The organism is Bradyrhizobium sp. (assembly GCF_027307225.1).
GTDB lineage: Bacteria > Pseudomonadota > Alphaproteobacteria > Rhizobiales > Xanthobacteraceae > Bradyrhizobium.
Window position 1 is genome coordinate 1 of record NZ_DAHUXJ010000126.1, and the last position, 51,226, is coordinate 51,226.

Annotated in this window: 51 protein-coding genes and 1 tRNA gene; 25 read left to right on the forward strand and 27 right to left on the reverse strand. The window is 61.3% G+C overall.

The annotated features are described in order from the left end of the window. The 3 genes from M6D32_RS21105 to M6D32_RS21115 all read left to right on the forward strand — a co-directional run. Positions 1 to 725: TRAP transporter large permease subunit (locus M6D32_RS21105; protein ID WP_298259856.1), on the forward strand; the 725-nt coding region annotated here is incomplete at its 5' end. A gap of 142 nt (positions 726 to 867) precedes the next feature. Next, on the forward strand, positions 868 to 1,425 hold the full coding sequence (locus M6D32_RS21110; protein WP_298259858.1) for a Spy/CpxP family protein refolding chaperone: 558 nt from the start codon (positions 868 to 870) through the stop codon (positions 1,423 to 1,425). A 203-nt stretch (positions 1,426 to 1,628) separates the two neighbouring features. Further along, positions 1,629 to 1,704, forward strand: a tRNA-Lys gene (locus tag M6D32_RS21115). A 385-nt stretch (positions 1,705 to 2,089) separates the two neighbouring features. Here the strand turns inward: M6D32_RS21115 and M6D32_RS21120 are convergent. Beyond that, positions 2,090 to 3,409 (reverse strand): MFS transporter, encoded by a 1,320-nt coding sequence (locus tag M6D32_RS21120; protein ID WP_298259860.1) that lies wholly within the window; start codon positions 3,407 to 3,409, stop codon positions 2,090 to 2,092. Positions 3,410 to 4,408: 999 nt separating this feature from the next. On the opposite strand from M6D32_RS21120, the gene M6D32_RS21125 reads away from it, so the two are divergent. From M6D32_RS21125 to M6D32_RS21135, 3 genes are all read left to right on the forward strand, one after another. Further along, positions 4,409 to 6,124: a PQQ-binding-like beta-propeller repeat protein gene (locus M6D32_RS21125; protein ID WP_298259862.1), complete on the forward strand. Its 1,716-nt coding sequence runs from the start codon at positions 4,409 to 4,411 to the stop codon at positions 6,122 to 6,124. A gap of 115 nt (positions 6,125 to 6,239) precedes the next feature. Continuing rightward, positions 6,240 to 6,578, forward strand: coding sequence for a cytochrome c (locus tag M6D32_RS21130; protein WP_298259864.1), 339 nt, complete (start codon positions 6,240 to 6,242; stop codon positions 6,576 to 6,578). Positions 6,579 to 6,611: 33 nt separating this feature from the next. Then, the gene (locus M6D32_RS21135) at positions 6,612 to 7,379 is read left to right on the forward strand and encodes a transporter substrate-binding domain-containing protein (protein WP_298259866.1); all 768 of its coding nucleotides are present in this window, start codon (positions 6,612 to 6,614) and stop codon (positions 7,377 to 7,379) included. 27 nt (positions 7,380 to 7,406) lie between these two features. Here the strand turns inward: M6D32_RS21135 and M6D32_RS21140 are convergent, their stop codons facing one another. The 10 genes from M6D32_RS21140 to M6D32_RS21185 form a co-directional block, all read right to left on the reverse strand. After that, on the reverse strand, positions 7,407 to 9,011 hold the full coding sequence (locus tag M6D32_RS21140; protein WP_298259868.1) for a GMC family oxidoreductase N-terminal domain-containing protein: 1,605 nt from the start codon (positions 9,009 to 9,011) through the stop codon (positions 7,407 to 7,409). Positions 9,012 to 9,039: 28 nt separating this feature from the next. Further along, the gene (locus M6D32_RS21145) at positions 9,040 to 9,162 is read right to left on the reverse strand and encodes a hypothetical protein (RefSeq protein WP_298259870.1); all 123 of its coding nucleotides are present in this window, start codon (positions 9,160 to 9,162) and stop codon (positions 9,040 to 9,042) included. A gap of 2 nt (positions 9,163 to 9,164) precedes the next feature. Beyond that, a complete protein-coding gene (locus tag M6D32_RS21150) occupies positions 9,165 to 9,965 on the reverse strand; it encodes a MoaF C-terminal domain-containing protein (protein WP_298259872.1) in 801 nt (266 codons plus the stop codon). A gap of 13 nt (positions 9,966 to 9,978) precedes the next feature. After that, positions 9,979 to 10,767 (reverse strand): SDR family oxidoreductase, encoded by a 789-nt coding sequence (locus M6D32_RS21155; RefSeq protein ID WP_298259874.1) that lies wholly within the window; start codon positions 10,765 to 10,767, stop codon positions 9,979 to 9,981. A 33-nt stretch (positions 10,768 to 10,800) separates the two neighbouring features. After that, positions 10,801 to 11,802 (reverse strand): branched-chain amino acid ABC transporter permease, encoded by a 1,002-nt coding sequence (locus M6D32_RS21160; protein ID WP_298259876.1) that lies wholly within the window; start codon positions 11,800 to 11,802, stop codon positions 10,801 to 10,803. A 32-nt stretch (positions 11,803 to 11,834) separates the two neighbouring features. Then, positions 11,835 to 12,698, reverse strand: a complete 864-nt coding sequence (locus M6D32_RS21165; RefSeq protein ID WP_298259878.1) for a branched-chain amino acid ABC transporter permease — start codon at positions 12,696 to 12,698, stop codon at positions 11,835 to 11,837. A 6-nt stretch (positions 12,699 to 12,704) separates the two neighbouring features. Beyond that, the gene (locus M6D32_RS21170) at positions 12,705 to 13,424 is read right to left on the reverse strand and encodes an ABC transporter ATP-binding protein (protein ID WP_298259880.1); all 720 of its coding nucleotides are present in this window, start codon (positions 13,422 to 13,424) and stop codon (positions 12,705 to 12,707) included. Continuing rightward, positions 13,408 to 14,145 (reverse strand): ATP-binding cassette domain-containing protein, encoded by a 738-nt coding sequence (locus M6D32_RS21175; RefSeq protein ID WP_298259956.1) that lies wholly within the window; start codon positions 14,143 to 14,145, stop codon positions 13,408 to 13,410. The genes M6D32_RS21170 and M6D32_RS21175 overlap by 17 nt, the downstream gene beginning before the upstream one ends. Before the next feature lie 126 nt (positions 14,146 to 14,271). Next, positions 14,272 to 15,546, reverse strand: a complete 1,275-nt coding sequence (locus M6D32_RS21180) for an ABC transporter substrate-binding protein (protein ID WP_298259883.1) — start codon at positions 15,544 to 15,546, stop codon at positions 14,272 to 14,274. 354 nt (positions 15,547 to 15,900) lie between these two features. After that, positions 15,901 to 16,923 (reverse strand): helix-turn-helix domain-containing protein, encoded by a 1,023-nt coding sequence (locus tag M6D32_RS21185; RefSeq protein ID WP_298259885.1) that lies wholly within the window; start codon positions 16,921 to 16,923, stop codon positions 15,901 to 15,903. A 332-nt stretch (positions 16,924 to 17,255) separates the two neighbouring features. Here M6D32_RS21185 and M6D32_RS21190 point away from each other — a divergent pair, with 332 nt between their 5' ends. Together M6D32_RS21190 and M6D32_RS21195 are read left to right on the forward strand one after the other, a co-directional pair. Next, positions 17,256 to 18,002 carry an SDR family NAD(P)-dependent oxidoreductase gene (locus tag M6D32_RS21190; protein WP_298259888.1) on the forward strand — a complete coding sequence of 249 codons (747 nt, stop codon included), beginning with the start codon at positions 17,256 to 17,258 and terminating at the stop codon, positions 18,000 to 18,002. A 310-nt stretch (positions 18,003 to 18,312) separates the two neighbouring features. Further along, positions 18,313 to 18,777: a RidA family protein gene (locus M6D32_RS21195; protein WP_298259890.1), complete on the forward strand. Its 465-nt coding sequence runs from the start codon at positions 18,313 to 18,315 to the stop codon at positions 18,775 to 18,777. 52 nt (positions 18,778 to 18,829) lie between these two features. Here the strand turns inward: M6D32_RS21195 and M6D32_RS21200 are convergent, their stop codons facing one another. After that, complete coding sequence (locus M6D32_RS21200) at positions 18,830 to 21,181, reverse strand: Tex family protein (protein ID WP_298259892.1); 2,352 nt, start codon at positions 21,179 to 21,181, stop codon at positions 18,830 to 18,832. A gap of 325 nt (positions 21,182 to 21,506) precedes the next feature. Here M6D32_RS21200 and M6D32_RS21205 point away from each other — a divergent pair, with 325 nt between their 5' ends. The 5 genes from M6D32_RS21205 (at position 21,507) to M6D32_RS21225 (ending at position 23,997) form a co-directional block, all read left to right on the forward strand. Further along, the gene (locus M6D32_RS21205) at positions 21,507 to 21,770 is read left to right on the forward strand and encodes a hypothetical protein (RefSeq protein WP_298259893.1); all 264 of its coding nucleotides are present in this window, start codon (positions 21,507 to 21,509) and stop codon (positions 21,768 to 21,770) included. 40 nt (positions 21,771 to 21,810) lie between these two features. Next, the gene (locus M6D32_RS21210; RefSeq protein WP_298259894.1) at positions 21,811 to 21,984 is read left to right on the forward strand and encodes an RNA-binding protein; all 174 of its coding nucleotides are present in this window, start codon (positions 21,811 to 21,813) and stop codon (positions 21,982 to 21,984) included. A 93-nt stretch (positions 21,985 to 22,077) separates the two neighbouring features. After that, positions 22,078 to 22,482, forward strand: a complete 405-nt coding sequence (locus M6D32_RS21215; protein WP_298259896.1) for a DUF4258 domain-containing protein — start codon at positions 22,078 to 22,080, stop codon at positions 22,480 to 22,482. Next, on the forward strand, positions 22,479 to 23,015 hold the full coding sequence (locus M6D32_RS21220; RefSeq protein WP_298259898.1) for a helix-turn-helix domain-containing protein: 537 nt from the start codon (positions 22,479 to 22,481) through the stop codon (positions 23,013 to 23,015). The genes M6D32_RS21215 and M6D32_RS21220 overlap by 4 nt, the downstream gene beginning before the upstream one ends. 97 nt (positions 23,016 to 23,112) lie before the next feature. Beyond that, positions 23,113 to 23,997, forward strand: coding sequence for an IS1 family transposase (locus tag M6D32_RS21225; protein ID WP_298259900.1), 885 nt, complete (start codon positions 23,113 to 23,115; stop codon positions 23,995 to 23,997). On the opposite strand, the gene M6D32_RS26960 is transcribed toward M6D32_RS21225, so the two are convergent. Further along, complete coding sequence (locus M6D32_RS26960; protein WP_366145850.1) at positions 23,961 to 24,215, reverse strand: hypothetical protein; 255 nt, start codon at positions 24,213 to 24,215, stop codon at positions 23,961 to 23,963. The two genes, M6D32_RS21225 and M6D32_RS26960, sit on opposite strands and share 37 nt — an antisense overlap. A gap of 274 nt (positions 24,216 to 24,489) precedes the next feature. On the opposite strand from M6D32_RS26960, the gene M6D32_RS21235 reads away from it, so the two are divergent. The 3 genes from M6D32_RS21235 (at position 24,490) to M6D32_RS21245 (ending at position 27,156) form a co-directional block, all read left to right on the forward strand. Then, positions 24,490 to 25,593, forward strand: coding sequence for a D-alanyl-D-alanine carboxypeptidase family protein (locus M6D32_RS21235; protein ID WP_298259904.1), 1,104 nt, complete (start codon positions 24,490 to 24,492; stop codon positions 25,591 to 25,593). Between the two features lie 62 nt (positions 25,594 to 25,655). Further along, positions 25,656 to 26,138 carry a transcription elongation factor GreA gene (gene greA, locus M6D32_RS21240; RefSeq protein WP_298259906.1) on the forward strand — a complete coding sequence of 161 codons (483 nt, stop codon included), beginning with the start codon at positions 25,656 to 25,658 and terminating at the stop codon, positions 26,136 to 26,138. Positions 26,139 to 26,166: 28 nt separating this feature from the next. Next, positions 26,167 to 27,156 (forward strand): ABC transporter substrate-binding protein, encoded by a 990-nt coding sequence (locus tag M6D32_RS21245; protein ID WP_298259908.1) that lies wholly within the window; start codon positions 26,167 to 26,169, stop codon positions 27,154 to 27,156. A gap of 125 nt (positions 27,157 to 27,281) precedes the next feature. On the opposite strand, the gene M6D32_RS21250 is transcribed toward M6D32_RS21245, so the two are convergent. The 3 genes from M6D32_RS21250 to M6D32_RS21260 form a co-directional block, all read right to left on the reverse strand. Further along, entirely contained in the window at positions 27,282 to 27,431 is a 150-nt protein-coding gene (locus M6D32_RS21250; RefSeq protein WP_298259910.1) for a hypothetical protein, read from the reverse strand. Between the two features lie 68 nt (positions 27,432 to 27,499). Beyond that, positions 27,500 to 29,089, reverse strand: a complete 1,590-nt coding sequence (locus M6D32_RS21255) for a 4-hydroxyphenylacetate 3-hydroxylase N-terminal domain-containing protein (protein ID WP_298259913.1) — start codon at positions 29,087 to 29,089, stop codon at positions 27,500 to 27,502. 130 nt (positions 29,090 to 29,219) lie between these two features. Continuing rightward, on the reverse strand, positions 29,220 to 30,008 hold the full coding sequence (locus M6D32_RS21260) for an IclR family transcriptional regulator C-terminal domain-containing protein (RefSeq protein WP_298259915.1): 789 nt from the start codon (positions 30,006 to 30,008) through the stop codon (positions 29,220 to 29,222). A gap of 145 nt (positions 30,009 to 30,153) precedes the next feature. Here M6D32_RS21260 and M6D32_RS21265 point away from each other — a divergent pair, with 145 nt between their 5' ends. Genes M6D32_RS21265 through M6D32_RS21290 form a run of 6 tightly spaced genes read left to right on the forward strand, consistent with a single transcriptional unit; the run spans position 30,154 to position 35,380 of the window. After that, complete coding sequence (locus M6D32_RS21265; RefSeq protein ID WP_298259916.1) at positions 30,154 to 31,479, forward strand: ABC transporter substrate-binding protein; 1,326 nt, start codon at positions 30,154 to 30,156, stop codon at positions 31,477 to 31,479. Between the two features lie 8 nt (positions 31,480 to 31,487). Then, positions 31,488 to 32,204: an ATP-binding cassette domain-containing protein gene (locus M6D32_RS21270; protein WP_298259918.1), complete on the forward strand. Its 717-nt coding sequence runs from the start codon at positions 31,488 to 31,490 to the stop codon at positions 32,202 to 32,204. Between the two features lie 3 nt (positions 32,205 to 32,207). Next, a complete protein-coding gene (locus M6D32_RS21275) occupies positions 32,208 to 32,909 on the forward strand; it encodes an ABC transporter ATP-binding protein (protein WP_298259920.1) in 702 nt (233 codons plus the stop codon). A 3-nt stretch (positions 32,910 to 32,912) separates the two neighbouring features. After that, positions 32,913 to 33,782 carry a branched-chain amino acid ABC transporter permease gene (locus M6D32_RS21280; RefSeq protein ID WP_298259922.1) on the forward strand — a complete coding sequence of 290 codons (870 nt, stop codon included), beginning with the start codon at positions 32,913 to 32,915 and terminating at the stop codon, positions 33,780 to 33,782. Positions 33,783 to 33,794: 12 nt separating this feature from the next. Next, entirely contained in the window at positions 33,795 to 34,910 is a 1,116-nt protein-coding gene (locus M6D32_RS21285; RefSeq protein ID WP_298259924.1) for a branched-chain amino acid ABC transporter permease, read from the forward strand. 59 nt (positions 34,911 to 34,969) lie between these two features. Next, the gene (locus M6D32_RS21290; protein WP_298259927.1) at positions 34,970 to 35,380 is read left to right on the forward strand and encodes an SH3 domain-containing protein; all 411 of its coding nucleotides are present in this window, start codon (positions 34,970 to 34,972) and stop codon (positions 35,378 to 35,380) included. Positions 35,381 to 35,442: 62 nt separating this feature from the next. On the opposite strand, the gene M6D32_RS21295 is transcribed toward M6D32_RS21290, so the two are convergent. From M6D32_RS21295 to M6D32_RS21335, 9 genes are all read right to left on the reverse strand, one after another. Then, complete coding sequence (locus M6D32_RS21295; protein ID WP_298259929.1) at positions 35,443 to 35,604, reverse strand: hypothetical protein; 162 nt, start codon at positions 35,602 to 35,604, stop codon at positions 35,443 to 35,445. A 54-nt stretch (positions 35,605 to 35,658) separates the two neighbouring features. Further along, the gene (locus M6D32_RS21300) at positions 35,659 to 36,174 is read right to left on the reverse strand and encodes a GNAT family protein (RefSeq protein WP_298259931.1); all 516 of its coding nucleotides are present in this window, start codon (positions 36,172 to 36,174) and stop codon (positions 35,659 to 35,661) included. Positions 36,175 to 36,270: 96 nt separating this feature from the next. Beyond that, the gene (locus tag M6D32_RS21305) at positions 36,271 to 37,476 is read right to left on the reverse strand and encodes a DUF2235 domain-containing protein (RefSeq protein WP_298259933.1); all 1,206 of its coding nucleotides are present in this window, start codon (positions 37,474 to 37,476) and stop codon (positions 36,271 to 36,273) included. Positions 37,477 to 37,581: 105 nt separating this feature from the next. Then, entirely contained in the window at positions 37,582 to 38,604 is a 1,023-nt protein-coding gene (locus M6D32_RS21310; RefSeq protein ID WP_298259935.1) for an LLM class flavin-dependent oxidoreductase, read from the reverse strand. 125 nt (positions 38,605 to 38,729) lie between these two features. After that, on the reverse strand, positions 38,730 to 39,506 hold the full coding sequence (locus tag M6D32_RS21315; protein WP_298259937.1) for a DUF2927 domain-containing protein: 777 nt from the start codon (positions 39,504 to 39,506) through the stop codon (positions 38,730 to 38,732). Positions 39,507 to 39,714: 208 nt separating this feature from the next. Then, positions 39,715 to 41,883, reverse strand: a complete 2,169-nt coding sequence (locus M6D32_RS21320; protein ID WP_298259939.1) for a carboxypeptidase regulatory-like domain-containing protein — start codon at positions 41,881 to 41,883, stop codon at positions 39,715 to 39,717. A gap of 191 nt (positions 41,884 to 42,074) precedes the next feature. After that, positions 42,075 to 43,607 carry an efflux transporter outer membrane subunit gene (locus M6D32_RS21325; RefSeq protein WP_298259942.1) on the reverse strand — a complete coding sequence of 511 codons (1,533 nt, stop codon included), beginning with the start codon at positions 43,605 to 43,607 and terminating at the stop codon, positions 42,075 to 42,077. After that, positions 43,607 to 45,181, reverse strand: coding sequence for a DHA2 family efflux MFS transporter permease subunit (locus M6D32_RS21330; protein WP_298259944.1), 1,575 nt, complete (start codon positions 45,179 to 45,181; stop codon positions 43,607 to 43,609). The genes M6D32_RS21325 and M6D32_RS21330 overlap by 1 nt, the downstream gene beginning before the upstream one ends. Next, entirely contained in the window at positions 45,178 to 46,377 is a 1,200-nt protein-coding gene (locus M6D32_RS21335) for an HlyD family secretion protein (RefSeq protein ID WP_298259946.1), read from the reverse strand. Before M6D32_RS21335 ends, M6D32_RS21330 begins: the two co-directional genes overlap by 4 nt. 151 nt (positions 46,378 to 46,528) lie before the next feature. Between M6D32_RS21335 and M6D32_RS21340 the strand changes: the two genes are divergently transcribed. After that, positions 46,529 to 47,152: a TetR/AcrR family transcriptional regulator gene (locus M6D32_RS21340; RefSeq protein ID WP_298259948.1), complete on the forward strand. Its 624-nt coding sequence runs from the start codon at positions 46,529 to 46,531 to the stop codon at positions 47,150 to 47,152. Here M6D32_RS21340 and M6D32_RS21345 read toward each other — a convergent pair. Continuing rightward, complete coding sequence (locus M6D32_RS21345; RefSeq protein ID WP_298259950.1) at positions 47,149 to 48,375, reverse strand: MFS transporter; 1,227 nt, start codon at positions 48,373 to 48,375, stop codon at positions 47,149 to 47,151. The genes M6D32_RS21340 and M6D32_RS21345 overlap by 4 nt on opposite strands. Beyond that, entirely contained in the window at positions 48,372 to 48,557 is a 186-nt protein-coding gene (locus M6D32_RS21350) for a hypothetical protein (RefSeq protein WP_298259958.1), read from the reverse strand. The genes M6D32_RS21345 and M6D32_RS21350 overlap by 4 nt, the downstream gene beginning before the upstream one ends. A 346-nt stretch (positions 48,558 to 48,903) precedes the next feature. On the opposite strand from M6D32_RS21350, the gene M6D32_RS21355 reads away from it, so the two are divergent. Beyond that, positions 48,904 to 49,743 (forward strand): cytochrome ubiquinol oxidase subunit II, encoded by an 840-nt coding sequence (locus M6D32_RS21355; RefSeq protein WP_298259952.1) that lies wholly within the window; start codon positions 48,904 to 48,906, stop codon positions 49,741 to 49,743. Further along, positions 49,733 to 51,226 (forward strand): cbb3-type cytochrome c oxidase subunit I (locus tag M6D32_RS21360; protein WP_298259954.1); only part of this gene is annotated, 1,494 nt, incomplete at its 3' end. The genes M6D32_RS21355 and M6D32_RS21360, both read left to right, overlap by 11 nt.

The following is a 51,226-nucleotide window of genomic DNA, read 5'->3' on the forward strand; positions in this document are numbered from 1 at the left end:
CCGTGACCTGGTTCATCGCCCGCCGCAGGGACTATCCGAAAATGCCGCGGGCGACGCTTCGTGAGCAGGTGAAAGCGTTCCGCGAGAGCTTCTGGGGTCTGGCGCTGATTGCAATCGTGCTCGGCGGCATCTACGGCGGCATCTTCACGCCGACCGAAGCGGCCGCGGTCGCCGCCACCTACGCCTTCTTCATCACCGTATTCGTCTACAAGGAGCTGAAGTTCAGGGAAGTCGGCAAGGTGCTGTTGCAGGCCGCCAGCATGTCCTCGATGCTGCTCTACATCATCACCAATGCGGTGCTGTTCTCCTTCCTGATGACGCACGAGCAGATCCCGCAGGAAATGGCGGCCTGGATCATCGACAAGCATTTCGGTGTCTGGACCTTCCTGCTCGTCGTCAACGTCATCCTGCTCGCCGCCGGCAACGTCATGGATCCGTCATCGATCCTTCTGATCATGGCGCCGATCCTCTATCCGCTCGCGACCAAGATCGGCATCAACCCGGTGCATCTCGGCGTGCTGATGATCGTCAATACCGAGGTCGGGCTGTGCCATCCGCCGGTCGGTCTTAACCTTTATATCGCAAGCGGCATTGCCAAGATGGGGATCAGCGAGATTACAATCGCCGTGCTGCCCTGGCTCCTGGCGATGCTCGTCTTTCTCGGCCTCATCACTTACGTGCCGGAGATTTCGCTGTGGCTGCCGCACCTGCTCGGCATGATCTGAGTGTCAGGCGGGATCACTATTGGAGTGTTTCCAATCGTGAACGGAATTAATTCTTGGTAAGGGGAGCGTCTCTTGCCGAACCGTAAGTTGATTGCGGAGACGCCTTTGCCCATGCTCCCAGCCACCTTCAAGGGAGGTTGACATGAGAAAGTTTGCTATCGCCGGAATCGCCGCCCTTGTCATTGCCGGCACCACCGGGGTGTATGCGCAGCACGAGTGGTTCCGCGGTCACATGGGCCACCACCATGTGCGGATGAGCCCGGAAGACCGCGCCGCGATGGCGGATGCGAAGATTGCAGCCGTTCATGCCGGCCTGAAGCTGACCGCCGATCAGGAAAAGCTCTGGCCGCCGGTCGAGAGCGCGGTCCGCGATCTCGTCAAGGCCCGGATCGACCACGCCAAGGAGCGGGAAAAGGCGCGCGAAGCTGCCGCCGCGGCCAACGATGGCGATCAGGCGGCGAAGCCCGATCCGGTAACGCGCCTGCGCAATCGCGCCGACAGAATGGCTGCGACGGCGGCGGCGCTGAAGAAGATCGCCGATGCGGCTGACCCGCTCTACAAGACGCTGGACGACGGCCAGAAGCGGCGGCTTGCCATGCTGACCCATCATCACGATCACGACGGCGAAGGCTGGCGCGAGCGCTTCGAGCACCGGTTTGGCGGCGACCGCGACCGCGGGCAGGATTCCGAACGGTTGTAATCGGGTTAAAAACTTCGTCGATCGGCACATCACCTTCCATCGGCCGCCCGTCAGCTTCCGCCCGGGCGGCCGAAATCCGGCGGATTTTCCGACAGTTACCCACCCCCGATCTGGCCGGGAAAAGCCCACAGGCTTGCTGGACATCGTCAGGTCGCTTTGCTAAACGACCGGCTCTTGCGATGGCCCATTTCCGGACCGGTTCCGGGCGCATAGCTCAGTTGGTAGAGCAGCTGACTCTTAATCAGCGGGTCCCAGGTTCGAGCCCTGGTGCGCCCACCAAGCAAGTCAAATACTTAGCCAAACCAGAACGTGAACAAAGGGACCTCGTGCGACACTTGTTTGTCGCACGCGTGCGACATTCGAGCTATTTACGCCAGTCCCTACTTCGAAATGAACGCCACCCGGATGTCGGTCCGAAGGTTACTAGAGCTCCGATTCCGAAGTTCGCAAGCTATTGCGGCCCCTCTGATGCGAACTTCGGAATCAAAGGAGCTCTAGCAACTCATTGATTTGAGTAGCGGCTTTGAATTTGAAGTTCCTATGACGAACTCGCGGCGAAACTGATAGGAACGTCAAATTCGCCGCGCTAGATCCAATCAAGAAGCTTTCCTTCATCGACGAAGTGCAACGAGCACTTGCCAATCGTTGACGCCGAGCCGGCGCATCAATCGCTCCTGCGGCTTGGCGGATCTGCGATCGGGTCCAGCCGGCCGAGCAGGAAGACGTAGGCGATGATGCCGACGATCAGAACGACACCGGCGGTCAGGAATGCTCCGGTAAACGACTGCGTAGCGCCGACGATGTATCCCGTCGTCACCGGCGCTACGGCGCCCATCAGATTGTTCAAAAAATTCATGATCCCGCCGATCGTACCCGTTCCACCGCGAGGCGCGATCAGCGAAGGTATCGACCAGCCCACCGGCGCGGCCGCCGCCAAACCGCTCAACGCGATAGAGATCCAGACGACCGCCCAGACCGGACTGGTGGTGCGGGTGGCGCCAAACACGGCGAGGCCCAGCAGCATGCCTGCCACGAGCACGGTCTTGCGAATGGGCGTTTCAGGAAAGCCCCGTGCGATCAAATGATCGATCAGCCAGCCGCCCACGACGAGATCCGCAACCGTGGCGCAAGCCCAGGGGATTGCAGTGTAGCCGGCGGACTTAAGAATGCTCATGTGCATCGTGTCCACGAGATAGTTCGGCAACCAAGTCAGGAACAAATAAAACGAATAGCCATAGGCCGCGAACCCGATGGTAAGTCCCCATACCTTCCGATTGCGCAGGAGATATCCGAGCATGCCGAACTCGCCACCCTGCGCAGGCCCTTCAGGCGTGGCTCCGCCCTCGCGGATGTATTCACGTTCCTCCGCGCTCAGCCGAGGATGTTGGCTTGGATCTCGGTAGACGATTACGAAGGCGAGAAAATACAAGAAGCTCAGGGCGCCCGTGATGCCAAACCCCCAGCGCCATCCGAAATGCACGACGGCCAAGGCCACGAGCGGCACTCCGATCACATTGGAAAATTTCGCCGCGGCATCGAAGATCGATGTCGCAAACGCCCGTTCCTGGCGTGGAAACCAGTAGCCCGTTGCCTTCGAACTTGCCGGAAAGCCTGGCGCCTCGGCGACACCGAGCAGGATGCGCGCGCCAAAGATACTGCCGAATCCGCTGGCAAAAGCAGTCAGGGTGGAAAAGAGAGACCAGAAAAACGTGCTGACGCGATTGACACGCGTGACGCCGAAGCGGTCGAGGATCATGCCGGTAGGAATTTGCAGCAGCGCGTAGGACCAGAAGAAGCCACTAAGGAGCCAGCCTAGTTCGCCGTCGGTCAGGCCGAAGTCATGCTTCAGCTGCGGCGCGGCCACGGAAAGATTAATTCGGTCAAAATAATTTATCAGAACGCCGACGCCGAGCAACACGCCGATGCTCCATCGCAGCCTGTGGTTGCGTTGGGAAGAGGCTGCTTTTGTCTCAACCTTTTTCATCTTGTCGAACTGATGTTGGCAAGCGAACCTTGGCGATCAATGTCCTGAGGCGGTTCTTGCGAGATGCGATCATTGACGGCGCGTGCAACGATTCCAGTGCGTTCCAACCAAACCGAAACGAGAGCTTGCCGTGACAAGAGAGCTACCTCCCGATACCCGCCCCCGGTCGAACTGCCGGCCACCAGCAAGGCGGACCGCCAATAAAACATCTACACGTGCAACGTTCGTGAACAGCGAGCGTTCCAGTCTATGCAATCGACCGGGGACATCGTCTTATGATCGTCAGCGAATTTGTTTGGCGTCGATTGTCCGAATGAGGATTAAAGCGCGTATGGATGTCCGGGTGATGTCGGTGGTCTCGACGTTGCGCGAGAAGGCCATAGGTTCTTGGAGCGGTGGTTTTGGGTACGGCGTCCAATCGTCCGGGTTGGTCACCATGCGCAGGCGACGCGGTTCGCTGCCATGCATCTCGCTCTGCGGATAAGTTTAGGCCCTAAAGCTCTCCAGTTTCCTTGTGGCGACAAAGGACGGCCCTATTTTTCATTCGAACTTTCGGTTACGCTGGCAAAGGCGTAGTCCGTTACGTTTGGTGAAGTCATCGCTACACCAACGCATCCGGCGGAATTCCTTCATGTTTCGCGGGCTGGATTTGGGTCTGATCCGGCAGCGATCCTGATCGAGTCATTCGCGCGCAGCAATGGCGCCGCGCCCACAGTCGACCTGGCGATCAGGAGTGGGCACGGTCACCAAGTTGGTCAGCATTACTGACCTGATTGCATTGTCATCGGTTCACCATCTTTGGTAGTCAAACTCCCTCCCCGTACGCTATCGGCGTCGGGCAAGGGGTGTGCACCAGCGGCCTGAATCATTTCATCGGCGGTGTTGGCCGGAGGGTCGAACGTGCCGACAGGCTGTTTGTGCAATGAGAAGCCGACGCATACTCGACTGCAGCCGCCGCTCGCGTCCAACGTCCTTAAAAAAGCAATGGGAGAAATGTCCATGAGGAAGCAGTGGCGTCAATCCAGCTTCTATATCGCGACGATAGCGGCGCTCGCCGCCTCGCCGGCGTTCGCGCAAGGCGTCGATACGGCGCGCATCGATGCCGGCGGCCAGAATGACTGGCTGACCTATCACGGTTCGTACCGGTCGTATCACTATAGTCCGCTTGCCCAGATCAACCCCGGCAACGTCGCCAATCTGAACGTCGCCTGGATTCATATTCCGGGCCGCTCTACTCGCGGGTTGCAGTCGATGCCGCTCGTGGCCGATGGCGTGCTTTACTACACCGGCTCCTATAGCCGCACCTTTGCGCTGAACGGCGCCACGGGCGAAGTGATCTGGTCCTACTTCCCCGAGCTCGACGAAGGGTTGATCGCACGACAGACGCACTCGCCGTACAACCGCGGCGTCGCAATCGGCGAAGGCAAGGTCTATGTCGGCACCATGGACGGGCGCCTCATCGCGCTCGATATGAAGACCGGCAAGGTCATGTGGGACACCAAGCTGATCGATTCCCAGAAACTGACCGTCGGCTTCACCGGTGCGCCGCTCTACGCCAAGGGCACGATCGTGATCGGCGCGCAGGGCGGCGAATGGCCGGGCCGTGGGCCGATCTTTGGTGTCGACGCCGCAAGCGGCAAGAAGAAATGGGAGTTCCTGACGGTAGCCGGCACCGACGAAGCAATGAAGACCTGGGGCAACGACTCCTGGCGCACCGGCGGCGGTGGCGGCTGGATGCCGGGAACCTACGACTCCGAGACCAACACAATTCTGTGGGGCACGGCCAACCCGGCGCCGCTCTACGACTGGTCGGGAAGCGATTACAAGACGCAAGGCGCGCGCCCGGGCGACAATCTCTACACCAGCTCGGTGATCGGCCTCGATGTCGATAGCGGCAAGCTGAAATTCTATCATCAGGAGCTGCCGCACGATACCTGGGACTTCGACAGCGCCGTCGGCGAATTCGTGATGCTGGATCGCGACGGCCAGAAGTACGTGGTGCATCCCAACAAGAGCGGATACATCTTCGTCTATGACCGCAATCTCGGCCTCAAGAACGTCTGGCGGATCACGCAGAACAGCAACTTCGTCAAGAACATCGATCCCAAGACGGGCGAGTTGATCGGCCGCCGTGACTTCTCCGCAGGCAAGGTCGCCGAGCCGCTCTGCCCGCACATTTCCGGCGGCGTCAGCTGGAACGCAGGCTCCTACGATCCGAAGACGGGCCTCTACTACAAGCTCGGTCAGGAATGGTGCATGACGCTCGACATCGTCAAGACGACGCCGATCGTGGCGCCCCAGGCCCAGCTCAACATCGGCGCCGACTTCAAGATCGCGCCGCCCCCGGGCGGCCAGATCTATGGTCACCTCGACGCCCGCGATCCAATCACGGGGGCCAAGAAGTGGGAAGTTCGCTTCCCCGAGCCTCCGCTCGCCAGCGTGCTCTCGACCGGAGGCGGCCTGGTGTTCGTGCCCGACTCGCGCGGCACGCTTCACGCCTACGATGCCGAATCGGGGACGGAGCTTTGGAACCATGGCGACGGCACCGGCCATCAGGGCGGCATCATCAGCTATGGCGTCAACGGCAAGCAGTACATCGCGGTCGTGGCCGGCTTCGGCGGCATGGCCTCCGATGACTACGCGCCGACCTTCGGCGGCGTCTACAAGAGCATGCCGCGCGATGACGGCGCGCTCATCGTCTACAGCCTGAAATAGGCAGCCAGCAAACGAATGTGGAGAGCGGCGTTGCGCCGTTCTCCACATGTCGAAGCGCTGATTGGGCTCCCGATAGCTGGATGTGGCGGGCATGAAATTGAACTGGAATAGCTTGTTGAATCGGAAGATTTCGGCATTGTTGCCGCTGATACTCGCCACCTCGCTTACGGTCTCAGCCACGCCCGCTCGCGCCGAGCAGCCTGCCGCCCCCGCGGGGCAGATCGATGTCCCGCAGCTGTTCGCAACGACCTGCGGCTGGTGTCACTCCGACGGTGGTCGCGCTGCCGGCAAGGGCCCTCAGCTCATGGACACCAAACGCGACGACGACTTCATCCGCAACCGCATCAAGAACGGCAAGTCGGGGGCGATGCCGGCCTTCGGGGCCACCTTCGACGATGCGCAGATTGACGAGATCATAAAATACATCCGGGCTCTCAAGCCGGACCAGGGTTGAGCAGCGAAACAGGATCAACACATCGGACATATCATGAAGATCATTCTTCCCCTCATGATCGGCGCCCTGCTCGGGCTGACCGATCTGGCGCAGGCCCGATCGCTCGATGCGATTCGCGAGTCCGGCACGCTCGCGCTGTGCGCCCATCCCAACTCGCTGCCATTTGCCAGCAAGGCCGGCGATCCGCCCGGCTTTCAGATCGAGCTGGGAAAGGCCCTTGCCCACGAACTTGGCGTCTCGCTCAGGCCTGACTGGATCATCACCCAATACCAGATGCGCAGTGCGGGCTGCGACATCGTCCTGGACGTCATCGCGGATCGCGAGGCGCAGGGCGAAACCAACCTGAAGATTTCAAAGCCGTATTACCGCACAGGTGTCGCGCTCGCCGTGCTTCCGACGAGCCGGCTCACCTCGTTCAGGAGCCTCAACGAGCGAACCAAGGTCGGTGTCCTGGTCGGATCGATCGCGGCCATGACGCTCGGGCAACGTCACGTGCCGACATCGACCTTCGGGTTCGAGGTCGACAGCCTGGAGGCGCTCGCCAATCACGAGATTGACGCCGCGGCGGTCACGCCGACGATGGCGAGCTATTTCAACGAGACTCATCCGGACAACGCGGTGCGTATCCTGGGTCTCGACGACAGCGAGCCCAACCTCTCCTGGAACGTCGCGGTTGGCATGGTCCGGCCGGACGATGCCTTCCGAAACGCGGTCGATCAGGTCATGGAGCGGCTCAGTGCCGACGGTACGATTGAGCGCATCTACCACCGTTACGGGGTGAGCTTGCAGAAGCCGAAATAGGCGAGCGGACGCCTTGCGGCTGCCCGCTTAGTTTGCGATTGCAGAGCTCGACTGCTCCAAGATGAAACGGGCTGCTCGTTCGCCAATCATCATCGTCGGTGCATTCGTGTTCCCGGAAACCAGACGCGGCATGATTGACGCGTCCGCAACGCGAAGTCCCTGGACCCCGTGCACTCGCAAATCCTCCGAGACAACCGCCATCGGATCGCTGGATGCGCCCATCTTCGCAGTGCCGGACGGATGAAACACGGTTTTGGAGATCGAACGCACATATTCGCCAAGCGCGTCCATGTCTTTCTCGATCCCGGGTTTTGGCAGAACGCGACGCTTCACCAAGCGGGCCAGCGACGGCGCTTCCGAAATTCGAAGCGCGATCTGGACGCCCCGCACGAGTGTATCGACGTCAGCCTGTTCGGCAAGCGAGTTGGCGATGAACAATGCGGTGTCGGCCGGATTCGAAGAGCGCAATCGGACGGACCCGCGCGACTGCGGTCGCAAGACGCAGGGGTTGATTGAGATGCCGTGGCCTGCATCCGCCAACCGATCGGCAAAGCCAGTGAAGATCGGCAGCACATGGAACTGAACATCCGGTTCGCCGGTTCTCGCCGTATCGACGAAGCCACCGGCCTCCACGACCGTTGATGTCAACAGACCGGTCCTGGTCAGAACGTACTGCATCATGTGTGAAACGGCCCTGAGCCCCTTGTCTTCGCCGAACATCGAGATCGGATCCCTGGTCTCGCACTGAACAGTTGCCTCGAGATGATCCTGGTAGTTCTCGCCGACCCCCGGCAGATCGACGACACAATCAATGCCGTGGTCGCGCAGATGGGCTGCCGGCCCAATGCCCGAAAGTTGCAGAATTTTCGGCGTTGCCAGCGCACCAGCGGTCAGGATCACCTCGCGCCGCGCGTTCACGGTCGATCCATCCTCAAGCCGCACGCCGGTCGCTCGCTTGCCCTCAAAGAGGATCTTGTGAACGCGGCTTCCCGTTCTGACCGTTAGATTGTCACGGCGCTCGGCTTGCCGAAGAAAAGCCCCGGCTGAGCTGCGTCGGCGCCCGCTACGGGTCGTCGTCTGATAGAACCCAACGCCCTCCTGCCGTCGCCCGTTAAAATCCTCGTTGTACGGAATGCCGGTCTCCTGGGCGGCGCGGATGAACGCCCAACACAACGGATGACCGAAGGCTCGGTCCGAAACCGTGAGTTCGCCACTGACACCGTGATATTCGCCGGAAAGCCGCTGATTGTTTTCGAGATCGCGAAAGACCGGAAGAACCTTGTCGTAGCTCCAATTGCGACAGCCGAGCTGTGCCCAGGTGTCGTAATCCTGCCGAGAACCGCGAATGTAGACCATCGCGTTCACGGAACTGCCGCCGCCGAGCACGTGGCCCTGCGGCACGATCGACGACCGGCCGTTCAAGCCTTTCTCCGGCTCCGAAGCGTAGAACACCGCGTCGCGGCCCTTTTCGAGAACCTTGAAGAAGGTCGCTGGAATGTGGATGTATTTGTCCGTGTCGCGTCGTCCACTTTCGATCAGCAATACGCGGTTTCTCGAATCCTCCGACAGACGCGAGGCGACGATGCATCCGGCCGAGCCGCCGCCTGCGATGATATAGTCGTACTCTTGCATGTCACACCCCAAAGCGCTCGCCTGGGCCTTATGGTTTTAGCGCCGCCTCGACGACGAGCCTGGAATCGGTGAACTGCTCAAAGCGCACGACCCGGCCATCGTCCATGGCGCCACCATCGACCAGTCGCTCTCGCGCTCTGGTGCCCGGCATGGTCAAATGGGCTCTGTTCCCTTGTCGTAAATCATTCTGGATTTCATCCGGATGAACGCGCCGGCGGGCTTGTTTTCGATTCGACCGTCGCTGGTGACGCCAAGAAACTTCCCGGTCGAGCGCATGGCGTCCCAATTGTAGAAAAAGATGGAAGCGACGGGGATGATGAACTCGCGAAAGCCGAACACATATTGGTTCTGGTCGAATTTGTAGGCCGTCGTCAGGTCGACGTCGCCATGGCCACGCTGCACGCCGACGAGATTCTGCCAGGCATAGCGCTGCGAGTTCAAATAGACGTGCTCGTAAATATGTTGCGGGCTGTACTCGTAATGCGCGGTACGCCCGATCAGATCCCTGGTTGGCGCAGGCTCGACGCCTGAAGGGGGCGTAGCGGAAACGCCGAGGACACCGGGCGTATAGACCTGCATCACCCGCGGCTCGCCCAACGCTTCATCCGCGGGCCGCACCCGCTCGCGCACCGACAACACGCGGCGGGTCTTGACGTTGACGATGAAGGCTTCGTCCTCGTCCGGCCTGGCTGCGAACGTCATGTTGATGAAGAATGCGTCCGCGGCCACATTAACTGCCTCGTACCAATCTCTTCCGCCGGCGCCGCCTTCGGTCCATGCGACCCTGTTTGACGAGACGAATTTCAGCCGCACCGCGCGCGCGTTGCTCAGCGTGATGTCCAGTGTCTCTCCGGAAAGCGTATCCGTGGCCGGCAGCCGGTTGGCGGCAATGCCGGCGGCGAAGTCTTCGAAATTCTTCCAGTCGGCAGGCCTGCTCGCTTGTTCCTGTTTCATCTCGCGCTCCTGTTCACTCGACGAAGGCCAGCGTCGGAAGATCGACGACGGTCGCGCCGCCGTCCACGGTCACGATCGATCCGTTCATTGCGGTTGCTTCATCCGAGGCCAGAAAGCAAATGACGTTGGAAACCTCGTCCGGCGTTGCCGGCCGGCCAAGCGGCACGTCCTTGCTCACCAATCGATAGGCCTCTTCAACCGAGGACAGCCGGCGCTTCTCGACAAGGACCTGCATTTGTTCGTCGGCCATCGCCGTCGTCACCCAGCCCGGACAAACCACGTTGGTCCGTACGCCCTTGCGGCCATAGTCGCGCGCCAGCGACTTGCCGAGCCCGACACAGGCATGTTTCATCGTGACGTAGCCGGCGGCCTCGGGACCGGCGGCCAGACCCGCAATCGAAGCGACGATGACGATTGTGCCCTTTCGCTCGATCAGATCGGGAAGCGTCTCGCGTGCGCAAACAAATGCCGTGTCGAGATTGAGACGTGTCGATTCCGCCCAGGTCTCGTCTGTCATTGAAATCGTCGGGCCCACGCCATGGCCGCCGGCGTTGGCGATCAGTATGTCCAGCTTGCCAAACTTGTCGTGGATTTCCGCCAATGCCGTGCGCACGGCTTCGCCGTTGGCGGCATCGCTCGGCAGGACAAGACAGCCGGTTTCATCGGCCAGCGCGCGCAATGGCTCCCGCCGCCGGCCCATGACGGCCACCCGTGCCCCCTCGGAAGTGAGGCGCCGCGCCACCGCCGCGCCGATTCCGGTGCCACCCCCCGTGATCAAGGCGGTTCGTCCTGCAAATCTCATCGTCTTCCCTCCAACATCAGAAGGTTCGGCTCGCTACGATCCACGCGGGGGCCTGTGGGAGACAGGGATCAAATCGCCCGGAACAACGCGGCGCAAAAGGCCCCAAATCCCGCGTGGTTCGATCAGGACCATCGCGATGGACACCCCGCCCAACACGATAAAGTGCCAGACACCCCAGCTTTGCAGATATTCGCGGATCAGAAAGAACACGAATGTGCCGATAACCGGACCTTCGAAGCTGCCGACGCCTCCGATGACAACGATGAAGATGATATAAACCGTCCAGTCGATGATGCTGAATGAAGCGGCAGGCGCAATCCGCAACTTCTGCAGCGTGATCAGCGCGCCGGCAAGACCGAGGAAGGGTGCGGCCCACAAGAAGCAGATGACACGTGCGCGAAACAGATTGACGCCGACCGCCCCCGCCGCCTCTTCATTGTCGCGCATGGCCGTCAGGCCGATGCCGGTGGCCGAGCGCATCAGGAAATAAGTTGCGGCCATGGCGGTAACCGCCAGGATGAGCGCCATCCAATAGATGGTCGTAAATCGCTCTGCAATGTTGCCGCCGAATTCGCGCACGACCGAGACCGGCAGGCTGATGCCGAGACCGGCGCCAAAAGCGTCGATCTTGCCGGCGCCCAGCATCATCACCTCGGCGAGTACCCATGTTCCGACCGCCAAATAAGCGGCGCGGAGACGGAAGACGACGATCATCGCGGGCAGCGCGAAAACAAGCGTGGTCAATCCAGCGAGCAGGATCGCGGCATAGGGGCCTACATCCGTGAACACTGCGAAGGCATAGAAGGCGTAGCAGCCGATGCCGACGAAACCATGCTGGCCGATGGTGACGATGTCGGCATAACCGGCCAACAGGTTCCACATCACGGCGAGAACCAGCAGGCACAGGAGTTCCGTGATGACCTGCAAGTCGGCCAGATCGAAAATCCACGGTGCGGCAACCAGCATCGCGGCCAACAGCACCAGAACTCCTCGGCCGATCAGGACCAGCAGCCTCTTATCGAACTGAAAAGTCACGTTTCGCACACCGGTCATTTAGGAAACAGGCCTTATTTCGGAAACAGGCCCTGCGGCCGGATCAGGAAAACGGCGAGAAACACCAGGTGACCGGCGAGCAGTTGCCAGCCGGCATCGACCTGCGCACCGAGGCTCTGGGCGATGCCCACGATGATGCCGCCCGCCAGTGTGCCCCACAAGCTGCCGAGACCGCCGAGCACCACCGCCTCGAAGGCGACGAGCAGGCGGCTGGGCCCGGACGTCGGATCGAAATTCGTCCACACGGACATGAAGCCGGCACTGAGCGCGACCGTGACGCCGACGATGCCCATCGCGACGGCATAGATGTGCGCCGACCGCAGGCCAACCAGATTGGCGCTGGCGACGTCGTCGGAAACTGCGCGGATACGGGCGCCGAGTCGCGTCCGATAGAGCAGCAGGTCGAGGGCAAAGACGAGAGCGACGGCGAACACAAAGATCGCAAGAGGCAACATGCCGATGTTGATGCCACCGGCCAACTGGATGGTCTCGGTTTCGATGCCGCCACCCTGAATGAGGCGCGTATCGGCGCCATAAATGCCCTGCAGCGCGTTCTGGATGATCACCGAAAGGCCGAACGTCACCAGCACGATCGACAGCACGCCCTGGCCGAGCACGCGCTGGAGCAGCAGCCTTTGCAACAGGTAACCGCCGACAAAGGCGACCGGCACGACGATGGCCGTGGCGACGAGCAGTGGCACGCCTAGCCTGGTCGTCAGCGTCAGCAAGAGGAATGAAACCAACACGATCAAATCGCCATGTGCGATGTTGACGAAGCGCATGATTCCGACCGACAAAGACAGGCCGATGGCGAACATCGCATAGAGTCCCCCGAGCAAGATGCCCTGGATGATCTGGTTTGCCCAAGCGCCGGCCACGATTCCTCACAATCCGAAATAATGCTGCATGACGACCTCACGGCTGGTCGCACTCGGCCGGCTGGCAAGCGTGACCTTGCCCTCCAGAAGGCAATAGAAACGGTCGGCCACGGCGAGCGAGCGCGTGATGTCTTGTTCGACGACCAGAATGCCGATGCCGCGCGCCTTGATCGCCGGAATGAGCTTGTACAGGGAATCGATGACGACAGGCGCAAGGCCGAGACTGATTTCGTCGCACAGGAGCAACCGTGGATTGGCGAGCAGCGCGCGACCGAGCGCCACCATCTGTTGCTGACCGCCGGACAGCTCCCTTGCCTTCTGTCGGCATCGCTCTTTGAGAATGGGGAAGAAGCCGAACACATCCTCGATGCCGATTTCTCCCTGCCTTCCCACCTCCCAACCGATATGTAGATTTTCTTCGACCGAGAGCGAAGGAAACAACCGGCGTCCTTCGGGCACGAGCGCGATACCTTTGGCGACGATCTCGGCCGTGCCTTGACCGGCAAGATCTTCGCCGCAATAGCTGATGACGCCTTCGATGCGGTCGGCTTGGCCAATGATCGCCTTCAGCAACGACGATTTTCCGGCACCATTGGCCCCGATGATCGACACGACCTCGCCGGCCCGGACGGAGAGATCGACCGCATCGACCGCGCGGAACTGACCGTAGAACACGGAGAGCTGCCGAACTGCCAGCAAGGGAGAAGTATCACTGGCCGCTGTCACCGGCATTTCCCTCCGCGCCGAGATAAACCTCCTTCACACGCGCATCGGCCAAGACCTCGTCCGGCGTGCCGCTGGCGAAAATGTTGCCGCCATAGAGAACGACGAACCGGCCGGCGATGCGGCGCAGGGCGCGGATGACGTGCTCAATCCAGACCACCGTGGTTCCGCCGCTGTGCACCTTGCGCACGATGTCCAGCAAGCCGTTGCATTCGGCATCGGTCAGGCCGCCGGCAAGCTCGTCGAGCAGCAAGAGCTTTGGCGTCAATGCAAGCGCCTTGGCGAGTTCCAGGCGCTTGAGATCGAGCAACGAGAGCCGGCCCGCCGGCATGTCCTGCCTGTGCCAAAGCCCGGTCTGCTCCAGCACCGCTTGCGCGCGGCCCTTGGCGCGCGCGACGGTATTGCCGGAACCATGCACGGCTGCCACCAGCACGTTCTCGTACACGGTCATCTGGTGGAAGGGTCTTGGAATCTGGAAGGTGCGGCCGATGCCGACCCGACAACGATGCCAGGAGGTCATTCGGGTGATGTCGCGCCCGGCATAAACGATGCGACCGCTGTTCGGGGCCAAATTGCCGCCGATCAGATTGAACAGCGTGCTTTTTCCCGCGCCGTTGGGACCGATGATGCCGAGAATCTCGCCCTCAGCCACTGTGAGATCAAGGCCCTTTATGACATTGAGGCCGCCGAAATGGCGACCGAGCCCAACCAGCTCAAGCAAGATCGACCTCTCTCGTCGGCCCGACAATGCCGCGACGCGAAAATGTCGTCGCCGGCCGCTTTTGCGATATCGGCCGCCGCTGACACCAAAGTCAATGGCGGCCGAGCATTCCATGTGAGCCCACCGCCGTCAGTAGGTGACCAGTTCGGGCGCCGCGTTGGTCGGGATTTCCGGCGCCGTCGAGTTGTCGACGATGGACATCTCGAACAGGTATTTCTTGCCCTTGAACCACTGCCCGATGACAAGCGGCGTTTGCGCGCAATTCGGTAGCGGCCCGGTTCGGAAATCGATCGGACCGACGATCGACTTGTAGTTCGTCGCACGGATCGCGTCGCGAATGGATGCCGCCTTGTCGATGTTCTGGGTACGCTTGAGCACGTCGATGACGACCTCGAACAACGCATGACGGAAGCCGAGCGGCAGCGACCATTGTTTGTTGCTCGCCTTCTCCCACTGATCGGCAAGATCCTGCGACGACACGCCGGTGAGACCGGATTTGAAGGGGTGGAATTTCGACCACCAAACCTCGGTAGTCAGGTGGTTTGCGCGCGCACCGAGCGGGTAGATCGCTTCGGGGAATTCGCAGGCTTTTCCGACGTAGACGACCTTCGGCTTATAACCCTGCTGCGCGGCACCGTTCCAGAAGGTGGTGAACTCCGGCGGCGGCAGCACGCCCTGGACGATGTCGACCTGCTCGGCCTTGAACTTCGTGATCTGGGCGTTGTAGTTGCTGGCCGGCATGTCGAAACGGCCCGGATCGATCGACTTGTAGCCCTTCGATTGGAAAAAAGGCGGGAAGTCCCTCGATTGCGCAATGCCGTCGCCGTCGTTCGGCCACAGGCCGCCGACTGTCTTGTTGGTCGAAAGCCTGTTCCAATAGGGCACCAGCGAACTGGCCAATTGTTTTCCGCTGAAGAAGAAGTGGTAGGTCCAGTCGAAACCTTTTTTGGGGTCGCCCTTGCGTCCGAAGAAATATGGTTCCAGCGGCGCATCATTCGAAACGCAGGGAATACCGTTGAGCTCGCACTGGTCCGAGACAGGATTGACTGTCTCCGGTGTGGCATAGGTCGCGATGATATCGACCTTGTCACGCAGAATGAGTTCCTGCGCTACTTCGGCCGCGCGGTTGGGATTGGACTGGCTGTCCTTGACGACGACCTCGAACGGGTGATCGGTGCCGTTGATCTTGATCGTGCCCCCGGTCGCCTTTTTGATCTGGGCGATGGTGAACGGCATTTGTTCTGTGAAGAAGGCGAGCGGCCCGGTCGACGGCTGCACCAGTCCAATCTTGATGGTTCTCGGCGCAGCAAAGGCCGGCCGTGCGACCGACGTGGCCATCACGCCGGTGGCCGCCAAGCCCTGGACGACGCTGCGGCGATTGATCGGTAACTTGCCCTTGTTCATCGCGTTTAGCTCCTCACCATGAGAGACATTCTTCTCTGGCTTCTCTGGCCAATCCGAGCGGCATGACGAGGCTTCGTCTCCGTAACCGGTCGAAGCACAATGCAAGCGGATGTCACGGCGGTCTCGCGCGCAGAAGGATTCTGCGACGCTCTTCTCGCCAAGGCGGATGCGGCCACGTTCAAGCCATTTTATCGCGCGAGACTAGCCGGTCGCCGTCCCGCACGTCTTGCCTGAAAGCGCATCCACCCTTTGATCGAAAGCGAGGCGCTTGCCGGTGCTCTCATGATGCGCCGACCGGCCGAATGCCTGACAGTCCGGCGGTGGCGACCTTGGGTTTGGAAAACCGAGGTCCGATCAGGCAACCAGGCCGACTCTGCCTTTTCCGGACTGCACGGGCGTAGCCGTTGGCTTGCGGCGGAACGAAGTCGGTGCGACTCCAACCTGGGCCTTGAACAGGCGCGAGAAATGTGCGCTGCTGTTGAAGCCCCATTCAAACGCGATCTCCGAGATCGACTTCTTCATTTGCCCCTGTTCAGCCAGCGCCTCGCAGCAGCGATCGATGCGCAGCCGCCAGATGTGACGCTCGATCGTCACGTTCTCCATGGCAAAGACTTGATGCAGGTAACGTTTGGAACAGCCCATCGATTGAGCGATCCGATCGATTGAAAGATCGGGGTTGCTCAAATGGGCAAGAATATATTGCCGGACGCGGGAGCGGAGCTGGTTCGACGGGGTCTGCACGCTGCGGCGCTGCGACGCGTTGGCATGGAGTGCGCGGCGGACGAAGCCGACGGTCGTCTCCGCCAGAAACTCGTCGCCGTCTTCCGGCACAATCCCCGGATCGGTGTATGAGCGGATGAAGGAGGCTGCGATCTGCGCCATGGCAGACCGATTTGGATCGGCGAGAAACGGTTCGGAGAGACGACGAAAGCTCCGGTCGATGATTTGATGGCGCGGGATCTGAATGACAATCTGCTCGACCCGGCCGAGATTGGTGATCTCGTAAGGCCGCCACGTATCGTAAACGCACCACGAACCCGGATCGAGATGCGCGGTCCGGCCATTCTGATCGACCCGGCAGCGGCCGCGAACCTGCAGCAAAAGCTTGATAGCGTCGGGAACGGCACCCCCATTCGGCGCGTCACGGCGGACCTGATGGCCCGAGCCGGCGATGTGGAACGCCCGCAAGAACGATACCGGCCGCGTGGTCAAGGTGGCGCGGAATTCGGAAGGGCCGGTCGCGTGCGCCTCAAGATGACCGAAGTAGCGGGTGGCGATCCCGTTCCAATATTCCACGCGATCGTTACGGTCGACGTCATCAGTCGAGAAGATGTCGATGCGGCTGCCGCCGGGGCTCGCTGACCCGGGGGGCGTCATGATCGAATTGTACTCCACAATGTGACGCCCTCGCCTTTGGCTTCGCCGATCTCGCATGATCAACGATATCCCACCAGCGGTGCGCCAACAACGGCCCATTCCCGGGAAATAAGGCGTAGGCACAGGCTCTGCCGAAACCGCGCGGACCAACCGCAATGGTTCATCTCGTATGTGCGCGGCGCAGCAAACGCCGCTGTGCAAGGGCCTCGGACTGTTCGCTGCGGAGCAATGCCGAATGCACTCTCGGAAATGCGCCGCGGCGCTCTCGCCGCTATGGTCGCACCCCAAAGTCAGGAAATCCCATGTCTCAGCAGATGCAAAACAAGGTATGCATGATCACCGGCGGCGCCGGCAGTATCGGCCTGGCGACGGCGAAGCTCCTGCTCGCGGAAGGTGCGAAGGTCATGCTCGTTGACCTTACAGATGCCGCCCTCGAGCAGGCCGTCGCGGCAATCGGGGCGGATTTCGGGACCGTCGACCGTCTGGCGTGCTGCGTGGCGGACGTAAGTCAATCGGGGAGCGTTGCGAACTTCGTCTCAAAGACGGTTGGCCGATGGGGAAATGTCGACCTGCTGTTCAGCAATGCCGGCAATTTCGGTGTCGTCGCCTCGGTGACCGAATATCCGGAGGACGTTTTCGACTCCGTTCTGGCTGTCCATGTCAAAGGCGCTTTTCTGGTCGCCAAGCACACACTTCCACACATGAATGACGGCGGCTCCATCGTCATTACATCCAGCATTGTCGGCGTCACCGGTGACGCCGGTGTTTGCGCGTATGTAACCGCCAAGCACGCCCAGGTCGGACTGATGCGGGTGCTGGCCAAGGAAGCGGCGCCGCGCAATATCCGCGTCAACACCATTCATCCCGGTCCGGTGGACAATGAATTTCAATCGCATGTGGAGAAGAACCTCAGCACCGCGCTTGGGCGGGATGCGACCGCTTTTTTCAACGAGATAGTGCCATTGCGGCGCCATGCCCGCGCGGAGGAGATTGCCCGCTCGGTGCTCTATCTTGCTTCCGACGCCTCTAGCTTCACGACGGGAAGCCGGCTGATGGTCGACGGTGGATTGAGCGCGTGACGCTGCGTCGGCGCGGCGATCGATATTCCGCTGGGCCACTAGTGCGGTGAATTTGAAGTTCCTATCAGTTTCGCGGTAACCTCGTCATAGGAACTTCAAATTCTAAACCGCACTAGAAATCATATAATTGGCTAGTGCTCCTTTGATTCCGAAGTTCGTAAACGTGGAGCCGCAATATGATACGAACTTCGGAATCGGAGCACTAGGACGACGTCTGGTCGTTCGGTCAAATTGACACGCTCGGCGTCATGGTCCCCAATGCGCCGCGGCCCGACGAGATCGTGACGATCGTGGCGCCCTCGGAGCTGACATGACCAGGAAACCCGCCTTTCAGACTTCGCCCACCAACCCGAACTTGCAGGAAATCCAGACCGAGCCGGAGCGGCGCGTTGACATGCCCTATGCGCCGGCGATGCGGGTCGAAAGCCCGTGCGGCCTGCTGTTCATTTCCGGCGCGACTCCGTCGCCGCTCTATCACAAGCATCCGCATGTGATCTCCGAGCACGATCATCCGAACAAGATCGAGGACCAGACGCGTCGCGCGATGGAGACGATCAAGACGATCCTGGAGCATCAGGGTTTGACTTTTACCGACGTCGTCAAGGTGACGAAATATCTGACCGATATTCGCGATCAGGATGGCATGGTGGCTGTGATGAAGGAATATTTCGGATCCTGGACGCCCGCCAGCACGACCATCTGCATCAACCAGCTTTCGACGCCGGGCGCCCGCATCGAGCTCGACATGATCGCGGCCTTCCCGCCGGGGAAGTGAGACTTACTTGCGCAAGGAGCCTTTCAAAAGGCTCCTCGCGGCGAGAGCGAGCCTACTTCGCTTTCCGGCCGCCGCGTTCCGCCGCGCGGCGCATCGCTTCCGCAAAGGCACCGCCGCCGATATCCGGCCTGGCCGGCCCACGCGAGGTCATCTGCTTGTCGTTGAAGCGCGGGCCGCGATCGGATTGCAGGCGATCGGCCTTGACACCTGCCTTGGCGCCGACCGGGTCGTCCATGCGCAGCGTCAGCGCGATGCGTTTGCGGGCGACGTCGACTTCCAGCACCTTCACCTTGACGATATCGCCGGGCTTCACGACGTCGCGCGGGTCCTTGATGAAGGTCTTCGACATCGCCGAGATGTGCACGAGGCCATCCTGATGCACGCCGATGTCGACGAAGGCGCCGAAGGCCGCGACGTTGGTGACGGCGCCTTCAAGGACCATCCCCGGCTTCAGGTCGCTCACCTTCTCGACGCCTTCCATGAACACCGCAGCCTTGAAGGCGGGGCGGGGATCGCGGCCGGGCTTTTCGAGTTCGCGCAGGACGTCGGTGACAGTAGGTAAGCCAAACGTGTCGTCGACAAACGTTTTCGGTTGCACCTTGCGCAGCACGTCCACATTGCCGATCAGCGCCTTGATGTCGCTCTTGGTGGCTTGCAGAATCTTCCGCACCAGCGGATAGGCCTCCGGATGCACGCCGGATTTGTCGAGCGGATCCTCGCCGTCATTGATGCGCAGGAAGCCGGCGCATTGCTCGAAGGCCTTGGGGCCAAGCCGCGCCACTTCCTTCAGCGCCTTGCGAGACCTGAACGGGCCGTTGGCGTCGCGGTGCTGAACGATGCTTTGTGCGAGGCCGCCGCCGATGCCCGACACGCGGGCGAGCAGCGGGGCGGAAGCGGTGTTGACGTCGACGCCGACGCTGTTGACGCAGTCTTCGACCACGGCGTCGAGCGAGCGGGCGAGCTTGGTTTCGCCGAGATCGTGCTGGTACTGGCCGACGCCGATCGCTTTCGGATCGATCTTCACCAGTTCCGCCAGCGGATCCTGCAGACGTCGCGCGATCGACACCGCGCCGCGAAGCGTGACATCGAGTTCGCGCAGTTCTTCGGAGGCGAAGGCGGAGGCCGAATAGACCGATGCGCCGGCCTCCGACACCACGATCTTGGACATCTTCAGGTCGGGCAGCAGCTTGACCAGATCCGACGCCAGCCTGTCGGTCTCGCGCGAGGCCGTGCCGTTGCCGATCGCGATCAGGTCCACCTTGTGTGCGACAGCGAGCTTGCCGAGCATCGCCAATGAGGCATCCCAGGCGCGCTGCGGCTCGTGCGGATAGATCGTCGTTGTCGCGACGACCTTGCCGGTTGCATCGACCACTGCCGTCTTCACGCCGGAGCGATAGCCGGGATCGAGGCCCATGGTGACGCGTGCGCCGGCCGGTGCCGCCAGCAGGAGGTCGCGCAGGTTGGAGGCGAACACGCGCACGCCTTCTTCCTCGGCGGCGGCCCACAGCCGCGCGCGCATGTCGATGTTGAGATGCACCTGGATCTTGGTGCGCCAGGCCCAGCGCGCCGTTTCCGCCAGCCACTTGTCGCCCGGCCGGCCCCGATCGGAGATACCGAAGCGCTGCATGATCTTCAGTTCATAGGAACTTGGCGTTGCCGCCGGGGCGGGCGTCGCGGCTACCTGCTCCGGTTGCATCGCGAGATCGAGGATCTCCTCCTTCTCGCCGCGAAACAGCGCCAGGATGCGGTGCGACGGCAGCTTGACCAACGGCTCGCTGAATTCGAAATAGTCCTTGAACTTCTCGCCCTCGGTCTTCTTGCCGTCGCGCACCGTCGACGACATCAGGCCGTTCGACCACATCCGCTCACGCAGTTCGCCAATCAGGTCGGCATCTTCGGCAAAACGCTCGACCAGAATCGCGCGCGCGCCCTCAAGGGCCGCGGTGATGTCCGCGACCTGCTTGTCCGGGTTGACGAAGCTCTGGGCGATTTTCTTCGGGTCGTTGTTCGGATCGGCAAGGAGAAGTTCCGACAGCGGCTCGAGGCCGGCTTCCCTGGCAATCTCCGCCTTGGTGCGGCGCTTCGGCTTGAACGGCAGGTAGATATCCTCGAGCCGGCCCTTGTTGTCGGCCGCCATGATGGAAGCTTCCAGCGCAGCGTCGAGCTTGCCCTGCTCGCGGATCGATTCGAGGATCACGCCGCGGCGTTCTTCGAGCTCGCGCAGGTAGGTCAGGCGCTCTTCCAGCGTGCGCAGCTGCGCGTCATCGAGGCCGCCGGTGATTTCCTTGCGGTAGCGCGCGACGAACGGCACCGTCGCGCCGCCGTTGAGCAGTTCCACCGTTGCCGCGACCTGCTGTTCGCGGACGCCAAGTTCTTCAGCGATCTTCCGATTGATGTTTGCCACGCGAGAGTCTTCCTTCGAAATTCCGCGGCGGGCCGTACCGCCGTCACGATCGCTTATGGACTGATCCGGCGCGATTCATCAACCCCCGTGGCGGGATCGAATGCGCTGTTGATCACGTTGTGTTGCTGCGAAAAAACTGTGGCTTTTACGTCCGGCGTGTTGCGCAATCGGGTAGTGTCTCAGTTTGAAATTTCGAACACCCAACCGGACTTGTGCCGTCGGGCAAATCACCTGTACACCGCCATAATGGTTAGCTGCCGGCTACCTTGCGAAGCTTACCGCTAAGCATTATTCTACTGTCGGCTGGGCTCGCAGGAATCATCCCATGCAGCCTTCTGAGTACTACGGCCGCTTAGCCGGCCAAGACCGAAAAGACTTCCCTCTTGGAACCTGCCCGGCAAGGCCAGCGGCCGGCTATTTTGCTGATGCCGTCGGTCTGGCGGACGAGCAGGTCATTAAGGACGCCATTGCCGGACTATCGACTGAACACGAAATCGAATCCGCTCTCAGGGAATTGCTGGGACGTGTACACGCTCACGGCTACATGTGGTGGCGTTTAGGGATCAAGAAGTATGCCCCGAGGCCCTAGAGGCGAAAAACGTCCCGGCGACGTGATCGGCGCGGCCGTCATGGTCGGCAAGATCGCTACCGGCGAGATCGACGACCTGACCACCGAGGACGGCAAGAACGCCGCCGCCGTGGCATTGGGACGCATGGGAGGCAAGGCACGGGCGGCCGGTCTTTCTGCCCGAAAACGGCGCGAAATAGCGAAAAAAGCCGCGAAATCCCGATGGGATAAGTAGCCTCGTTGCCGCAGAGTCACACAAGAAAGTTACCGTACCTTGTGAACAGCTTAACTGTTGCTTAGTTACCAACCTATCATTATGATAGGTGCAATGTCTGAGGAAGATCAGCCGCCGATACCACTAAAACCAGCCCTCGCACCCGCGCCGAGGGTGTCGCGGATTCCGGCGCCACAGGCAAATGTAGTCAGCCTGGTGCCGCGCGCCGAAACAGTCGGTGAGTTGGTTCGGAAACTGGCCGCAGACACCACGAAAATCAAATGGTCGGCTCATGCGTTCGAGCGCATGAGCGAACGTGGCATCACCGATAAGACCGCGCTTGAGGTGATGCGCAAAGGATCGCCGAAAGGAAAGGTCGAAGCAGGACGTGAACGCGGAGAGTGGAAAATAAAAATGGCGTACCGTCCGAACGGACGCAGGGAGGTAGGTGTGGTTGTAATCACGGTACGCACCGAACGCCTATTAGTCAAAACCGTGGAATGGGAAGACGTTACATGAACATCCAATTCCGAAACGCACGCTACGGCGAAACTGTAGGAAAGCCGCTGCATTACACTGCTTGCGGCTTGGATGACGTTTATCTGTACAACGGCTTCACCCGCGAAATCATTGATGGTGAGGAGTACATCACCGTTGAGAATCTAGATGGGCTCTGGAAGTCCATTGGACTCTATCTGGTGACGACTAAGAAGACTCTTGCGCCGAAAGAAATCCGCTTTCTGCGCGACCACATGGACATGACGCAGGCGCAGCTTGGTGCGCTCTTGCGCGTGAGCGATCAGACTGTGGCCCGATGGGAAAAAGGAGAAACCGTACCCATGACCGGCTCAGCCGACTTCATGCTGCGCGTGTTGTTCCTTGGCAGCCCGATTGCTCAGCCTCAAGGCCGAGAACTGCTGCAAAAACTTAAAGAGTTGTGCGAGGGGATTATTGACGGCGACGAACCTATGCCGGCCCCAGTAGTCTTCCGTCACAACGAGCATAGCCAACGTTGGAAAAAGGCCTCCCCCATGCGCGTTGCTTGCGGGTAAGCCTTAAAAAGGGGTGCGGTTGGCGTCAAAACCTCACCTTTTCGGAAACTGAAAAAATATCTTGACGCTAAGCATAAAAGTTCATATTGTCGGGGGCATGAACAAGCTCCCGATAGAAACCCGTGTCCAAATCCTTCGCCTTCTGTGCGAAGGGTCCTCGATGCGGTCGATCAGCCGTGTTGCCGGGGTATCGATCAATACCGTCACAAAGCTTTTGGTCGATGCTGGTTTAGCTTGCGCCAACTTCCATGACGAAGTGGTGCGGGAAATCCCTGCCCAGCGCGTCCAGTGCGATGAGATTTGGAGTTTTTCCTACGCCAAGCAAAAGAATGTCAAACACGCCAAGGCTGCCCCGGAAGGTGCGGGCGACGCTTGGACGTGGACCGGCATTGATGCCGACTCCAAGCTTATCGTTTCGTGGCACGTTGGCGACCGCAGCGCCTTCACCGGTACGTCATTTATGGCCGATCTAAAGGCGAGACTTGCCAACCGCGTCCAGCTCACCACGGACGGTCACAGGGCTTATTTGAAGGCTGTTAGCGAGGTCGATTTTGATGCTGACTTTGCGATGCTGAACAAGATTTTCGCGGCAACCCCGGCTGGTCCGGGACGCTATAGCCCCGCTGCCTGCATTGGCACGATCAAGACCCCGGTCATGGGCAATCCCGATCCGCAGCACATCAGCACGTCTTTTGTGGAACGGCAGAACCTGACCATGCGGGTGTCAATGCGCCGGTTTACGCGCCTGACCGCGTTCAGCAAGAAGTTTGAAAACCACTGTCACGCGCTGGCGCTCTACTTCTTCTTTTACAATTTCTGCCGGGTCCATAAGACCCTTGGCGCTACCCCGGCAATGGCGGCTGGCGTGACTGACCGAATTATGAAGATGGAAGATGCGGTTTCGCTGATCGACGCCGCCAATCCTATCCCCGCTATTCGCGGTCCTTACAAGAAAAGTGCTGCGGCAGAAATTTCAAACTGAGACACTACCCGCAATCGACACAACATCGCAGCGAAGCCGCTCAGGCGAGTTCGGCCAGCAGATTTTGATCGCGTTAGAGGCGCAGGAAAATGCAGCAGGTCGGAAAGGCCGTCGCCAAGCAACGTGACGTGCGAGCGCATGACGAGGCCGGCTTGCGCGGCGTCATTGCGAAGAATGGCCTGCATGATCTGCTCATGCTCGGGGATCGACGATTCCATGCGGGCCGGGCTGGAAAGTGATCGCCCGGCAGTGCGGCGATATCTTCACGGTCAGCCGGCGAGATTCGCTCCCTGATCGCGTCGGCCGCCGCGCGCGGGGCGGCGCCCATGACGGCACATCGCGGGGGTTGGTCTTTTCAGCCCCACCGCCTTGTGAGTTCCACCTCGAATCCGGGCGCGGGCCAGATGCCGGGGCCTTTACTCAAAAGGTCGGCCGGGTGAAGATATCGCCGCATTTAGCCAGGTCGAGGCATTGGTCATCAATCGGCGGTTCATGGCGATAGCGCTCTGGTGCCGGGAAATCACCATTCCGGTTGCGGTGTTTGCTGTGCTCGTGATTGCCAGCTATCCGCTGAGCGACGTTTATTCCCTGGCCGTTGCCGAGGTAACACCTGACGCAACGGAAGTCGCGCCTGTCCCTGCAGACATCGTCCTTCCGAGCGAGCCGGCGACAGCCACGATCGATCCGTTGATCAATCCGGCGCCGGCGCGCGAGGTGGATGCCTCGAATATTGATGAGCCAAGTGTCGATGCGCCGAGCATCGCGCCGCCTGATGTGATCGATCCACCGAAAGTGGATGCGCCGGCGACCGGCCAGCCGGTGATGGCCGCGCTGGAAACGCCGGACGAGCAGCCGCCCAACCCATCGATCGAGGCGACGACGCAGCCGAGCAATGTTGCGGGTCCGCAGACGGAAGAAATTTACGACGCGAGCAGCCCGGTCGAGATCGTCGACGACTGCCTGGTGCTGGAGACCTGCGTCGACCGCTACCTCTGGCAGCTCTACCAGCGCACGCCGAAGGAGGATGCGATCCGGGAGACCACACGGAGAAAGGTCACGATCCGCAAAAAGGGCAAGCTGAAGACGGTGACCAGAACTTCGACGACCGTCATCGACGAGGATTTTGCCTGGAAGGATCCCAAGGCCGCAACACATGCGGACATGTCGTTGGTGGATTATGTGATCGGCGGCGTCGACCGGGGTTTCAAGCTGAGGCTGTTTCAAATGCTTCGGGCGGCGGATCAGGCCGGACTGGCGCCCGGCATCACCAGCGCATTTCGTGACGATTACCGCCAGTCGATCGCGAGCGGCCTGAAGGCCGCCGATAACCGCTCTTACCATGGCGGCAGCCTTCGCGGCGGCTATGGCCACGGCCTTGCGGCCGACATCGTCAGCATCAAAGGCACGACGCGTGCGGAACGACTTGGCGCCAGCGAAATGCTCTGGAAATGGGTCGACGACCACGGCAGCGAGTTCGGACTCGGACGTCCCTATTTGGACCGGGACCCGCCGCATGTCGCCCCGATCGACGGCGAGGAAATGGCGCACCATCGTCCGGGGTTGAAAATCCGGCAAGCCACCGCGGCGGCGAACTGAGCCGCCAGCCAATCGTTTCACGAAACGATCAACCTGCTGCAAACACCCAAAGGGATTCGATATTGAGCGTTGCCTTCACCAAGGAAGAGAGTGCCGAGACGGCGTCGGAGACGCTGCTGCCGGACCGTCCGATCTCACCTCATCCGAATCTCGTCACCGCAACAGGATTGAAGGCGCTTGAACTTCAGCTGAGCCAGGCGCGCGAGGCCTTTGAAGCAGCGCAACGCGTCGAGGACGTGAATGAACGGCGGCGGCAAGCCGCGATTCCGTTGCGCGAAGCCCGCTATCTCGCTGAACGGGTGCGAACGGCCCAGCTTGTTCAGCCTCCCAAGTCCACGGACACGGTTGCCTTCGGTAGCACGGTGACCTTCAGCCGCGAGGACGGGCGCGTGCAGAAATATCGCATCGTCGGCGAGGACGAAGCCGATCCCAGGGCCGGCTCGATTTCCTTCGTGGCTCCGGTCGCGAAATCCCTGTTCGGCAAGGCGGTTGGCGACGCGGTGAAGTCCGCGGGCCACGAACTCGAAATCATCGCGATCGCGTAAAAGCTGTTAACAGGTGCAAGGAGAGGGAATGTCACTCCAGCGATCTCTGGTTATCGTCATTGCTTTGCTTTTTGCGGCGCCATTCGCCCCGTCGCGGGCGGCCGACAAGGCGACGTTGCTCCTGAACTGGTACCTCTACGCGGAACATGCGCCGTTCTTCCTCGGCATGGAACGCGGATATTTCGAGAAGGAAGGAATCGATCTCGATATCCGGCAGGGACGCGGTTCCGTGCCGACGGTTCAGGCGGTCGCGGCGGGAACCGCGACGTTCGGCTACGCCGATCTGGCGTCGGTCCTGAAGGCGGCTGACAAGGGCGCACCGGTCGTGGTCGTGGGCGTGCTGTTGCAAAAGAGCCCGATGGCTTTCATTTCGCTCGCCGAGAAAAATATTCGCGAGCCCCAGGACCTGCGCGGCAAGTCGCTTGCGCTGACGCCCGGCGATTCGCTCTCCCAGATTCTCCCGCTCGTGCTGAGCAAGGTCGGCATGAAGGAAAGCGACATGACGATCATCGCCGGCGACAACCGCGCGAAGCTGAATGCCGTGATCAACGGCCAGGCCGACGCCATGCTCGGCTATTCCATGGATCAAAACCTGAGGATCACCGCGGCCACGCACAAGCCGGTGACGACGCTGCCGTTCGCCGACTACGGCGTCAACCTCGCAAGTTCGTCGATCGTTGCTGCGAAGGACACCACCGACAAGCATGGAGACCTCGTCGCGCGCTTCATGCGGGCGGCGACGCACGCGGTCACTGACGCCGAAAAGGATCCAGCAGCCGCCGTCGACGCGATGCTGAAGGTCAGTCCCAAGGCAGGACTACGCGACGACCTGATCGAAGGGCTGAAGCTGACCATCCCGCTCTATCATACCGACGCAACGAAGGGCCAACCGCCGTTCCGCGCCAGTCGCGCCGACGTCAAAGCGTCGGTCGATCTGTTGGCGCAATCCGCAACCATCAGCCGGGCGTCCGCCGCGCGCATGGACGACTTCATTTCGTTCAGGTTCCTACCGAACTGATTGCCACGCGAGAGAGAAAAAGAAAAATGCCGCAACCGCTGCCAGGAATGAAAACCACCACGGTTGGCTTGGCGAGGCCGCCGGCATGATCGCGGTCGAGGTGGGTCATCGCAATGTAATGCACGTCATCTGGACACAGAGGCGAGCGAATTCACGGTCGCGCCGAACCATTCGCCGTTCCACTCTGTCGCGATCACGGCGACGCCGGTTGTGAACGCGCCCATTACCGAACGGAAGCGTTTCGGATCGATGGAAGATGGGACCGGTTTATTCATCCCGCCTTGATTTCCTTAGCTCGCCCCGCATCGGAGCAGCGCAAACGCTACCCCGACATCGCGCGCCCTTACTTCTTCATCATGTGATAGCTGAGTTCGCCGGGATCGGTGAGGTCAGGCACCTTCCAGCCGTCGAGGTCGTATTCCGCCATGCAGTCCTCGGCAAAGCCCTTGAAGCGATCGGCGTTGCCGGAAGCCTGCGCGCCGAACAGGCAGTAGCGGCGGATTTCCTCGGTCGAGCCGCCGTAGTTGATTTCGTACAGTTCGTGCCGGCCGCCGAATTCGCTGCCGATACAGTCCCAGAGCAGCTTGAGCAGCTTGACGCGCTCCTCGGCCTTGTAGCCGTTGGAGCCGCGCAGATAGCGATCGAGATAGGGGCGGATCTCGCCGTTCTTGAAATCGCTGGAATGGCTGTTGAGATAGATCAGGCCCGACGCCACCGTCTGCTCGATCAGGTATTTCACCTTGGTGTAGGCCATGGTGGCGATGATCTGATAGGCGTTGCCCGGATCCATGTTCGGCAGCTTGTAATCGCCGATCCATGGCTTGGGGTCGCGCACCATGGCGTCCGACAGGCTCCAGAACAGATTACGCCAGGCGATCACCTCGCCGACATTGGCTTGCACGCCGCGATAATCCTTGGTGCCGGCGGCTTCGGTTGCCTTCAATAATAGCCCGCTGATGAAGTCGAGCTTGACGGCGAGCCGCGTGCAGCCATGCACGACGAAGCGCGGCAAAAATCCGGTGCGCGGGAAGAAATTGTTCGCCTTCTCGATGTCGCCGTAGACGAACACGTTCTCCCAGGGCACCAGCACCTTGTCCATGATGAAGACGGCGTCGTTTTCGTCGAGCCGGCTCGAGATCGGATAGTCGAACGGACTTCCCATCACGCTCGCGCTCATCTCATAGGAGGTGCGGCAGATGAATTTCACGCCGGGCGCGTTGGTCGGCACCATGAACACGACGGCGAATTTCTTGTCCTGCAGCGGAATGAGGCCGTGATGGGCGACAAAGGTGTAGTTCGTCAGCACTGAGCCGGTCGCGACCACCTTGGCGCCGGACACGATGATGCCGGCATCGGTTTCCTTCTCGATATGGCAGCAGACGTCGGCGACTTCGTTCGGCGGTCGGTCGCGATCGACAGGCGGATGGATGATCGCGTGATTGATGAAGGGCACGCGCTCCTGGCTGAACTTGTACCAGCGTTTTGCGTTTTCCTGGTACGGATCGTAAAAATCAGAGTTCGCGCCAAGCGTCGCGAGGAAAGCGGCCTTGTAGTCGGGCGCACGGCCCATCCAGCCATAGGTGATCCTGGCCCATTCGGCGATCGCGCTGCGGCCCTGGATCATTTCTTCCATGGTCTTCGGCGCCTTGAAGAAGGCGTGCGTCACGCCGCCATTGCCGGTGTCGGTCGGCAACAGGATCTTGTCCTTGTGCTTGTCGTCGTGAAGCGCGTCGTAGAGGCGGGCGACCATGCGCGAGGTGTTGCGGAAGGCGGGATGCCTGGTGACGTCCTTCACGCGTTCGCCGTAGATGTAGACGGTGCGATCGTCGCGCAGCGACTCCAGATATTCCGCCCCGGTCTGCGGACGGCTGACTTTGACGTTGCCCGTATGCTCGCCCGGAATGGCCTGTGCCGCTGACGCCTTGCCTGCCATCGTCTCTCCCTCCTCGTTTTGTCTTTACCGAATGTTCGATTATCGAACTTGTGTCCGTATTCCGAACTTAGCGAAACGATACGGCCGTGCCTGCGGATTGGCAAGGGGAGGGGCTTTGCTCGAAAACGCTTCAGACCGTGAGCGAGGAGACCTGCGCGGCGAGGCGGTTCAGTGCGGGGAGAAAGTGTTCGCGCATTTCGCTCCGCGTCGTTCGCGTCGAATGCGTGGAGAGATTGATGGCGCCGACTACCTGGCCGCTGCGGTCGAGCAGCGGCACCGCGAGCGCGCGCAGGCCGCGCTCTAGTTCTTCGTCGACGATGGAAAACCCTTGCACGCGGTCGTCGCGGATGCGGTCGAACAGCGCCTGGATGTCGGTGATGGTCTGCGGCGTATAGGCCTCGATGCGCCGCGCGTTCAGTCGCCGCCAGATCTCCGCCTCGTCGAGATAGCCGATCAATGCCCGCCCGAGCGCGGTGTGCAGCGCCGGCAGGCGGCTGCCGACCGAAAGCGCCGCCGACATGATCCGCCGCGCCGGCACGCGCGCGACATAGACGATGTCGTTGCCTTGCAGGATCACCGCCGAACAGGATTCGCCGAACCGTTCGCTGAGTTCGCGCATCAAGGGGAGCGCGCGGTCGATCCAGCTCTGCGTCGAGAGATAGGCGAAGCCGAGATCGAGAATGCGCGGCGAGAGCGAAAAAGTACGGCCGTCCTGGTCGACATAGCCGAGCTGGTTGAGGGTTCGCAGCACGCGCCGCGCGGCGGCCCGCGACAGGTCCGCGACTTGCGCCGCTTCCGACAGCGTCATGCTCGGGCGCTCTTTGCCGAACGCACCGAGCACGGCGAGGCCCTTGGCGAGCGTCGTCATGAACTCCTTGTCTTCGCGGTCGTCTTTATGGGGCTGCGCGGTTTCGGTCATGACGCGGGACTGTTGACTCCGTGGAATCCTTGTCGGACACTGGTCGGCATACGAACGCTTGTTCGAATATCGAACGCCGGTCCGACTGTCAATCCGACAGATCAACGAGAATCCGGCGCATCCTTAAGAGGGGGAGGACGTGCAGATGACCTGCCAGAACACCAGTTCGTTTCATCGCCAGAGGATCGACCGCCGCACGCTCCTGAAATATTCCGCGGCGAGCGCTGTACTTTCCGCAGGCTTGAAATCGCCGGCGATCGCGCAAACGCGGCCGATCAAGCTCGGCTATGTCTCGCCGCAAACCGGTCCGCTCGCGGCGTTTGCCGAGGCCGACAACTTCATCATCGCGCAATTCAAGGAAGCGACCAAAGCCGGCATCAAGGTTGGCAACGCCACCGTGCCGGTCGAAGTCGTCGTCAAGGACAGCCAGTCCAATCCGAACCGCGCCGCCCAGGTCGCGAAGGACCTGATCGTCCAGGACAAGATCGACCTGATGCTGGTGGCATCGACGCCCGAGACGACCAATCCGGTTTCGACCCAGTGCGAGATCGAGGAAGTGCCGTGCATCTCCACCATGGCGCCATGGCAGCCGTGGTTCATCGGCCGTCAGGCCAATCCCGCCGGCGGGCCGCCGGCGTGGAAAGGCTTCAACTACACCTATCACTTCTTCTGGGGCCTCGAGGACGTCATCGCCGTCTACACCAACATGTGGGCTCAGGTCGCGACCAACAAATCGGTCGGCGGGCTGTTTCCGAACGACGGCGACGGCAACGCCTGGGGCGACAAGGTCGTCGGCTTCCCGCCGGTGCTCGACAAGCAGGGTTACAAGCTGACCGATCCCGGGCGCTATCAGAACCTCACCGACAATTTCTCGGCGCAGATCGGCGCGTTCAAGGCGGCCAATTGCGAGATCGTGACCGGCGTGGTCATACCGCCGGATTTCACCACCTTCTGGAAGCAGGCGTTGCAGCAGGGCTTCAAGCCGAAGGTAGCTTCGATCGGCAAGGCGATCCTTTTCCCGGTCGCGGTCGAGGCGCTGGGCAAGGACGGCAACAACCTGTCGTCGGAAGTGTGGTGGACGCCGAGCCATCCGTTCAAGTCGTCGCTGACGGGCGTGAGCGCGAAGGACCTCGCCCACGGCTTCGAGACGGCGACCAGGAAGCAATGGACCCAGCCTATCGGCTTCGTGCACGCGCTGTTTGAACTCGCGGTCGACGTGATGAAGCGCACGCAGGATCGTGACGGCAAGGCGATCACCGCGGCCGTGGCCTCCACCAATCTCGACACTGTCGTCGGAAAGGTGCAGTGGAACGGGGCGAACCTGCCGCCGTTCGCCGCCAAGAACGTCACCAAGACGCCGCTGGTCGGCGGACAATGGCGTTACAAGGACGGCAAATACGATATTGTCATCACGGACAACAAAACCGCGCCGGCGATTCCCGTCGGCGGCAAGATGGAAGCGATCGCTTAAGCAACGCGATGATACTGGACGTTGCGGGCTTAAAGAAAAGCTTCGGCTCGATCGTGGTCGCTGACGATCTCGATCTTGCCGTGGCAGCGGGCGGGGCCGTTGGCATCATCGGACCGAATGGCGCCGGCAAGACCTCGCTGTTCAACCTGATCACCGGCGACCTCGCGCAGGATGGCGGCGTGATCCGCTTTGACGGTGGCGATCTCGCGAGCGTGTCGCCGCAGGGCCGTTGCCGCGCCGGGCTCGGACGCACCCGCCAGATCCCGCAGCCGTTCGAAAAACTCACGGTGTTCGAGAATCTTCTGGTTGGCGCTGTCCATGGCCGGCGCAAGACCGAGCGAGAAGCCGCGCAATCCTGCGGCGAGATTCTTGCCTCGCTGGGTCTGCTCAAGCGCGCCAATACGCTCGCCGGATCGCTGACGCTGCTGGAGCGCAAGCGGCTGGAGATGGCGCGCGCGCTCGCGACCGAACCACGGCTGTTGCTGCTCGACGAAATCGCGGGCGGTCTCACCGAAGGCGAGTGCCTCGAACTCGTCGATACGATCCGGGCAATTCACAAGAGCGGCGTTGCGATCCTCTGGATCGAACACGTCGTGCATGCGCTGGTCGCTGTCGTCGATCGCCTGGTCGTGCTCAATTTCGGCCGCAAGGTTGCTGAAGGCGTGCCGAAGGACGTGATGCAGCGCGCGGAAGTGCGTCAGATCTATATCGGCATCGAGGCGTAAGGCATGGCGCTGCTCGAGACCCGAAATCTCACCGCCTTCTACGGCGACTTCCAGGCGCTCTATGGCATCGACGCGGTGCTGGAAAAAGGCGAGACCATCGCCATCATCGGCGCCAACGGCGCCGGCAAGTCGACGTTCCTCAAAGCGATCGCCGGCCTCATCCGCGCCGCGCCGTCGAGCATCCTGCTCGATGGGCAGCCGATCGGCGCACGCGCGGCGGCTGACATCGTCAAGCTCGGCATCGCGCTCGTGCCGGAGGGACGGCGCTTGTTTCCGTCGCTGACGGTGGAGGAAAATCTTCAGATCGGCGGCTATGGCAACAAGACGCCGGGGGCGTGGACGCTTGAGCGCGTCTATTCGCTGTTTCCGATCCTCAGAGAGCGGCGGTCGGCCGCGCCCTCGACGCTGTCGGGCGGGCAGCAGCAGATGGCGGCGATCGGCCGCGCGCTGATGTCCAACCCGCGCATTCTCTTGTGCGACGAGATCAGCCTCGGGCTTGCGCCGATTGTGATTTCCGACATCTATGCGGCGCTGCCGCAGGTCAAGGCCGATGGCAGCAGCATCGTGCTGGTCGAGCAGGACATCGTGCAAGCCATGAAAGTGGCCGACCGCGTCTACTGTTTCCAGGAGGGAAGGCTCTCGCTGGCCGGCCGTCCCGACGAACTGACGCGCGATTCCATTCACCGCGCCTATTTCGGACAATAAGAGATGACCGGCTGGCTCGATGCAGTGATCCAGGGCGTGCTGCTCGGCGGGCTCTATGCGCTGTTTGCAGCCGGGCTGTCGCTGATCTTCGGCGTGATGCGGCTGGTTAACCTTGCCCACGGCGATTTCATCGTGATTGCGGCCTATGCGATCTTGCTGATCGCGCGGGCACTCGGTCTTGACCCGTTCGTGGCGGCGGTGATCGCGCTCCCCGTTCTGTTTGTCGTCGGTTATGCGCTTCAACGTGTGCTGCTCAACCGAACACTGGGGCGCGACCTGCTGCCGCCGCTGCTGGTCACTTTTGGCCTGTCGATCATCATCCAGAACGGACTGTTGCAGCTATTCTCGGCCGACAGCGTGCGCCTGCGCTCTGGCGCGATCGAAACCGCGTCGATCCCGCTTGGCGGCGGCATCGCGGTCGGCGTCGTGCCGCTACTGACGCTCGTCTCCGCGATCGCGGTGATCATGTTCCTCAACTTCGTGTTCTATCGCACAAGGATCGGGCAGGCGTTCCGCGCCACCTCTGACGATCTGGAGATCGCGCAACTGATGGGCATCGACGTCAGCCGCATCTTTGCAACCGCGATGGGGCTTGCCTTCGCCGTGATCGCGATCGCTGCGCTCTATCTGGGTCTACGCGCGAATTTCGATCCGACGATTGGTCCGGCGCGGCTACTTTACGCCTTTGAAGCCGTGATCATCGGCGGCCTTGGCAGCTTCTGGGGCACGCTCGCCGGCGGCATCGTGCTCGGCGTGGCGCAAACCATCGGTGCGCGCATCGATCCGGAGTGGCAGATATTATCGGGCCATCTCGCGTTCCTCATCGTGCTGGTGATCCGGCCGCGCGGGTTGTTTCCCCGCGCGCTGGATTAGGGGAGGCCGGCGATGGCGGCTGATACGCCCAGGGATATGACCAAGGATACTTCAAAGCCGAAGCCGACATTCCGCATCGAGACGGCGAGCCGCGCCTCGCGCATATCCGCCGCTATCCTCGGTGTTGCGTTGCTGATAGCCATCATACTGCCGGCCTTCGCCGGCCGCGAGCTGATCCAGAACCTGATCTTCCTGTTTTACATGCTGGCGCTGGCGCAATGCTGGAATCTGCTCGCGGGCTATGCCGGTCTCATTTCGGTCGGCCAGCAGGCCTTTGTCGGTCTTGGCGGCTATTTGCTGTTCGCATTGACCTTGCCCGGCGGCATCAATCCGTTGCTTGCGATTCCAATTGTTGGAATCGTCTCGGCGATCGTGGCGTTGCCGACCGCGCTCGTCGTGTTTCGCCTGCGCGGCGCTTATTTCGCAATCGGCACCTGGGTGGTGGCGGAAGTCTATCGCCTGGTTTTCGCCCAGTTCAGGATGCTGGGCGGCGGCACCGGGACGTCGCTCGATCCGTTAGTCACGTCATCGGTGCCCGGCATCGCATGGGTGAAAGCGCTGCTCGACGTTCGCACGCCGGCAGCGCGCGACATCGTTTCGTACTGGCTGGTGCTGGCGCTGATGGTCGGCACGCTGGCGCTCGTCTACTTCATGCTGCGCTCGCGCCGCGGCCTTGCGCTCGGCGCGATCCGCGACAACGAGCGGGCCGCCGCCGGCCTCGGCGTCGACATCTACCGCATCAAGCTTTTCGTCTATGTCGCGACCGCCGCGATGACCGGCATGATCGGGGCGGTGATCTATCTTCAGAAGGCGCGCATCTCGCCCGACGCCGCCTTCTCGGTGCTGGACTGGACGGCTTACATCATCTTCATCACGGTGATCGGCGGTATCGGCACCATCGAAGGCCCGGCGATCGGCGCCGTCATCTTCTATCTGATGCAGCGATATCTCGCCGACTTCGGCGCCTGGTATCTCATTGTGCTGGGCGCGCTCGCTATCGTCGTAATGCTGTTCGCGCCGAAAGGTCTCTGGGGCTTTGTGGCCGAGCGTTACAATCTGACGCTGTTTCCGACCCGGCGCAAACTGGTCGCCGATGCCGCGGAGCAGAAGGCGCTTACAGATTTTTGACAAGACAAGGCTTGCTCCGGTTGGCATTCTTTGCGGGTCACGAAAAAGGGGACCCAGCCATGAGCTTCGCAAGAGCCGCGGCATCCGCCGCTATCGTCACCCTCCTGTCGGCGGTTTCCGCGACAGCCAAGCCGATCGCCACGACCGGGGAAACCAACCTGCGCAAAGGTCCGGGCACCGATACCGAGGTTGTGACGCTTATCCCGAAGGGAGGCGTGGTGGAGGTCGGCGATTGCACCAATGGCTGGTGCGCCGCATCCTTCGACGGCAAGGACGGCTACGTCATCGCACGCAATGTCGGGCTTGGGCCGCGGCCTGCCCCGCATGGACGCAGGATGGGTGCAGTGCAGGTCTACGACGAACCGGACTACGGGCCGCCGCCGGCGTATTACCGCCCCTATCCGTATTTCGGCTACGGCTATCCCTATTACGGATGGTATCGGGGCTGGGGTTGGGGCCGGCGCTGGTAACGGCCTGCGGTAACGCGCGGCGCCACTTCACTCACCTGCATTGGCTTGAGAAGGCGGAGCAGTTACGACTTGCCAACCGGCAGGTTCTGCAGGTTCAGGGGCACGGCGGCCGAAGACGCCTTGTCGCATTCGAGCATGACGCTCGCCTTCGGAAAATCCAGTGCCCACGGCTCGGCCACCTCAAAGGAAACCTGCAACGCCTTGCTCAACCGGCCGGCTGGCATTTCGAAATCGGGCGTTTCACCCAGAACCTGAAGCCGGCCGGTATCGAACCGAGTTCAGCTTCTGTCCATCACCCATCGATTGACCGCCTGGTGAAAATTGAGAGGACCGGGAACGGTCATGTGCGTTTTGAGATACTTGAAGCCGGCCTTTTGCAGCGTGCGGTTCGGCGCGACATTGAACGCGTTGGGCTCGCAGAACAGCTGCTTCAGCTTCAACGTCTGAAAATAAAGTTCGGCGCTTTGCCTGACGCACTCCACACCGATGCCGCGTCGACGCCGTGACGCCTCCTTGACGTGCAGATGCATATTGGCGCGCTCGCCGATCGTGATCTTGTCGGCGGTCGAGAAGCCCACGAATTGATTGTCCTCAAACCAGCTCACCAGAAAGTGGCTCCGTTGCTCGACGGGCTGGTCGAACAGTTCTTCATAGCGCCGCTGCCATTGCGCGGACGGCGGCAGGCGAGACGGATCGACCCCGAGCACTTCCAGATGCTCGGGCGTGGAGGTGTGGAAATAGTCGATGATCTCCGAAGCTTCCTGCAAAGTCATCGGACGAACGGAAACGGTCACTTGCAAGCCCCTGCGATCAGCGGCGCCTTGCGCGCGCCTGTTGCGACATGCAAGGGAGGATAGGCGGACTATCGCCGCATCGCAATTGTGCAGGCTTTACGCGCCGGGCGAGGGCGGAGGCGGGGTCGGCCCCGGTTCGACCGTGTACAATTTCGGCATGTTGATCGGCCGGTACGACGACACACTCGCTATCCGATCGACCACCGACTGATGGATGTTGGCCCCGTCCGGAATCAGCCTCGGCTCGCTGCGCGGCAAATAGTAGCCGAGGAAGCACTTGCGCTCCGGCCATTCCCGGTATTTTTCGTTTTTCGGCAGCCACTCGAGAATTTCCCACGCCGCGTTCATCGAATCGTGCAGCGGGGCGATCGAACTCGGCGGCTGATAGACGTGGCTGCTGCCCCTTCGCTGCCTTCCCCAGCAGAGGTGATCGACCATGGAGGGATCGAAGCGAAGGCCACAAGCCGCCGCCTGATCGATCATCCACAGCAGCGGGTATTTCGAGGGGCCGCTCTCCGTTTCGGGATAGCCGCCGCCGACGTCGCAATGCACGCCCGCGAACCAGACCTGGCGGATGTCCTGAGCGATCGCACTCGATGGATCGAAAATATCCGGGCGATATTTTTGCGGATCGGTCCAATGGTTGAGCCGGAACATCCGGCGGCGCTCGTCGATCGCCATCGCCTGGCGGAATTTCTTCACGCTCGGATTGGTGCGCGTATAGACCAGGGTTTGCAGGTCGAACCAGAACTTGTCCTGTCGCGGGACGATGACGGAAGCGACCGTATCCCAGACTCCGAGAAACTCGATCGGGACATGATAGCCGCCCGCGACCCGGCTGAAGTGCCAGGCGCCATCCAGAAATTTGCCGTCGGAACTGTCGCTATTCGCGCTGGCGCTCTTGTAAGCCGAGAAGGCATAGCCGGCGAGATCAATCTGGTCCGGCGGCAACAGACCGATCACCTGAATGAAAGCGGCCAGCACACGCACGGTGTAGGCGCCTCGGCTGAAACCGAACAGCCAGATCCGATCGTCCTTTTCGTAGGTCTTGCACAGGAAGCGATAACCGGCGAGCGTATCCTCATCGAGCCCGGCTCCCGTCGCCAGGCCACGGATGGCATAGGCCTCTTGTTTGATACGGCCCCAGGTGCTTTGCAGGCCGATCGTGCCGACGCCTGGATGATAGTAGACGCGCTGGCCCGCGTCCTTTTCGAGGACCCGGTAGAGCTTCAGCACATTCGAGAGCGTGTTGTTGATCTCATTGCCGGTGCCGTCGCAGCAAATGACGATGTCCTTCGCCATGGCGTCCCCACGCAATTATCTGAGACGAGATCCCTGAAGTGGTACGGCAAGATCCTGGCGGCTGCAACCTCGAGCAGAGGCGGACGGCCAAATCCTGTCCGGACTTCAACGCCATCCTAGCGCGGGTGCGACGTGGCCAAGTATGGCCTGGATCACATGGACGTTGTAAGCGACGCCGAGCTGGTTAGGCACGGTGAGCAGCAGTGTGTCGGCTTCCGCGATCGCCTCGTCCTGCCTGAGCTGCTCGATCAGCACGTCCGGCTCGGCGGCGTAGCTGCGGCCGAAGATGGCGCGCGTGCTCGCGTCGATGAAGCCGACCTGGTCCTGCCCTTCGCCCTCATGGCCGAAATAGGCGCGGTCGCGATCGTCAACCAGCGCGAAAATGCTGCGGCTGACCGAGACGCGCGGCTCGCGGGTGTGACCGGCCTCTTTCCAGGCTGCGCGAAAGCTGCGGATTTGCTTCGCCTGCTGGACGTGAAACGGCTCGCCGGTCTCGTCGTTCTTGAGCGTCGAACTCTGCAGGTTCATGCCGAGCTTTGCGGCCCAGACCGCGGTGGCGTCGGAGCCGGCGCCCCACCAGATGCGCTCGCGCAATCCCGCCGAATGCGGCTCGAGGCGCAACAACCCCGGCGGATTCGGAAACATCGGCCGCGGATTCGGTTGCGCAAAGCCTTTGCCGGCGAGCAAATCCAGAAACACCTCCGCGTGGCGGCGGCCCATGGCGGCATCGTCCTGGCCTTCGGTGGGCTGATAGCCGAAATAGCGCCAGCCATCGATCACCTGCTCGGGCGAGCCGCGGCTGATGCCGAGTTGCAAGCGCCCGCGCGCGATCAAGTCGGCGCTGCCGGCGTCCTCGATCATGTAGAGCGGGTTCTCGTAGCGCATGTCGATCACGGCGGTGCCGATCTCGATCTTGCTGGTTCTGGCGCCGACCGCGGCAAGCAGCGGGAAGGGCGAGGCGAGCTGGCGCGCGAAGTGATGGACGCGAAAGTAAGCACCGTCCGCCCCAAGCTCCTCGGCCGCGACGGCGAGGTCGATGGATTGCAGCAGCACGTCAGCGGCCGAGCGGGCCTGCGATTGCGACGAGGGATTCCAGTGTCCGAACGAGAGAAAGCCGATCTTTTTCATCCGGGCAATCTAGTGACGCCGGTGTCGTTTTGCTACCCCGTCTCGTCGACCCCCCCCAAAAGGAAGCACGAAAGCGCGAGCATTTTCTTTAGCCTTAGCTACCCTGCGTATTAATTGAGCCCAACTTATTTCGAAGCATGCGCCGCCAGTATCTTGACTACCTCGCTGCGGCTAAGACCGGCGGGAACGTCATTCTGATACAAAAATGCGAGTAGCGCATGCGCAGTATTCCGCAACTTATCAAGATCGTCCTGGGATACCGGATTCGGGACATTGAAATGGAGTAAACCAAGACTCCTCATCAACTCGCGGAAGACACATTGCTTGAGCTTGCTTTGATCCTGCGCTTGCGCAGAAACGAAAAATAAATAGAAAGCTATTTCTTTTTTGTTCGAGACAAGAATCTTTCCCACGCAAGGCAACCCGCCTCCGACGAGACTTTTGTACAACGCAGTTTGAGCGTTTTCATCTAGAGCTAATTGAATTAGTAGACCCTTGTATTTTTCGAAGTCGGCTTGGGTGCCATCGGTAAACACCATACCCACGTTTGCCTGTTTATCCACAAACTTGACATCTAGATGCGTCAGCTCCCGTATGATCGCGATTTCCTTAGCCATGAAACCCGCCATCCCACGCACATAGCCACCACCGTTCGTGATGCCGATTCGAATATCACCCTTCCATCTTACGAGATAACCCTCAGTTTTGCTGCCAAATGGAGCGAAAGCGTATTGGTCCAAGCCATGGAGTAGCTCTTCATTTGAAAGCTGTAGCGGTTCGCGATACTGGGCTCCAGCATCAGCACTGACAGCCAATACGGCGAGCAACGAAAGTGTGGCGCGAATTACCGCGACGCTGCACCTCTGAAAAAAGCTCCGCCGAGAGGACAGGGAAGCGAGCACGATAGAACCTCCTTTTGAGAGTGTTCCATTTTTCTCTCCAATTTGCCACCCCGACTCGTCGACCCTCATGGTAAGGAGGCGCGAATGCGCCGTCTCTGGACGACGCTTCGCGTCGCCAGGAGAACCATGAGGCCTCGATCTTGGCCTCATCCTTCGAGACGCCGCTCGCGCGGCTCCTCAGGATGAGGGGAGACGTCGCGAAAAGTGTTCAGTGCGCGAGCGGGTCGGGCCGCAACTGCACCTTGAACACCTTGGGATAGGCCTCTTTGCCGCCTTCGCTGTGGAAATTGGCGCGGGTGCCCGAGGTGGTCCAGAGGCCGCGGCCCTTCCAGCCCTTCGACTCGTCGTCGATCCGGCCGTCGACATTCTTGGTGAAGAAGCCGAGCGGGTAGGGCATGCGCATATTGATGAACTTGCCGTCGACCAGCGCGAGCAGCGATTCCGCGCCATTGGCTTCCGCGATCGGTACGTTCTTGCCGAGGCCCAGGATATTATAGCGGTCAACCCACACATAATAAGCGTGGTTGGCGCTGCCCGTGGGATCGAGTCCTTTGAACTGCGGCCCGGGCAAGCGGTAGACGTGCCAGCCTTCCGGACACTGCTTGCCTTCGGCCGTGGTCGGGCCGTTGAGCCGACCCTTGCAGCGCATGCGGTCGAAGCTCGCGAGCTGGCCGCTCGACAGCGCGGTCCAGACCACGCCGTCGAGCCCGATATCGATGCCGCGCGGACCGAAGGTGCCCTCCGGCGGTTGATACACTTCCGCCAGCGCCGTGTTGGCCGGATCGGAGCCCGGCGTCAGGCGGATGATGTAGCCGGGCTGATCGATGCGCGAGAAGCCGCGATCCATCGCCTGGCCCCAGATCGAATTGTCCACCGGGCTCAGCATGATGCCGTAGAACGAAGCGGCGATGCGCTTGTCCTTCTTCGGATCAACCGGATCCTTGGCTCCGACATAATCGTCGCGCTTGCCGTTGCCGTTGGTGTCGATGACGAGCGCGGTCCACCCCTGCGAGGCGACGGCGTCATGCGTCTCGCGGAATTTCTTCACGTTGAGCCAGCCGACGATGCCGCCGCCCGCGCCCGGACCGCCCGCGCTCATCCACAAGGTGTCGTTGGCGTCGTGTCCGAAATAAAGGTGATGGGTCGAGAAGCAGGTGTTGATCAGGTCCCACTTGCCGGTCGCGGGATCGAAACGCGACAGTTCGCGCGCCGCGGTTCCTTGCGGATCGGCCTTGGCGGAGGGAAGGCTTGAACCCTGCTTGCAGTAGTCCGGATTGGCCGGCGGTCGCAGCTTGGCTGTGAACCAGACCTTGCCCTGCTCGTCCATCATCACGTTGTGGATGGAGGTGTGGCCGTCCCAGATCGTCTCGTCGCCCCAATAGGCCGAGGTGCCGTGCGGCGCGTCGGCCGATCCGGGCATCTTGGGATCGAGGTAGGGCTCCGTGATCGTGGAGGCGACGTTCTTGACCGGGTCGAGCGTCGGAATGAGGTCGGTGCTCTCTTCCGGCGATCCGTAGATCAGGCCGTTCGCGTTGAGGTGCGGGTTGCGCTTGTCGGTCGAGATCGCGTCGTGCTGGTAATGGGTCGGCGAAGCCCAGTCCCACTCGGTGTAAACGACATTGCGCTCGATGCCTTTCGGCCGCGAAGGCTTGTCGAACGGCAGCTCGCCCTTGGCGATCCGGTCGGTCCAGTTGGAAAACACGTCATAGACCTTGTCTGGCCCGATGCTGTTGATCGCGGTCGCCATGTATGCCTGGGCCTGACCGGCTTGCGTGCGCATCGCCCACGCCATCTGCGAGTCGCCGTTCGCCTGATCCATGAAGAATTTCGGCACTTCGCGGATGCCGCGCGAGCCAAGGGCATGGCAGGACTGGCACATGTTCTTGACGGTGTCGACGAACTGCGCCTGGCTCTTCATCGTGTCCGGCATCTTGTTGCCCTTGGCGCCGGTGCCGGGAAATTCGTTCGCTGCGGGAATGTTGAGCAAGGAATACCAGTACATGCCGGGATAATGCTGCGCGTCGGCGGCAGCGGTGGCGGCGGGCCTGACCTTGAAATCGAGAAGCTTGCCCGGGCGTGAATCGATTTGCGTGCTGTCGGTCAGGCCATAGCCGCGAACCCAGACCTTGTAGTTCGCGTCCGGCAGTTCGGGAATCACGAAGCGGCCCTGGTCGTCGGTAACGACGATCTTCGCATATTTGGTCGGCAGGTCCTTGGTCTCGGCGATGACCCAGACGCCGGCTTCCGGACCCTTTTCGCCGATCACCTGTCCGCCGATGTCATGGGCGGAGATGTCGATCTTGGCCGCCATCGCGCTGCCACCATGGAGCAACGCGAACGCGCTCACGCCTGCGGCGAACCATTGAGTAAGCTTCATCAGATTTTCCTTAAAAACAGAACGTATCCCGCGGGCCGCGTTGGTGACGGCGCGCGGCCTTTTCACGCGCGATATTTCGGCCAAAGCGCCGGCCTTGTCGAGTGGACATTTTGGGAAAACATTTCGCCCGTTCTCACATGGTGAAAAGCGGGCGTCATAATTTTATGGGTAAGCGAAAACGGATGCGCGTTTTAGTGCGGCGCGGGATCGGTCGTCGCAGGGCTGGTCGTCACGGTCTGTTTGACCTGAACGACCATCGGCTTCGGAATATCAGGCATCGCCTGCTCCCAGCCGCCGCCGAGCGCCTTGAACAGCGTGACCAGATCGAGCGCGACGTTGGTCGTGCTCGTCGCATATTGCTGCTCGTTTTGCACGAGGTTGCGCTCGGCATCGAGCACGGTCAGGAAGTCGGCGACGCCGTCATTGTAGCGGGAACGAGAGAGATCGAGCGCCGCGCGCGTATGGTCGAGCTGGGCGCGCAGCCGCGCGCGGCGGATCTGTTCGAGCCGCAGCGCCGCCAGCGCATTGACGACCTCATGCCAGGCTTGCAGCACTGTCTTGTGGTAGGTCAGCGCGGCTTCTGCCTGCTGTGTCTCGTTCAGAAGCAGCATGTTCTTCAGCCGGAAGCCGTCGAAGATCGGCAAGGTCACGCTGGGGCCGGCGTTGTATTGCAGCGAGCTTGGTTTGAACAACTTGTTGAACTGAAGCGAGTCCAGCACGACCTGCCCGTTGAGCTGGAATTTCGGATAGAACGAGGCGATCGCGACGCCGATATTGGCGGTCGCCTCATGCAGCTGGTCTTCGGCCTGGCGGATATCGGGCCGGCGGCGCGCCAGTTCCGACGGCAGCCCCAGAGGGACATGCGGCGGCAGCTTCATTGGACGCCATGAACCGAGTTCGCCGTTGAGCGAGGACGGCGGCAGATCGAGCAACAGCGCGACTGCGTTCTGATACAGGATCTCCTGCTGCTGCAGGGTCGGCAGTTGCGCGCGAATGCCTTCAACCTGTGCGGCCGCGTTTTCGGCATCGAGACCGCTGCGCACGCCTTTCTGTTGCAGCTGCTGCGCCAGTTGCAGAATGTCGCGATCGACCCTGACATTGTTTTCGGCAATCCGGATCTGCTCCTGGGTGCCGCGCAGCTGGATGTAATTGCGCGCGAGCTCGGCGAGACTCGAGACCAGCGCATCGCGCCGGCGATCTTCGGCCTCGGTCACTTGCGCGTCGGCGGCCTCGACCTGCCGGCGTACGCGGCCCCAGAGATCGAGCTCCCAGGACATGTCAGCACCGATTGTGTACTCGTTGATCGGCGCGATGTTGCCCCCCGCAGGGCCGAGCAGGGGGCCGAGCAAACTGATGATGCCGTTCTGGCTAAAGAGTTCGCGCTGATATTTGGCGTCGCCATTGATGCCGGGAAGCTCCGGGGCCGCGGCGACGCCGCGCTGGAAGCGGCTTTCGGCAATGCGGATCGCGGCGGTGCGCACGTCGAGATTGGCGTCCGCGATGCGGCTTTCGAGATTGGTCAGCGTCGGATCGCCGAAGATCTTCCACCAGGTCGGATCGGTCGGCGCCGGCAGATGGGCATCGCCAATCGGCTGACCATTGAAGTTCCTGGCATCGCTCAGGTGCGAGTCCGGTTCGACGAAGTTGGGCCCGAACGTGCAGCCGCCAAGCAGCATCGCCATCGCGGCGAACACGCCGTCGCGCCAGCGCGGGACCTTCGACATCAGTGGCCCCCTCCGGCCCGCATGCCGCCGGTTTTCGGCGACAGCAGGAAGCATAGGGGTACAATCAGAAAGGCCACGATCGCGCAATAAAGGAAGACATCCCGATAGCTGAGAATGGCGGCCTGGGTCCGCAATACCTGGTAGACTTTCCCGACCGCCGCATCATGCGCCGCGGCGCCGACACGGCCCATCGAGCGCAGCGTCTGTTCGTATTGCGCGATCAGCGACTGATAGGACTGGTTGAACGGCGTGGTCCATTGCGACAGGTAGCTTTGGTGGGTCTGGGCGCGCTGGGTGACTTGCGAGGTTGCCAGCGCAATGCCGATCGATCCGAAGATGTTGCGAAACATCGCAAACAGCGCCGCGCCATCGCTGTTGAGCTCCCGCGGCAGCGTCGTGTAGGCGACCGTCGAGATCGGTACAAAGAGGAAGGCGAGCCCGGCCGACTGGAAGGTCCGCATCGAGACCAGCGTCTTGAAATCGATGTCCGGAACGAGCGTGCTCGAATAGACCAGCGCGCAGCCGATGATGGTGAAGCCGGTTGCAATGATGTAGCGAGTCTGCACCTTGGTCATCAGGCGGCCGACGAACGGGATGAGAATGATGACCGCAATGCCTCCCGGCGACAGAATCATCCCGGCCCAGGTCGCATTGTACATCAAAACGGTCTGGGCGAATTGCGGTATCAGGACTGCGCTGGCGTAAAGAATGCCGCCGGTGGCGCCGATCATGACGCATCCGCTGGCAAAGTTCCGGTCGGCAAACACCGCGAGGTCGACGATCGGCTTCCTGGCGATCAGGAGCCAGCCGATCGCGCCGAGGATGCCAAGGAACGCGAGCAGCGCCATCACGCAGATGAAGGTGGAATTGAACCAGTCGGCATCCTCGCCGCGATCCATCATGATTTCGAGGGAGCCGAGACCGATGGCGATCAGCCCGAGGCCGATGAAATCCATGCCGCGGTTGCGGCGGTTCTTTTCCCACGGCGGATCCTCGACCAGAACCGAGACCAGGAAGGATGCGACGAGGCCGACGGGGATGTTGATGAAGAAGATCCAGCGCCAGGTGAAATGATCGGTGATCAACCCGCCGAGGGTCGGGCCCAGCACCGGCGCGACGACGGTGGCGATCGCGGTGACGCCGAAAGCCGCGCCGCGTTTGGCCGGCGGAAAATAATCCAGGATGATCGATTGCTGGTTCGGTTGCAGGCCGCCGCCGAAGAAGCCCTGCATGAGGCGGAATAGAATGAGCTGGCCGAGGCTCTGCGCGATGCCGCACAGAAACGAGCAGACCGTAAACATCACGATGCAGATGATGAAGTAGCGCTTGCGGCCGAGGATGTCGCCGAGCCAGCCGGAGATCGTCAGCACGATGCCGTTGGCGACGAGATAGGAAGTGAGCGCCCAGGTGGCTTCGTCGTTGCTGGAAGAGAGGCTGCCGGCAATATGCGGCAGCGCCACGTTCACGATCGTGGTGTCCAGGATCTCCATGAACGCGGCGCTCGTGACGATCACCGCGATCAGCCATGGACTATATTGCGGTTTCCATGGCTCCTCGTGGCTGGTGTCGCTCATCGCACCGTGACCGTCGGCTCGACGGAAATTCCAAGCGGCAGTGGAATATTGGGATCAAGTCCCTTGTCGATGACGATCTTCACCGGCACGCGCTGAACGATCTTGATGAAATTGCCGGTGGCGTTCTCGGGCGGGAAGGCGGTGAACTTCGAGCCCGAGCCGAGCTGGATGCTGTCGACATGCCCTTCGAGGCGCAGATGCGGATAGGCATCGACCTTGATGCTGACATGCTGGCCGGGCCGCATGTCGACGAGCTGGTTTTCCTTGAAATTGGCGGTGATCCAGACTTCGGGCGCGACGATGGAAAAGATCTGCTGCCCCGGCGCGACGTAGTTGCCTTTTTCGACGTTGCGCTTGGTGATCCAGCCGTCTTGCGGGGCCGTGACCAAGGCCCACGACAGGTTGAGATCGGCCTGGTCGAGCTTCGCCTGCGCCTGCTCGACCTGACCCTTGAGCTGGCCGACCTGCGCGTCCGTCTCGGCGATCCGCTCCGGAACGGGCGAGTTCTGCGTCACTTGCGCATCCGCCAGCGCCACCTGCGCTTCCGCCTGCTTCAACGCAGCTTGCGCCGCGTCGATATCCTGCTGCGAGGTCGCGGCCTTCGGCAGCGCCTTCTGACGATCGTAGTCGGCCTGGGTTCTGGCTTTTGTCGCCTGTGCCTGTTCGAGCTGGGCCTTGGCGACCTCGAGCTGCGCTGGAAAATTCTTTTTCGCGACGTCCAGCCCGTATTGCTGTCCGCGGTATTGCGCTTTGGCGGTCGCCAGCGCGCCTTCGGCCTGCTCGCGATCGATCTTGTACTGACGCGGATCGATATGGATCAGCGGCTGGCCTTTCTTGACGTACTGGTTGTCGTTGACGTCGAGCGAGACCACGACGCCAGCGACTTGCGGCGCGATGGTGATGGCGCGGCCGTCGGTATAGGCGTCGTCGGTTTCCTCGATATTGCGCGTGGTCAGCCAGTAATAGACGCCGCCGATGACAAGCAGCAGAATCACGATGCCGCCGATGAGGAAGACCTTGGGCCGCCGCTTCGCTCGCCTCTCCTCGCGGGAAGACGCTGCGGGAGCCGCGTTGCCATTGCCGGCGGGCGCCGCCTTTCCGGCGTCAGGCTTCGCCGCCGGCGATGCTTCGTCGGAACGCTCGGCGTTGGGCCGTCCCGGCGAGCGGGGCGTCGTCTCAACTTCCTCTACGGACATAGGGCGCGATCCCTTGAACCATCAAACCCGTCGGCCTTTAGTTTATCAGTCTTTAATTCTTGCCACCTGAGTGAGGCCCGGGATATAACCGTACCTGAAGGTTCGTTTAGAGACAAGGGTCGCCCCAACCCAAGGGAATCGGACCACTGCCATGCCCAAAAGCGCAGTCATTCGAAAGGTTCCTCGCGGCGAGCGGCGGCGCGGCGAACTAATTGACGTCGCTGAGAAAATGTTTTTGGAGCGCGGCTTCGCCGACACCACGATGCAGATGATTGCCGAGTGCGCCGGGGCATCGAAGGAAACGCTCTACCGTCACTTCGAAAGCAAGGAACTGTTGTTTGCGGAGATCATCAGCCGCAAGGCCCGGCAGATTTCCGGACCTGACGCGCCGATGGCGCGCGGCGGCAGCCCGGAAACGGTGCTGACAGCGCTTGGCGTCACCCTGCTTCGCACCGTCGCGAGGGGCGAGGAGTCGTTTCTCTTCAGAACGGTGGTGACGGAAGCGGCGCGCTCGCCGGAGTTCGGCGATCTCTTTTATGCGCGCGGGCCCGGGCTCACGGTCGAGCGGCTCACGCAATATCTGGCGGAAGCTTGCATGCGAGGCGAACTGCATTGCGACGACCCGACGGTAGCAGCTCAGCTTTTTCTCGGCGCGGTGGTTTCGCAGTTTCATCTGCGCCGTCTGGTTCTATCGGACTGGAAGCCGCCGACCGAGAAGGAAATCACCCGTCACGTCGAAGCGGCGGTCTCGATGTTCATGGCGAAGTTCAACTAGAGATGCCTGATCGCACTTCGCATCGAAATCCAGATCGCAGCCGCCACGACGCCCATTCCACCGCAGATCAGAAAAGTCGGCGAATAACCCATCCATTGCGCGATCCAGCCGGTGAGCGCCGGGCTCACCGCGGCGCCTGCGCCCTGGATCGTGATCACGGCGCCTTGTCCGAGATTGACGCGGCCGGTTGAATTGAGCGACCGCGCGACCATGGCGGGGACGGCGACGCTGAGCAATCCGGCGCCGATGCCGTCGAGGATTTCAACCGGAACGACGCCCCACCATCCCGACAGAAGGAAGGCGGACAGCCCGCGCAATGGCAGTACCAGAAACGCCACCAGCATGATCCACCAATAATTGCGCTTCTCGGCGACGCGCATGCCGATCACGGATGAAACGATCATCGTGCCTTGCGCGATGACGATGATGGTGGCGACAAAGCTGGGGCCGTTGGCCAATTTGCTGCTGACCGCCGACAGCCCGTAGAGTGTCACGATCGGTGCACTGCCCAACTGATAAAAGGCAAGCGCCGCCGCCAGCACCACCAAGGGCTTGTGTTTCAACACCACCGTCAGTCCGCTCGGCTGGTGGTCCGGATCGTCCTCCTTGCTACCGCGCGCGGCGCGGTTGTTGATCAATGCGGGTGAAATCATGAAGACGCAGGCAACCGTGATGGCCCCGAACAGCGCGGCGAGCATGAACACCCAGAAGTAGCCAAACCGCCAGCCCAGAAGCCCCGACGCCGCCGCGCCGAGCATGTTGCCCGCGTGATTGAAAGCCTGGTTACGGCCGTTCTGGCGATTGAAGCCTTTCTGACCGACCATGCCGAGCGTGATGCCGGTCACCGCGGGGACGATCGCCGCACCCGCGATCGCGGTCGCTACCTGCGAAATGGCGACAGCCCAGAAATTCTGCGAGAGGAGAATGATCGAGGATGCCGCGACCACGGCTGCGCCGGGCACGATAATCATTGCCCGTTTATGGTCTGTCGTATCGATAAAGCCGCCGATGGGGGTCGTGATCAGCATGCCCGCGATATTGCCGATCGTCATGGCGGTGCCGATCAACCCGGTGGCCCATCCGCGCTCCGCCAGGAAGACGCCGACGAAAGGCCCGATGCCGGACTGCATGTCGGCCATGAAGAAATTGACAGCGAGGAGGGGCCAGAGCCGTCTTTTCCCGCTTTGAACTTGCCTCCGGCTTTGACTTTGCTCCGCTTTCAAGCGGTGTGACCGGGATCAAAGTCGGTTGGCGTCTTCTTTCGCCGTTGCGGGACCATTTTCGCCGGGTCCGGTTTGCCGAGTACGCCGCGCGGGCCGAACTGTTCGCGCTGTTGATCGTCCTCGGACTGACGGGGGCGCCCATCGTCGACCTGCGGGCGCCATCGCCGGTTCTCATCATAGATCTGCCAACTGCGCTTGGTTTGCTTTTTGGCGGTCCCATTCTCTCGATCGGCCATCGGGAGTTCTCCAACTGTCGCTTTCGATGCATGAAATCAAAGCCGAGCGGCGGCAGAAGTTTCATCGGCAACAGGAAGCAAACCCGACCGAACGAAAAGACAAAGCCCGGAGATGAAGCCGGATCGGGCAGCCGATGGGCCTTCTGTTACCATCAGATGACGTGGTTGACGGTACGGATGAAGGGACCGACGAATTGGGACTTGACCCGGACTTGTTCGGCCAGAACAATGCGGCCGGTGGCAGGAACCTAACCCGCCGGCACCGATTTGCCGGACGGATTATTGTGTGCCGATGAACATTCTTGATCCACAGGGTCCTGTTGCGGCGGCCGACAAGGCCATCCTGATCGATTCCATCGCGATCATGCTGGCGATCGTGGTGCCGACGATCATCGCGATCTTTGCCTTTGCCTACTGGTTTCGAGCGTCCAATCCGCGCGCGCAACACCTTCCCGACTTCGCCCATTCCGGCCGGATCGAGCTCGTGGTCTGGTCGATCCCGACGCTCACCATCATCCTGCTCGGCGGCGTCGCCTGGATCGGCTCGCATCAGCTCGATCCAAGGGAACCGGTCCCTGGCACCGGAAGCCCGGTCCGCGTCCAGGTCGTCTCGCTCGACTGGAAGTGGCTCTTCATCTATCCGGACCAGCGCGTCGCAACCGTGAATTCGCTGACGGTGCCGGTCGGCGCGCCGCTGCAACTGGAGCTGACATCGTCAAGCGTGATGAACGTGTTTTTTGTCCCGCAGCTCGGCAGCATGATCTACACCATGAACGGCATGGTCACGCATCTCAACCTGCGTGCCGACCAGGAGGGCAATTACCAGGGGCTGTCGGCGCATTTTTCCGGCGACGGCTTTCCCGGGATGATGTTCGACGTCCATGTCATTTCGCCGCTCGATTTCCCCAATTGGGTTGAAGCCACCGCGAAAAGCGGCAAGGAGCTGAACGCCGACGCCTACAAGCAATTGGCGCAGCAATCGGTCGAGACCGGCCGGCCGACCTATCGGCTGCCTGACCCCAGGTTGTTCGACGACATTGCGACCCAGCGCATTCCGCCGGGGCCCGGGCCGGAAATCGCCGATAATCCGGCGAAGCCGAAACCTGAAAGTGGAGCAGCCAGTGTTAGGTAAATTAACCTGGGCCGCCATCCCCTTCGATCAACCGATTCCGCTGTTCGTGGGCGCGGCCGTGTTGATCGTGATAATCGCGGTGATCGCGTGGGTCATCATCGCAGGCCATCTGCCCTATATCTGGCACGAATGGATCACGAGCGTCGACCACAAGCGGATCGGCGTGATGTACTGCTTGCTGGCGCTGGTGATGCTGCTGCGCGGCGGCAGCGACGCCATCATGATGCGTGCGCAGCAGACGGTCGCCCTCCATTCGCAAGGTTACCTGCCGCCGGAGCACTACAACCAGATCTTCTCTGCGCACGGCACCATCATGATCTTCTTCGTCGGCATGCCGTTCGTGATCGGATTGATGAATTTCGTGGTGCCGCTGCAACTCGGCGTCCGCGACGTCGCATTTCCGACGCTCAACTCGGTCGGCTTCTGGCTCACCGCGACCGGCGCGTTGCTTGTCAACGTCTCGCTCGTGGTCGGCGAATTCGCGCGCACCGGCTGGCTGCCTTATCCGCCACTGTCCGAACTGACCTATTCGCCCGGCGTCGGCGTCGACTACTATTTGTGGTCGCTCGAGATTTCCGGGGTCGGGACCCTGGTGGCGGGGATCAATCTCGTTACCACCGTGCTCAAGCTGCGCACCAAGGGCATGGACTATCTGCGCATGACGATTTTCTGCTGGACCACGCTCGCCTCGAACCTCCTGATCATCGCGGCGTTTCCGATTCTGACCGCGACGCTGGCGATGCTGATCCTCGACCGCTATCTCGGCTTCCATTTCTTCACCAATGAAGCCGGCGGCAATGTCATGATGTTCATGAACCTGATCTGGGCGTGGGGACATCCCGAGGTCTACATCCTGGTGCTGCCGGCTTTCGGCATCTATTCGGAAATTGTGCCGACGTTTTCCGGCAAGCCGCTGTTTGGTTACCGCTCCATGGTGATGGCGACCATGGCGATCTGCATCATCTCCTTCTGCGTCTGGCTGCATCACTTCTTCTCCATGGGCGCAGGACCCAACGTCAACGCCATCTTCGGCATCGCCAGCATGATCATCGCGGTGCCGACCGGGGTGAAGATCTACAACTGGCTGTTCACGATGTATGGCGGCCGCATCCGCTTTGCGACGCCGATGATGTGGTCGATCGGATTCATGGTGACGTTCATCATCGGCGGGCTGACCGGTGTCCTCGTTGCCGTGCCGCCGGCGGACTTCCTTCTGCACAACAGCATGTTTCTGATCGCGCACTTTCACAATGTCATCATCGGCGGCGTGTTGTTCGCCGGCTTCGCCGGCATCACCTACTGGTTCCCGAAAGCCTTTGGATTCCGGCTGCATGAAGGCTGGGGGAAAGTCACCTTCTGGTGCAACCTGATCGGCTTCTATGTGACCTTCGTGCCGCTCTATGTCGCTGGCTTGTTGGGGATGACGCGCCGATTGCAGCACTATGACGTCGCGGCCTGGCGGCCGTGGGTCATGATCGCCGGA

Coding starts and splice junctions, on each gene's coding strand:
- M6D32_RS21185 (WP_298259885.1), bottom strand. CDS start 16,923: ATGACGCCCCCCGGGTCAGCGAGCCCCGGCGGCAGCCGCATCGACATC.
- M6D32_RS21220 (WP_298259898.1), top strand. CDS start 22,479: ATGAACATCCAATTCCGAAACGCACGCTACGGCGAAACTGTAGGAAAG.
- M6D32_RS21225 (WP_298259900.1), top strand. CDS start 23,113: ATGAACAAGCTCCCGATAGAAACCCGTGTCCAAATCCTTCGCCTTCTG.
- M6D32_RS21215 (WP_298259896.1), top strand. CDS start 22,078: ATGTCTGAGGAAGATCAGCCGCCGATACCACTAAAACCAGCCCTCGCA.
- M6D32_RS21280 (WP_298259922.1), top strand. CDS start 32,913: ATGACCGGCTGGCTCGATGCAGTGATCCAGGGCGTGCTGCTCGGCGGG.
- M6D32_RS21110 (WP_298259858.1), top strand. CDS start 868: ATGAGAAAGTTTGCTATCGCCGGAATCGCCGCCCTTGTCATTGCCGGC.
- M6D32_RS21285 (WP_298259924.1), top strand. CDS start 33,795: ATGGCGGCTGATACGCCCAGGGATATGACCAAGGATACTTCAAAGCCG.
- M6D32_RS21195 (WP_298259890.1), top strand. CDS start 18,313: ATGACCAGGAAACCCGCCTTTCAGACTTCGCCCACCAACCCGAACTTG.
- M6D32_RS21270 (WP_298259918.1), top strand. CDS start 31,488: ATGATACTGGACGTTGCGGGCTTAAAGAAAAGCTTCGGCTCGATCGTG.
- M6D32_RS21255 (WP_298259913.1), bottom strand. CDS start 29,089: ATGGCAGGCAAGGCGTCAGCGGCACAGGCCATTCCGGGCGAGCATACG.
- M6D32_RS21180 (WP_298259883.1), bottom strand. CDS start 15,546: ATGAACAAGGGCAAGTTACCGATCAATCGCCGCAGCGTCGTCCAGGGC.
- M6D32_RS21250 (WP_298259910.1), bottom strand. CDS start 27,431: ATGAATAAACCGGTCCCATCTTCCATCGATCCGAAACGCTTCCGTTCG.
- M6D32_RS21125 (WP_298259862.1), top strand. CDS start 4,409: ATGAGGAAGCAGTGGCGTCAATCCAGCTTCTATATCGCGACGATAGCG.
- M6D32_RS21260 (WP_298259915.1), bottom strand. CDS start 30,008: ATGACCGAAACCGCGCAGCCCCATAAAGACGACCGCGAAGACAAGGAG.
- M6D32_RS21235 (WP_298259904.1), top strand. CDS start 24,490: ATGGCGATAGCGCTCTGGTGCCGGGAAATCACCATTCCGGTTGCGGTG.
- M6D32_RS21275 (WP_298259920.1), top strand. CDS start 32,208: ATGGCGCTGCTCGAGACCCGAAATCTCACCGCCTTCTACGGCGACTTC.
- M6D32_RS21210 (WP_298259894.1), top strand. CDS start 21,811: ATGGTCGGCAAGATCGCTACCGGCGAGATCGACGACCTGACCACCGAG.
- M6D32_RS21320 (WP_298259939.1), bottom strand. CDS start 41,883: ATGAAGCTTACTCAATGGTTCGCCGCAGGCGTGAGCGCGTTCGCGTTG.
- M6D32_RS21295 (WP_298259929.1), bottom strand. CDS start 35,604: ATGCCAGCCGGCCGGTTGAGCAAGGCGTTGCAGGTTTCCTTTGAGGTG.
- M6D32_RS21265 (WP_298259916.1), top strand. CDS start 30,154: ATGACCTGCCAGAACACCAGTTCGTTTCATCGCCAGAGGATCGACCGC.
- M6D32_RS21140 (WP_298259868.1), bottom strand. CDS start 9,011: ATGCAAGAGTACGACTATATCATCGCAGGCGGCGGCTCGGCCGGATGC.
- M6D32_RS21305 (WP_298259933.1), bottom strand. CDS start 37,476: ATGGCGAAGGACATCGTCATTTGCTGCGACGGCACCGGCAATGAGATC.
- M6D32_RS21205 (WP_298259893.1), top strand. CDS start 21,507: ATGCAGCCTTCTGAGTACTACGGCCGCTTAGCCGGCCAAGACCGAAAA.
- M6D32_RS21310 (WP_298259935.1), bottom strand. CDS start 38,604: ATGAAAAAGATCGGCTTTCTCTCGTTCGGACACTGGAATCCCTCGTCG.
- M6D32_RS21245 (WP_298259908.1), top strand. CDS start 26,167: ATGTCACTCCAGCGATCTCTGGTTATCGTCATTGCTTTGCTTTTTGCG.
- M6D32_RS21120 (WP_298259860.1), bottom strand. CDS start 3,409: ATGAAAAAGGTTGAGACAAAAGCAGCCTCTTCCCAACGCAACCACAGG.
- M6D32_RS21135 (WP_298259866.1), top strand. CDS start 6,612: ATGAAGATCATTCTTCCCCTCATGATCGGCGCCCTGCTCGGGCTGACC.
- M6D32_RS21190 (WP_298259888.1), top strand. CDS start 17,256: ATGATCACCGGCGGCGCCGGCAGTATCGGCCTGGCGACGGCGAAGCTC.
- M6D32_RS21355 (WP_298259952.1), top strand. CDS start 48,904: ATGAACATTCTTGATCCACAGGGTCCTGTTGCGGCGGCCGACAAGGCC.
- M6D32_RS21335 (WP_298259946.1), bottom strand. CDS start 46,377: ATGTCCGTAGAGGAAGTTGAGACGACGCCCCGCTCGCCGGGACGGCCC.
- M6D32_RS21290 (WP_298259927.1), top strand. CDS start 34,970: ATGAGCTTCGCAAGAGCCGCGGCATCCGCCGCTATCGTCACCCTCCTG.
- M6D32_RS21330 (WP_298259944.1), bottom strand. CDS start 45,181: ATGAGCGACACCAGCCACGAGGAGCCATGGAAACCGCAATATAGTCCA.
- M6D32_RS26960 (WP_366145850.1), bottom strand. CDS start 24,215: ATGGAATCGTCGATCCCCGAGCATGAGCAGATCATGCAGGCCATTCTT.
- M6D32_RS21145 (WP_298259870.1), bottom strand. CDS start 9,162: ATGCCGGGCACCAGAGCGCGAGAGCGACTGGTCGATGGTGGCGCCATG.
- M6D32_RS21340 (WP_298259948.1), top strand. CDS start 46,529: ATGCCCAAAAGCGCAGTCATTCGAAAGGTTCCTCGCGGCGAGCGGCGG.
- M6D32_RS21325 (WP_298259942.1), bottom strand. CDS start 43,607: ATGTCGAAGGTCCCGCGCTGGCGCGACGGCGTGTTCGCCGCGATGGCG.
- M6D32_RS21150 (WP_298259872.1), bottom strand. CDS start 9,965: ATGAAACAGGAACAAGCGAGCAGGCCTGCCGACTGGAAGAATTTCGAA.
- M6D32_RS21155 (WP_298259874.1), bottom strand. CDS start 10,767: ATGAGATTTGCAGGACGAACCGCCTTGATCACGGGGGGTGGCACCGGA.